The sequence below is a fragment of the Pseudomonas reactans genome (assembly GCF_013387025.1).
GTDB classification, from domain to species: Bacteria; Pseudomonadota; Gammaproteobacteria; order Pseudomonadales; family Pseudomonadaceae; genus Aquipseudomonas; species Aquipseudomonas reactans.
On record NZ_JACAQP010000033.1, the window covers coordinates 1 to 56064 of the forward strand.

The 56064-nt window shown below is 61.1% G+C and carries 55 protein-coding genes and 1 pseudogene (1 of these 56 only partly in view); 20 read left to right on the plus strand and 36 right to left on the minus strand.

Annotated elements, in window-relative coordinates; translation table 11 throughout:
* The coding region (locus tag HX793_RS24760) for an RHS repeat-associated core domain-containing protein (protein WP_178905549.1) at positions 1 to 1674 on the plus strand (1674 nt) is incomplete at its 5' end.
* Positions 1671 to 2081 (plus strand): DUF6896 domain-containing protein, encoded by a 411-nt coding sequence (locus HX793_RS24765; RefSeq protein ID WP_177096537.1) that lies wholly within the window; start codon positions 1671 to 1673, stop codon positions 2079 to 2081. The genes HX793_RS24760 and HX793_RS24765, both read left to right, overlap by 4 nt.
* Positions 2082 to 2115: 34 nt before the next feature.
* Here HX793_RS24765 and HX793_RS24770 read toward each other — a convergent pair whose 3' ends face one another.
* On the minus strand, positions 2116 to 2553 hold the full coding sequence (locus HX793_RS24770) for a DUF3995 domain-containing protein (RefSeq protein ID WP_177096535.1): 438 nt from the start codon (positions 2551 to 2553) through the stop codon (positions 2116 to 2118).
* A gap of 93 nt (positions 2554 to 2646) precedes the next feature.
* Between HX793_RS24770 and HX793_RS24775 the strand changes: the two genes are divergently transcribed.
* Positions 2647 to 3036 carry a DUF2946 domain-containing protein gene (locus HX793_RS24775; protein WP_123476737.1) on the plus strand — a complete coding sequence of 130 codons (390 nt, stop codon included), beginning with the start codon at positions 2647 to 2649 and terminating at the stop codon, positions 3034 to 3036.
* A 95-nt stretch (positions 3037 to 3131) separates the two neighbouring features.
* On the plus strand, positions 3132 to 5258 hold the full coding sequence (locus tag HX793_RS24780) for a TonB-dependent receptor (RefSeq protein ID WP_177096534.1): 2127 nt from the start codon (positions 3132 to 3134) through the stop codon (positions 5256 to 5258).
* Positions 5259 to 5397: 139 nt separating this feature from the next.
* On the opposite strand, the gene HX793_RS24785 is transcribed toward HX793_RS24780, so the two are convergent.
* Together HX793_RS24785 and HX793_RS24790 are read right to left on the minus strand one after the other, a co-directional pair.
* Complete coding sequence (locus tag HX793_RS24785; RefSeq protein ID WP_177004138.1) at positions 5398 to 6414, minus strand: ABC transporter substrate-binding protein; 1017 nt, start codon at positions 6412 to 6414, stop codon at positions 5398 to 5400.
* 133 nt (positions 6415 to 6547) lie between these two features.
* Positions 6548 to 6997 (minus strand): hypothetical protein, encoded by a 450-nt coding sequence (locus HX793_RS24790; RefSeq protein WP_050554011.1) that lies wholly within the window; start codon positions 6995 to 6997, stop codon positions 6548 to 6550.
* Between the two features lie 418 nt (positions 6998 to 7415).
* Here HX793_RS24790 and HX793_RS24795 point away from each other — a divergent pair, with 418 nt between their 5' ends.
* The 3 genes from HX793_RS24795 to HX793_RS24805 all read left to right on the plus strand — a co-directional run bounded on the left by HX793_RS24795 (position 7416) and on the right by HX793_RS24805 (position 8337).
* Positions 7416 to 7691 carry a hypothetical protein gene (locus HX793_RS24795; protein ID WP_016975555.1) on the plus strand — a complete coding sequence of 92 codons (276 nt, stop codon included), beginning with the start codon at positions 7416 to 7418 and terminating at the stop codon, positions 7689 to 7691.
* Between the two features lie 110 nt (positions 7692 to 7801).
* Positions 7802 to 8032 (plus strand): hypothetical protein, encoded by a 231-nt coding sequence (locus HX793_RS24800; protein WP_177096533.1) that lies wholly within the window; start codon positions 7802 to 7804, stop codon positions 8030 to 8032.
* Between the two features lie 68 nt (positions 8033 to 8100).
* Positions 8101 to 8337 (plus strand): DUF2789 domain-containing protein, encoded by a 237-nt coding sequence (locus tag HX793_RS24805; RefSeq protein WP_177096532.1) that lies wholly within the window; start codon positions 8101 to 8103, stop codon positions 8335 to 8337.
* Between the two features lie 7 nt (positions 8338 to 8344).
* Here HX793_RS24805 and HX793_RS24810 read toward each other — a convergent pair whose 3' ends face one another.
* The 14 genes from HX793_RS24810 to HX793_RS24875 form a co-directional block, all read right to left on the minus strand.
* A complete protein-coding gene (locus tag HX793_RS24810) occupies positions 8345 to 8548 on the minus strand; it encodes a hypothetical protein (RefSeq protein ID WP_034104418.1) in 204 nt (67 codons plus the stop codon).
* Positions 8549 to 8663: 115 nt separating this feature from the next.
* Complete coding sequence (locus HX793_RS24815; protein ID WP_438810859.1) at positions 8664 to 10346, minus strand: methyl-accepting chemotaxis protein; 1683 nt, start codon at positions 10344 to 10346, stop codon at positions 8664 to 8666.
* Between the two features lie 93 nt (positions 10347 to 10439).
* Positions 10440 to 10844: a TraR/DksA family transcriptional regulator gene (locus tag HX793_RS24820; RefSeq protein WP_010564800.1), complete on the minus strand. Its 405-nt coding sequence runs from the start codon at positions 10842 to 10844 to the stop codon at positions 10440 to 10442.
* A gap of 407 nt (positions 10845 to 11251) precedes the next feature.
* Positions 11252 to 12274 (minus strand): ABC transporter permease, encoded by a 1023-nt coding sequence (locus HX793_RS24825; RefSeq protein WP_016975559.1) that lies wholly within the window; start codon positions 12272 to 12274, stop codon positions 11252 to 11254.
* 26 nt (positions 12275 to 12300) lie between these two features.
* Positions 12301 to 13854: a sugar ABC transporter ATP-binding protein gene (locus HX793_RS24830; RefSeq protein ID WP_025999676.1), complete on the minus strand. Its 1554-nt coding sequence runs from the start codon at positions 13852 to 13854 to the stop codon at positions 12301 to 12303.
* A gap of 64 nt (positions 13855 to 13918) precedes the next feature.
* A complete protein-coding gene (locus HX793_RS24835; protein WP_016975561.1) occupies positions 13919 to 14848 on the minus strand; it encodes a sugar ABC transporter substrate-binding protein in 930 nt (309 codons plus the stop codon).
* 48 nt (positions 14849 to 14896) lie between these two features.
* On the minus strand, positions 14897 to 15073 hold the full coding sequence (locus tag HX793_RS24840; protein ID WP_177004141.1) for a hypothetical protein: 177 nt from the start codon (positions 15071 to 15073) through the stop codon (positions 14897 to 14899).
* 127 nt (positions 15074 to 15200) lie between these two features.
* A complete protein-coding gene (locus HX793_RS24845) occupies positions 15201 to 16229 on the minus strand; it encodes a Gfo/Idh/MocA family protein (RefSeq protein ID WP_177096530.1) in 1029 nt (342 codons plus the stop codon).
* 151 nt (positions 16230 to 16380) lie between these two features.
* On the minus strand, positions 16381 to 17391 hold the full coding sequence (gene iolG / locus HX793_RS24850; protein WP_016975563.1) for a bifunctional inositol 2-dehydrogenase/D-chiro-inositol 1-dehydrogenase: 1011 nt from the start codon (positions 17389 to 17391) through the stop codon (positions 16381 to 16383).
* 19 nt (positions 17392 to 17410) lie between these two features.
* Positions 17411 to 19342, minus strand: a complete 1932-nt coding sequence (gene iolD / locus HX793_RS24855) for a 3D-(3,5/4)-trihydroxycyclohexane-1,2-dione acylhydrolase (decyclizing) (RefSeq protein WP_177096529.1) — start codon at positions 19340 to 19342, stop codon at positions 17411 to 17413.
* Between the two features lie 10 nt (positions 19343 to 19352).
* Positions 19353 to 20168: a TIM barrel protein gene (locus HX793_RS24860; protein ID WP_177096528.1), complete on the minus strand. Its 816-nt coding sequence runs from the start codon at positions 20166 to 20168 to the stop codon at positions 19353 to 19355.
* A gap of 29 nt (positions 20169 to 20197) precedes the next feature.
* Positions 20198 to 20986, minus strand: a complete 789-nt coding sequence (gene iolB / locus HX793_RS24865; protein ID WP_177062360.1) for a 5-deoxy-glucuronate isomerase — start codon at positions 20984 to 20986, stop codon at positions 20198 to 20200.
* Between the two features lie 3 nt (positions 20987 to 20989).
* Complete coding sequence (gene iolE, locus HX793_RS24870) at positions 20990 to 21877, minus strand: myo-inosose-2 dehydratase (RefSeq protein ID WP_177096526.1); 888 nt, start codon at positions 21875 to 21877, stop codon at positions 20990 to 20992.
* Positions 21878 to 22029: 152 nt separating this feature from the next.
* Entirely contained in the window at positions 22030 to 23967 is a 1938-nt protein-coding gene (locus tag HX793_RS24875; RefSeq protein WP_177096524.1) for a bifunctional 5-dehydro-2-deoxygluconokinase/5-dehydro-2-deoxyphosphogluconate aldolase, read from the minus strand.
* A 284-nt stretch (positions 23968 to 24251) separates the two neighbouring features.
* On the opposite strand from HX793_RS24875, the gene HX793_RS24880 reads away from it, so the two are divergent.
* Complete coding sequence (locus tag HX793_RS24880) at positions 24252 to 25160, plus strand: MurR/RpiR family transcriptional regulator (RefSeq protein WP_010211026.1); 909 nt, start codon at positions 24252 to 24254, stop codon at positions 25158 to 25160.
* Here the strand turns inward: HX793_RS24880 and HX793_RS24885 are convergent.
* The 5 genes from HX793_RS24885 to pdxR all read right to left on the minus strand — a co-directional run bounded on the left by HX793_RS24885 (position 25090) and on the right by pdxR (position 32525).
* Positions 25090 to 28248 (minus strand): efflux RND transporter permease subunit, encoded by a 3159-nt coding sequence (locus tag HX793_RS24885; RefSeq protein WP_177096521.1) that lies wholly within the window; start codon positions 28246 to 28248, stop codon positions 25090 to 25092. The genes HX793_RS24880 and HX793_RS24885 overlap by 71 nt on opposite strands.
* The gene (locus tag HX793_RS24890) at positions 28245 to 29420 is read right to left on the minus strand and encodes an efflux RND transporter periplasmic adaptor subunit (protein WP_177096519.1); all 1176 of its coding nucleotides are present in this window, start codon (positions 29418 to 29420) and stop codon (positions 28245 to 28247) included. The genes HX793_RS24885 and HX793_RS24890 overlap by 4 nt, the downstream gene beginning before the upstream one ends.
* A complete protein-coding gene (locus HX793_RS24895; protein WP_177062370.1) occupies positions 29413 to 30642 on the minus strand; it encodes a TolC family protein in 1230 nt (409 codons plus the stop codon). Before HX793_RS24895 ends, HX793_RS24890 begins: the two co-directional genes overlap by 8 nt.
* Before the next feature lie 96 nt (positions 30643 to 30738).
* On the minus strand, positions 30739 to 31077 hold the full coding sequence (locus HX793_RS24900) for a hypothetical protein (protein WP_177096518.1): 339 nt from the start codon (positions 31075 to 31077) through the stop codon (positions 30739 to 30741).
* A 26-nt stretch (positions 31078 to 31103) separates the two neighbouring features.
* Positions 31104 to 32525 (minus strand): MocR-like pyridoxine biosynthesis transcription factor PdxR, encoded by a 1422-nt coding sequence (gene pdxR / locus HX793_RS24905; RefSeq protein ID WP_177096516.1) that lies wholly within the window; start codon positions 32523 to 32525, stop codon positions 31104 to 31106.
* Between the two features lie 92 nt (positions 32526 to 32617).
* On the opposite strand from pdxR, the gene HX793_RS24910 reads away from it, so the two are divergent.
* Positions 32618 to 33829: a multidrug effflux MFS transporter gene (locus tag HX793_RS24910; protein ID WP_177096514.1), complete on the plus strand. Its 1212-nt coding sequence runs from the start codon at positions 32618 to 32620 to the stop codon at positions 33827 to 33829.
* A gap of 98 nt (positions 33830 to 33927) precedes the next feature.
* On the opposite strand, the gene HX793_RS24915 is transcribed toward HX793_RS24910, so the two are convergent.
* Positions 33928 to 34833 carry a hypothetical protein gene (locus HX793_RS24915; protein ID WP_095015851.1) on the minus strand — a complete coding sequence of 302 codons (906 nt, stop codon included), beginning with the start codon at positions 34831 to 34833 and terminating at the stop codon, positions 33928 to 33930.
* Between the two features lie 315 nt (positions 34834 to 35148).
* Here HX793_RS24915 and HX793_RS24920 point away from each other — a divergent pair, with 315 nt between their 5' ends.
* Both HX793_RS24920 and HX793_RS24925 read left to right on the plus strand, forming a co-directional pair.
* Positions 35149 to 35832, plus strand: a complete 684-nt coding sequence (locus tag HX793_RS24920; RefSeq protein WP_010211030.1) for a response regulator transcription factor — start codon at positions 35149 to 35151, stop codon at positions 35830 to 35832.
* Positions 35810 to 37201 (plus strand): sensor histidine kinase, encoded by a 1392-nt coding sequence (locus tag HX793_RS24925; protein WP_016975576.1) that lies wholly within the window; start codon positions 35810 to 35812, stop codon positions 37199 to 37201. Before HX793_RS24920 ends, HX793_RS24925 begins: the two co-directional genes overlap by 23 nt.
* A 115-nt stretch (positions 37202 to 37316) precedes the next feature.
* On the opposite strand, the gene HX793_RS24930 is transcribed toward HX793_RS24925, so the two are convergent.
* Genes HX793_RS24930 through HX793_RS24940 form a run of 3 tightly spaced genes read right to left on the minus strand, consistent with a single transcriptional unit; the run spans position 37317 to position 39576 of the window.
* Positions 37317 to 37727 carry an SRPBCC family protein gene (locus HX793_RS24930; protein ID WP_016975577.1) on the minus strand — a complete coding sequence of 137 codons (411 nt, stop codon included), beginning with the start codon at positions 37725 to 37727 and terminating at the stop codon, positions 37317 to 37319.
* Between the two features lie 29 nt (positions 37728 to 37756).
* Complete coding sequence (locus HX793_RS24935) at positions 37757 to 38554, minus strand: SDR family NAD(P)-dependent oxidoreductase (RefSeq protein WP_177053785.1); 798 nt, start codon at positions 38552 to 38554, stop codon at positions 37757 to 37759.
* A gap of 17 nt (positions 38555 to 38571) precedes the next feature.
* Complete coding sequence (locus tag HX793_RS24940) at positions 38572 to 39576, minus strand: aldo/keto reductase (protein ID WP_177053786.1); 1005 nt, start codon at positions 39574 to 39576, stop codon at positions 38572 to 38574.
* A gap of 113 nt (positions 39577 to 39689) precedes the next feature.
* On the opposite strand from HX793_RS24940, the gene HX793_RS24945 reads away from it, so the two are divergent.
* Entirely contained in the window at positions 39690 to 40574 is an 885-nt protein-coding gene (locus HX793_RS24945; RefSeq protein WP_177096511.1) for a LysR substrate-binding domain-containing protein, read from the plus strand.
* A gap of 109 nt (positions 40575 to 40683) precedes the next feature.
* Here the strand turns inward: HX793_RS24945 and HX793_RS24950 are convergent, their stop codons facing one another.
* Genes HX793_RS24950 through HX793_RS24960 form a run of 3 tightly spaced genes read right to left on the minus strand, consistent with a single transcriptional unit; the run spans position 40684 to position 44444 of the window.
* Positions 40684 to 41976, minus strand: coding sequence for an NAD(P)/FAD-dependent oxidoreductase (locus HX793_RS24950; protein WP_177096509.1), 1293 nt, complete (start codon positions 41974 to 41976; stop codon positions 40684 to 40686).
* On the minus strand, positions 41973 to 43061 hold the full coding sequence (locus tag HX793_RS24955) for a polyamine ABC transporter substrate-binding protein (protein ID WP_177096507.1): 1089 nt from the start codon (positions 43059 to 43061) through the stop codon (positions 41973 to 41975). The genes HX793_RS24950 and HX793_RS24955 overlap by 4 nt, the downstream gene beginning before the upstream one ends.
* Positions 43062 to 43085: 24 nt before the next feature.
* Positions 43086 to 44444 (minus strand): glutamine synthetase family protein, encoded by a 1359-nt coding sequence (locus tag HX793_RS24960; protein ID WP_177096505.1) that lies wholly within the window; start codon positions 44442 to 44444, stop codon positions 43086 to 43088.
* Positions 44445 to 44584: 140 nt separating this feature from the next.
* Here HX793_RS24960 and HX793_RS24965 point away from each other — a divergent pair, with 140 nt between their 5' ends.
* Both HX793_RS24965 and HX793_RS24970 read left to right on the plus strand, forming a co-directional pair.
* Positions 44585 to 45481, plus strand: coding sequence for a helix-turn-helix domain-containing protein (locus tag HX793_RS24965; protein ID WP_177053790.1), 897 nt, complete (start codon positions 44585 to 44587; stop codon positions 45479 to 45481).
* 88 nt (positions 45482 to 45569) lie between these two features.
* The gene (locus HX793_RS24970; RefSeq protein ID WP_177096503.1) at positions 45570 to 47732 is read left to right on the plus strand and encodes a TonB-dependent siderophore receptor; all 2163 of its coding nucleotides are present in this window, start codon (positions 45570 to 45572) and stop codon (positions 47730 to 47732) included.
* On the opposite strand, the gene HX793_RS24975 is transcribed toward HX793_RS24970, so the two are convergent.
* Positions 47722 to 48852, minus strand: a complete 1131-nt coding sequence (locus HX793_RS24975; RefSeq protein WP_177096501.1) for an MFS transporter — start codon at positions 48850 to 48852, stop codon at positions 47722 to 47724. The two genes, HX793_RS24970 and HX793_RS24975, sit on opposite strands and share 11 nt — an antisense overlap.
* A 100-nt stretch (positions 48853 to 48952) precedes the next feature.
* Here HX793_RS24975 and HX793_RS24980 point away from each other — a divergent pair, with 100 nt between their 5' ends.
* Positions 48953 to 49723 carry an AraC family transcriptional regulator gene (locus tag HX793_RS24980; RefSeq protein WP_177053793.1) on the plus strand — a complete coding sequence of 257 codons (771 nt, stop codon included), beginning with the start codon at positions 48953 to 48955 and terminating at the stop codon, positions 49721 to 49723.
* Between the two features lie 3 nt (positions 49724 to 49726).
* Here the strand turns inward: HX793_RS24980 and HX793_RS24985 are convergent, their stop codons facing one another.
* On the minus strand, positions 49727 to 50164 hold the full coding sequence (locus HX793_RS24985) for a carboxymuconolactone decarboxylase family protein (protein ID WP_016976095.1): 438 nt from the start codon (positions 50162 to 50164) through the stop codon (positions 49727 to 49729).
* A 129-nt stretch (positions 50165 to 50293) separates the two neighbouring features.
* Between HX793_RS24985 and HX793_RS32065 the strand changes: the two are divergent.
* A pseudogene (locus HX793_RS32065) lies at positions 50294 to 50401 on the plus strand (aromatic alcohol reductase); the annotation flags it as partial.
* Between the two features lie 4 nt (positions 50402 to 50405).
* Here the strand turns inward: HX793_RS32065 and HX793_RS24990 are convergent.
* Positions 50406 to 50951 carry a putative natural product biosynthesis protein gene (locus tag HX793_RS24990; protein WP_177096500.1) on the minus strand — a complete coding sequence of 182 codons (546 nt, stop codon included), beginning with the start codon at positions 50949 to 50951 and terminating at the stop codon, positions 50406 to 50408.
* A 62-nt stretch (positions 50952 to 51013) separates the two neighbouring features.
* Positions 51014 to 51397, minus strand: a complete 384-nt coding sequence (locus HX793_RS24995) for a DUF2946 domain-containing protein (protein WP_016976098.1) — start codon at positions 51395 to 51397, stop codon at positions 51014 to 51016.
* A gap of 164 nt (positions 51398 to 51561) precedes the next feature.
* On the opposite strand from HX793_RS24995, the gene HX793_RS25000 reads away from it, so the two are divergent.
* Together HX793_RS25000 and HX793_RS25005 are read left to right on the plus strand one after the other, a co-directional pair.
* Positions 51562 to 52170: an SCO family protein gene (locus HX793_RS25000; RefSeq protein WP_016976099.1), complete on the plus strand. Its 609-nt coding sequence runs from the start codon at positions 51562 to 51564 to the stop codon at positions 52168 to 52170.
* Entirely contained in the window at positions 52170 to 52637 is a 468-nt protein-coding gene (locus HX793_RS25005) for a copper chaperone PCu(A)C (protein WP_016976100.1), read from the plus strand. The genes HX793_RS25000 and HX793_RS25005 overlap by 1 nt, the downstream gene beginning before the upstream one ends.
* 44 nt (positions 52638 to 52681) lie before the next feature.
* Here HX793_RS25005 and HX793_RS25010 read toward each other — a convergent pair whose 3' ends face one another.
* Positions 52682 to 53617, minus strand: coding sequence for a LysR family transcriptional regulator (locus HX793_RS25010; protein ID WP_177096497.1), 936 nt, complete (start codon positions 53615 to 53617; stop codon positions 52682 to 52684).
* A gap of 87 nt (positions 53618 to 53704) precedes the next feature.
* Between HX793_RS25010 and curA the strand changes: the two genes are divergently transcribed.
* Complete coding sequence (gene curA / locus HX793_RS25015) at positions 53705 to 54736, plus strand: NADPH-dependent curcumin/dihydrocurcumin reductase (RefSeq protein ID WP_177096495.1); 1032 nt, start codon at positions 53705 to 53707, stop codon at positions 54734 to 54736.
* Here the strand turns inward: curA and HX793_RS25020 are convergent.
* Positions 54723 to 55052 (minus strand): DHCW motif cupin fold protein, encoded by a 330-nt coding sequence (locus tag HX793_RS25020; protein WP_016976107.1) that lies wholly within the window; start codon positions 55050 to 55052, stop codon positions 54723 to 54725. The genes curA and HX793_RS25020 overlap by 14 nt on opposite strands.
* Positions 55053 to 55177: 125 nt before the next feature.
* Between HX793_RS25020 and HX793_RS25025 the strand changes: the two genes are divergently transcribed.
* Positions 55178 to 55666: an HIT family protein gene (locus HX793_RS25025; RefSeq protein ID WP_016976108.1), complete on the plus strand. Its 489-nt coding sequence runs from the start codon at positions 55178 to 55180 to the stop codon at positions 55664 to 55666.
* A gap of 121 nt (positions 55667 to 55787) precedes the next feature.
* Here HX793_RS25025 and HX793_RS25030 read toward each other — a convergent pair whose 3' ends face one another.
* Positions 55788 to 56064: the 3' portion of a GNAT family N-acetyltransferase gene (locus HX793_RS25030; protein WP_177096493.1), read on the minus strand. Its footprint extends 194 nt past the window's final position; the window shows 277 of its 471 coding nt (coding positions 195–471); its start codon lies off the right edge, out of view; it ends in the stop codon at positions 55788 to 55790.

A 56064-nucleotide genomic window follows, 5' to 3' on the forward strand; every position in this document is an offset into this window, starting at 1 on the left:
GATGGCAACCGGGTCGATTACGCCTACGACCGTCAGGGCAATCTCTTAAGCGTCGAAGATGGCCACTGGGCGTTGGCATACGAGTACGACAGCCAAAACCGCCTCACCGCTGAACACCAAGGCTGGGGCACCTTGCGCTATGGCTACAACGCCTGCGGCCACCTGCAAAACCTACGCCTGCCGGATAACAACCGGGTGGTGTTCAACCACGACAAAGGCGGCCACCTCGCCACCGTCGAACTGAACGGTGAAACCCTTACCTCCCACCTGTTCAAAGCCGGCCAGGAACACCAACGCCAACAAGGCCAACTGATCAGCCACTACCACTACGACGATCAACAACGCCTGCACGCCCACGCCGTTACCCAACAGCAACACACCCTTTACCAACGCCACTACGACTACGACAAAGCCGGCAACCTCACCCGCCTGCTCGACACCCGCAAAGGCGAACACCACTACCACTACGACCCACTAAACCGCCTCACCCGCGCCAACCACTCCCAAGGCGAGCAAGAACGCTTCGGCCACGACCCGGCTGGCAACCTGCTCATGCAAAACCGCCCCGGCCCCGACATCGTGGCCGGCAACCGCCTGATGATCCAAGGCGACCACCACTACGACTATGACGCCTTCGGCAACCTCATCCGCGAACGACGCGGCAAAGGTCATCAACTCGTCACCGAGTATCGCTACGACTGCCAGCACCGCCTGATCGGCATTAAAAAACCCAACGGCCAGACCGCCAGCTATCGCTACGACCCGTTTGGGCGGCGGATCAGCAAAACCGTGGATGGCATAACCACGGAGTTTTTTTGGCAAGGCGACAAACTCATCGCCGAACACCACGCGGACCGCCACCGCAGTTATCTCTACGAACCGGACACCTTCCGCCCGCTAGCTTTGCTGGAAGGTTTTGGTCCAAAGGAAACCAAGGCCTACCACTACCAACTCGACCACCTCGGTACGCCGCAGGAACTCACCGCTGCCGATGGCGAGATCGTCTGGTCCGCACACTATCGCGCCTACGGCGAAATCAGCCGTCTCGACATAGGAAAAGTCGACAACCCACTGCGCTTCCAGGGCCAATATTTCGACCCAGAAAGCGGGCTGCACTACAACCGCCATCGCTACTACAATCCGGATATTGGTCGCTACCTGACACCGGACCCGGTGAAGCTGGCGGGGGGTATCAACGCGTACCAGTACGTACCCAACCCTACGGGGTGGGTGGATCCGTCAGGATTGAGTGCCTGTCCCGGGGACGATGGCTGCAAACCACAAATAGGCTTTGAGCCCCCAATCCAAAAAGCCCACGTTGACGAAGGGCTTCCATCTGCTCCGATAGTTCACGGAGTTGATGCTGAAACCTTAAACCGAACACACAGCATCGAAGGGAAACTCTCAACTAAACTGGTTGAAAATATTTCCCGCAACATGCGGGACAGCGGGTACGACAAAAATGAACCCATTGACGTGGTTGAACACAACGAACGACGCTATATTATTGACGGACACCATAGGGCTTCGGCAGCGAGGCGAACACGAACTCCAGTCACCATAAAACTGTTCAAAGATATTGATAGTCAAAAAGGCGCCTTTAGTACCCTTCAAGACGTGATAGATGCTTCAAAGGCCGTAGGACTTGACAGATTGGATAGGCCAAGACGATGAAAGAACAGCCTTTAGAGAACTTGATAACTGAATATTTAGCGCAAGTAAAAAAAGCAACAGATCTACTCGAACGCTCATTCGGGACCAAGAATATTCTGAGGCTATGGCGCAGCAAAAAAATCCCGCAACGAGGCTCAGTCACCGATGATGTAACCTACGAACTACATGGAATTGGTTGCCGGGTTTATCTAGCTGAAATATGTATCGACTTTGACTACGGCCCTGACGACAGGATAGACGGCTTCGATCCGTGGCGGCTGTATATATACGCATGCGAATTACCGCGCAAATACAAGAGATTCACCAAAAGAGACTGTCTTGCATACGACTTCAACGAGTACCTGAAACTAGGAAAAGCCAAAAAAATCCCTGGCTCCATGTCCAACTTGTACTTCATTCAATCATGACGATGACTACCCGGCCTGATGAGCCATCAGGCCCTCACCCCCACGCCACCACCAACAACCCCACCCCCAACACCAGACACAACGGCGAATAAAAATACGTATCCAACCGCGCAAACCGCGAACCACCGACCTTCTTGAAAAACCCCACCAACTCCGAATCCCCAATCGCCCTGGCAAACATCACCAGCGCAATCGCGCTGATCCCCCACTGCAAGGCCCCGTGTGACACCGCCGAGAAATATAGCCCGGCCCGCAAACACACCATCAGCGCAATCGCCACCAACCCCAGGGCAACCAGAAAGGTAGCAAGCGCCGAGGGTTTGAACGCCGGTTTCGGCCCACGCGCGAATTCGCCGGGCAGTTGGGGGATAGCGGCCTGGAAGCCGAGTTTGCCGCCGGCAGCCCAGTACAAATGCACCATGCTGATGAAGGTGAAAATGCCGACAACCCATCGTGCGACAACAAAGCTCATGGCGGGCTCTCCCTGGAAAAGTCCGAAAGAGGATAGTCGCTTGGTGATTTTTTGCAGGCATTTCGTCGGCGGCTGATGGTAAAGTGCCGCCCCATGAAAATCGCCCGTGCCGACCGCTCGCTCATTGCCTGGATGCTTTATTGCTGCGTCCTGTTCAATGTGTTCGCCTGCAGTATCGGTCATGGGCAGATGGTCGGGATGCAGCTCAATGGCATCGGCGGTCAGTTTTGTACGGTGGACCCTCGCACCCAGGCGCCCAAGCCGTCCAACTCCACTGAAGAGAATCTGCCAACGCTGTCCAAGGCGTTTGGTTGCCCGCTGTGTTCCACCGGCGGCATGGGCCCGGCGCTGAGTTCCAGCCTGAATGTGGCAGTACTGCCACAGCCCCATGCGCCACCGCCGGCCATTGTCCTGGCTGCTGACATCCCTGCCCGCTTTACCTGGCCTGCGGCTAATCCGCGCGCACCGCCTGTTTTTGCCTGATCCCTTCGCTTTCCAATCTGCACTGACCACCGTTTCCACGAGGAAGTACGGGCGGTTGTGCGTTGTTTTCAAGCCAAGTTTTTCAGGATTCAACCATGAAACATCTACCCCTGTTGGCGGGCCTGTTCGGCTGCCTGCCTGTCTGCGCCTGGGCCCTTGAGTTGGCCCCGACCACCATTGATGGCGAACAAACCGCCGAGCCTGGCCTGGCTCTGGATCAATCCAGCGGCATGGCCTCGCGCTTGGGCTTGAGTGTGCGCGAAACCGCGGCGTCGGTGGCGATCGCCAATCGCAATGACATCGAGCGCCACGGCGCCAAGACCTTCCGCGACGCTGCCAACACCTTGCCTGGCGTCAATGCCAGCGCCCCGCCAGGATTTGGTGGGTTTGTCTCCTACCGTGGGTTTACCAGCAGCCAGATCACCCAGATGTTCAACGGGATTAATGTGGCGACCGGCCTGGCCCGGCCGGTAGATGCCTGGATCTATGACCGGGTGGAGCTGGTAGGTGGCCCCTCCTCCTTGATCAACGGCGCCGGCTCCGTGGGCGGTTCGCTCAACTACGTGACCAAGCTGGCCACCCGCGAGGAACAGGCCGCCGAAGGCCAGCTCACCTATGGCAGCTATGACACCGCCGGCATGGCGTTTGGCGTCAATCACGCCCTGACCGAACCCGGCGCCGATGTGCAGCACTACGCGCGCCTGGATGTAAGCCGCAACACCAATCACAGCTACATCGACCGCGACCAGCGCGAGGCCTGGAGCCTGGCGTTTTCCCTGCTCAGCGACCTCACGCCCAACCTGTCTCACACCCTGGCGCTGGAATACCAGGATGAGCATGAAGACAGCCCCTACTGGGGCACGCCGGTGCTCAACCCCAAGGTGGGCGAGCTGAAGATCGATAAGCACAACCGCTTCAACAACTACAACGTTGCCGACGGTCGCTACGAACAGCGCACGATCTGGGCGCGATCGATCATCGACTACCGCCTCAACGACAGCACCACCCTGAAAAACACCCTCTACCACCTGGACAGTCAGCGCGACTACCGCAACCTGGAAACCTACCAGTACAACGCCGACAACAGCGCGGTGAACCGCTCGACGGCCTATCAGGTGCGCCATCAGGGCGAGCAGAACGGCAACCAGTTCGAGCTGCGCCACGATGACAGTATGTTCGGCTTGTCGACCACGTGGTCCGGCGGTTTCGAATACAAGGTCAACAGCACCACCAATACCCCGCTGAATGTGCCGGGCAACAGCAGCGTGGACCCGAACAACTACAACCCTGGACACTTCTACGACATCCCGCGAACCCGTGAGAAGTTCGGCAAGGACAAGACCAACGAGGTCACCACCAAGGCGTTGTTCGTGGAGAACCGGCTGGGGCTCACCGACAAACTCTCGCTGCTGACCGGCCTGCGTTACGACGCCATCGACCTGGACGTCACCAACCACCGTGCGATCACCACCACCAATCCCCGCCACTTCAAGCGCAGCTGGGAACCGGTAACCGGCCGCGTCGGCCTTACCTACCAGTTCATCCCGTCGGCCAATGTGTATGTGCAATACAGCACCGCCGCCGAGCAGCCGAACACCACCACGCAAGTGTTTGATGTTTCGACGGGCAAACAGTGGGAAGTGGGCAGCAAGTTCGATTATCTGGACGGCCGTGGCTCGGCCACCGTGGCCGCGTACAAGATCGAGCGTAAGGATTTTGCCGTGACCGATCCGCAGGACCCGACCAACAGCATTCCGGTCGGCGCACAGTCATCCAAGGGTATCGAGTTGGCCAGTTCGTTACGCATCACGCCAAGGTTACTGGCGGAGGGTAACTTCGCCTGGGTCGACGCCGAGTACGACGACTTCAACGAGAAAATCGCCAGTGGCGCAGTGGTCTCGCGCAAAGGCAATACACCAACCAACGTGCCCAAGCGCGTGGGAAACCTGTGGCTGACCTATGATTTTGCCGAGGATTGGCAAGGGGGCGTGGATGCGCGTTATGTGGCCGAGGTGTACGCCGATAACGCCAACACCCAGACGGTGCCGGCCTACACGCTGTTCGGCACGTTCCTGCGCTATAAAGTGGACTCGCACACCTCGGTGACGGGCCGGGTACGCAACTTGACGAATGAGGTGTATGCCGAGTTTGCGCATGTGTCGCCGGCTTATTACCTGGGCTCGCCGAGAACATTCGAGCTGGCAGTACAAACCAGGTTCTAGCCCTGGAAAACAGGCCAATGTGGGAGCTGGCTTGCCTGCGATAGCGCTGTGTCAGTTGATACATCTGTAACTGATACACCGCTATCGCAGGCAAGCCAGCTCCCACAATTTGACCTTTACCTGGCGGTTAGATCCGGGATTATTTCAGGCTGGCTTCAACCTTCTGCGCCACATCCTCGGTCAACCAAGCCTTCCAAACTTCTGGGTGTTCCTTTAAAAACACCTGGGCCACTTCCCGTGGCGCCGTGTGATTTTCACTCATGGTCGCCAGGGCTTTGTTCAGCGGCTCAATCGGAAACTCGACCTTCTCGAAGAACTGCGCAATCTGCGGGTGCTCCTTCTGGAACGGCGTCGACACCCCGATGCTCAACTTGGACGCCAACGAGCGTGTTGGCTTCGGATCAGGGTTATCCGCATCCGTCAGTGTCTTCCACGCCTCGGCATCAAACGGTGGCTCTTCCAGCTGGATCAACTTGTAGCGCCCCATCAACGGCGTCGGCGACCAGTAGTAGAACAGCACCGGTTTGCCCCGGCGGATCGATGAGGCGATCTCGGCATCCAGTGCCGCGCCCGAGCCGCTGCGAAAGTTTACATAGCTGTCGTCCAGGCCGTAGGCCTTGAGCTTCTGTTTGTTGACCACTTCCGAGGTCCAGCCGATGGGGCTGTTGAGAAAGCGCCCCTTGCCCGGGGATTCCGGATCCTTGAACACGTCCTTGTAGCGCGCCAGGTCCTTCACGCTCTTGAGTTCCGGCGCAAGAGGCTTGATGCCTTTGGCAGGGTCGCCCTTGACCACGTATTCCGGCACCCACCAACCTTCGGTGGCGCCTTTGACCGTATCGCCCAGGCCGACCACTTTACCTTCGGCTTCAGCCTTGACCCACACCGGGCTGCGGCCGGCCCACTCTTCGCCGATCACTTGGATGTCGTTCTTCGCCAGGGCGGTTTCCAGGGTAATGGTGGTACCAGGCAAAGTATCGGTGGGCAGGTCGTAGCCCTTTTCGACGATCACCCGCAGCACTTCGGTGATGAAGCTGCCGCTTTCCCAGTTCAAATCGGCGAAATGTACCGGAGCCTCGGCGGCCGAAACCGGCAATGTCGTCACTGACAGCCCCAGCGTCGCCAGGGACGCAGCCAACAGCGTTCTCAATCCTTTCATGCCCTTGCACCTCGCAATATCGCAGCCAATAGCGGACGGCTTTGCTGCGTAAGCGCGAAGCCTCTGAATAGTTAAGTCAACTCAACTGTAGTAGAGGTTCCGGGAGATAACGGGTGTTCGCAGAATTTGATGGTTATTCGCTGGCCTTGAAAGTCACCAGTTCACCCTTGCGCCATTTAGCGGCCTTGCCGGTCACGGCTTTCAGGGTTTTGGTCAGGCCTTCCTGCAGTTGTTCGTTGGCGGCAAACACCAGCATCACGCTGTGGCCTTCCTTGAACACGATGCCCTGGCCTTCGGCCGAGGAGACAAAGGCGTAATCGCCCAGGCCATAGACGGTCAACTTGATGTCGCGGAACTTCAGCTCAAACTTGCCACCTTCACGGCTGGGCAATACCGCTGCGCGAAAGTGATCACCGACCTTGAGCTCCAGGCGCGGCTTGTCATCCACGACCATCGCCGCCTCGGTGTCAATCTCGGCGATGTAGATGCCTTCCGGCGTCTGCTCAGTGATGTAAACAAAACGGGATTGAAACTGTTTGACCAACTTTGCGCGCAAATCACCCAGCACGAACAACGCGTGCATATCCAGATTACTGACTGCCAAGGAAACGCCCCCACATCAAAAAGAGCGCTGTCCGCCACAGCGGGCAGCACAAAAAAACGGCCATTACGGCGCGATCACATCACTCATTCTTTGAAAAAAACTGAAGAAGAACCCACTGCCGCGCCATAAGACTAGTACAGACGTGCGCGATGGACCTTGTGCAAGGTCATCAGGCACCACAGGAGATCACAGGTTCAACGGCCAGAGAATACGAGCCGACCAACTTCAGAGAATAACCCAATTAAAAATGCAGTTTTCCGACGCACCCACACAAACAAACATACCTGGCATGGAACCAGGCGGGGCCTGAGGACGACAATACTAAAACAGCAGCACCGATCAAAACCAGCCAAAACGTTGCAATCAAGTCAACCGGATCGATCGAAAGGAGCAGGCCATGCAACGATCAACCTACAATGCAATGTCTTCGCACACCCGTTCATCATGCCAGGGCGAGGCTCAATACTACCGCTTGGGCGCCTTCGAGGGGTACTCGGATTCGGTTCTTTACCAAGTCGTACCTGCCGGCAGAAACTTCTTCCATATCCGTGAAGTAGTCAGCGGTCGAATAAAAGGCTTTCGTAGCGACCATGTCAAGGCTTGTGAACTGGCCAAAAAGCTTGAAGCCCAGTTGCAAGCATCTCACGGAGCAGTCGTTTTGTCCGCCCGATAACTTAACTGCGCCGCCGACCCGCAACAACTGCCATACTGGCCCGTCCACTGAAGTTTGTGCCCTGCGGGCCAGGTTTCTCCAGTGCAGTTATCTCCAAGGGAAGGCTCTACGTGACGGAATTTGATATCGGCGAATTTTTCATCCATGGCGACGCAAGGGAAGTAGACGGTGAGTTTCAAGCAGTGATCATCATGCGGGCCAAGCCTCCGCTGACCACTGTCACCATCCATCAGGTGGAAAAAGACCGTTGGTTCAAAACCGTCGACGCGGCCGCCACCGCTGCAAAAGAGTCCGCCAAGGCCTTGAAGGCAGCGGTGGATTCCGGGGCTCTCAATTCCTGACAATCCGATAGAACTCTGCTGCGCCCCAAACCTCCGATGCATAACAACCACCCTGCATGGAGAACGATATGGACGCGCCAATTCCTACCCTTGAAACCCTGTTCGAACAATTGGGCCTGGATTCAACCCCGGACGCCATCGACGCCTTTATCGTCGCGCATCCCTTGCCTGAAGACGTGAAGCTGATCGATGCGCCATTCTGGTCTGCTCAGCAAGCGGCTTTTCTGAAAGAAGAGCTGCGCGAGGACGCTGAATGGGCGATTCCCGTGGATGAGCTGAATCAACGCCTGCATCAATCGCAATAGCCTCGTATCAATGCAGGCTGTCCGACTGCTCCAGGCGCAACAGCGCCTGCCAGGCGGCCCTGCACTCCTCGGCCTCATCACGACTGGCGAAGGCTGTGCCGCGCTGCTCACCGTTGAGCAACACCACCCAGCAGGCCTTCTGGCCCAGCGCACGCAGGGTTGGGGGTACGCCACTGCCGATCATCACGGCAACATCGACTTTGTTTTGCATGGAGCTTCTCCGCAGCATTAGTTAGCTGGCTAACAATGTTGGCCATGCTACGGTTTTCTTCCAGTTGGAAAAAGCTATCCCCGGAATAGCTCCTTTGCATAAACAGCAATAATCCTTAGCGCCCAGCCTTCACTGCCTCGGGTTTATAGCCCAGGCGCAAGCCACCCCAGTGCCGGCCCTTGACCATGATCGGCACCGACAAGTCGTGCATCAGCTCGCCGGTGTCACGGGTATAGGTCTGCAGCAAAACCGCCTGCTGGTGGCTACCACAGCGAATCCCTGTACGGTCTTCAAACTTGCGCTTGGTGCGGTTCTGCACGGCATCCACCTGCACATCGCCGGTTAGCGCGTGGGAAAACGCCTTATTGTGCGTCGGCACATAGCCCTGCGGCGTGCAGGCAATGGCAAAGACCAAGCCTTCATGCCGTGGCAGCAGCGCTTCTTGGATTGCCGGCAACACCTGGTCGGTGTAGCCGTCAAAGCGCGTGTGGTACTTGCTCGGGCTGGTGTTAGCGATCGGCGTGTAGCTGCGGTCGAACAGGTCATCCAGGCTGATGCGGTTCTGCTGCACATCGGCTTCGAATTGCGCGGCAATCCGGCTCGCCCCCTCGCGCGCCAGGTCGTAGATACGCTGGTGGTAGTCGTCCAGCCCAACTTCCGCCAGGCGTTCGCTGATGGTTTCGGCCTGCCCTTCCATCTGCACGGCAGCGTCGGCCAACTGGCGGGTTTGCTGATCGCTGACAGCCAGGTCGCTGCGCATCTGTTCCACGGCATGGAACAAGCTGTCGAGTTGGGTGCGGTTGGTGTCGGTGCCCTGGGCGATCTCATTCACCTGGCCCTCCACATCGGCCGCCAGGCTGGCAATACTCTGCAGCTGCTCACCGGCGTGCTCCACCTGCTCGACGCCGGTATGCAGGTCCGCCGAGAGCTGGCGAATCTGCTCCACCACCTGGGCGGTGCGTTGCTGGATGTCCGCCACCATCACCCCGACTTCATCGGTGGCCGTGGCGGTACGCCCTGCCAAACCGCGCACTTCATCCGCGACCACGGCGAACCCACGCCCATGCTCACCGGCCCGCGCCGCTTCAATCGCGGCGTTAAGCGCCAAGAGGTTGGTCTGGCTGGCGATGGACTGGATCACCAGCGTCACCCGCTGGATTTCCTCACTGCGCAGGCTCAAGGCTTCAATCAGCTCACGGCTGGCGTTGGCGCGTTGGCTGAGCTGGTGCATGCGGGTGATCGACTGGGCCAGTACTTCGCGGCCTTCAGTGCTGCGCTGATGCGCCTGGCTGGCGGCGACAAGCGCTTCGCGGCTCAGTTGAGAGGTGACCTTTTCAGTGCCGATCATCACCTCGGCACTGCTGACAATCTGCTTGGCCGCACCCAGCTGCGACTGCACACGCGCCGCCAGTTGCTTGACCGAAAAGGCCACGCCGGCTGCGGACAACGCGTTATGACTGGTGGTGTAGGACAGGTCGCGAGTCAATTCGCCGATGGCATCGACGGCATCGGAAGATGCGATAACAGGTGCGCGAGTTTTCAATCGAGGCAGCCAGATCACCAGCAGGGCAAGTGCCAGGCAAAGGTAGAGCGGCAGGCTGGCGAGCGCCAAGCCCAGCAGGACCAACACCAGGGCGGTGCTCTGCAACAGGGGCGTCAGCCAGCCGGGCAACCCGCGCGCCACCGCTTGCGGTGGCACTGCTGCGCCCATCAGAGATCCGTCTCCAGCCATCTTCGTTACCCCACTGCTTGTCATTATTGTCGCTGCATTAAACGCCACTATCGGGCCATTATCCATGGGCCTTTAGTGGGGTGGCTTGCAGCAGATCAATAGACGGGGTGTAACGGGTCTTTCCCGGGGAACCGCAGGGCGATCCCCCGCCTCACCGCATCAGGCTTGGCGCTGATGCTTGTCGATCTGCTCGTGGCGCTCTTGCGCTTCGATGCAGTACTTGGTGGTCGGGCTGATCAGCAGGCGCTTGAGGCCGATAGGCTCGCCGCTGTCATCGCACCAGCCAAAGGAATCTTCCTTGATACGCTCCAGTGCGCGCTCAAGCTGCGGCAGCATGCGCTGGTCGCGGTCAATGGCGTTGACCAGCCAGGTGCGCTCTTCTTCAACAGAAGCGGCGTCGGCCGGGTCGGCCGGGGTGTCCAGGCTTTCAATGGCGATACGGTTCTGTTCAATGCGCTCGTGGTGTTCCACTTTCATGTCTTGCAGCAACTGCTCGAAAAAAGCGTGCTGTTCGGCATTCATGTAGTCATCCGCCGGCATGGCCAGCAACTTTTCCTTTGTCATTGATTTCTCTATAAAAAATACGTGCATTAAGGCGAATAAGGGAGCGTTCCGGCCGACCTCTGCAGGTCTCGGAAGGGCGCCATCCATTTCAAGCGCCACCCGGCACTCAATTTACGAGGGGCGGCAGTCTAAGGCCGACTTGAGGGCGCAGCAACTGAAAAGACAGGCAATTTTTCCGAGATAACCCCCAAAAGCACCAGGACGGGCTCGGCGAATGGTCATCGGAGTGCGTTTATAGCAAGAAATTCAGTGTTGTGGAGCTATATAGAAGACAAACGGTTGAAACCTCACCCCCAACTGTAGGAGCAAGCTTGCTCGCGAAGAACGCAAGGGCAACGCGTTTAACCAGACACCGCGCGTTACCGTTGGCGTTTTTCGCGAGCAAGCTCGCTCCTACAAGGACGCCTTCAGCGCTTGAGCTTGCGCTTGTTGCGGTATTGGTCGATCACCACCGCCACCACAATGATCAGGCCCTTGATGATGTCCTGGATATACGCGTCAACCCCAACAAAGGTAAACCCGCTGGCCATCACCCCAAGGATCAGCGCGCCGATCACGGTGCCGGTGATACGCCCTACCCCGCCCGCCAGGCTGGTGCCGCCGATCACAGCGGCGGCAATCGCATCCAGCTCATAGGACATGCCCATGCCGGCCTGGCCGGTGGCTGCACGTGCCGAGGCCACTACACCGGCCAGGCCCGCCAGCAGGCCGGCGATGCTGTAGACGATGATCAAATGGCGCTTGACGTTGATCCCCGAGGTACGCGCCGCCTGCATGTTGCCGCCAATCGCGTAGGTGTACTTGCCGTACTTGGTGTAGCGCAGGGCGATATGGAAGATCACCGCCACCACCAGGAAGATGATCACCGGCATCGCGCCATGGCCGATGGCCGTGTACGAGTCCGAGAGCATGCTCACCGGCTGGCCTTCGGTGTAGTAACGCGCCAGGCCACGGGCCGAGACCATCATGCCCAGGGTCGCAATGAACGGTGGGATGCCGGTGACGGCGATGATGCTGCCGTTGATCGCTCCCGCCAGCAGCCCGACGCCCAGCCCCATCGCCACCGGGATCCACACCGGCAAGTCGGTCAGGCTCGGGAACACCGCACGGGAAAAGTCGGAAGTCTGGGCCAAACTCGCGGCGATCATCGCCGACAGCGCCAGCACCGAACCGGAGGACAGATCGATCCCCGTGGTAATGATGACCTGGGTCACGCCAATTGCCAGCAGGCCGATGATCGACACTTGCAGGATCATCAGTACCAGGCGCTGGGAGTTCATCAGGAAACTCTGGTCCCGCACGATCCAGCCAAACAGCTCGAAAACCAGGCCAATGCCGATCAGCACCAAAAAGATGCTCAGCTCGGTGGGCATGCGTCGGCGACTTTTAGTGGGTACCGTCGCGGGTTTGTTATCCGTTATTGCGTTCATAGCCCATCACCTTCTTATTCTGTGCGTCAGTGGACTGCCGTCATCCCGGAGGCCAACTGCATGACTTTTTCCTGGGTCGCTTCGCTGCGGTCCAGGGTGCCCATCAACTCGCCTTCATGCATCACCATGACCCGATCACTCATGCCCAGCACTTCGGGCAATTCGGAGGAAATCATGATCACGGCCATGCCTTCGCTGGCGAGGAATGAAATCAATCGGTAGATCTCGGCCTTGGCGCCCACGTCGATGCCACGGGTAGGTTCATCGAGGATCAGCAGTCGCGGGTTGGTCATCAGCCAGCGCGCCAACAAGGCCTTCTGCTGGTTACCACCAGACAAGGTGTCGATGCACTGCTCAAGGGATGGGGTTTTCACCCGCAGCTTCTTGCACATGTCTTCGCACAGCGCACGCAGGGCTTTCTGTTGGATAAAGCCGTTGCCGGTATAGTGCGGCAACACCGCCATTTCCATGTTTTCCAGCACCGACAGGCACGGGAACAGGCCACTGAGCTTGCGATCCTCTGTCAACAGCGCAAAGCCCTTTTCGATGGCCATGTGCGGGTCGGTGATGCGCACCGCCTTGCCATCCAGGGTGATTTGGCCGCTGCTGCTGGGCGTGATGCCAAAAATGGTTTCTGCCACGTTGGTACGGCCCGAGCCCATCAGCCCAGCGATACCAAGGATTTCACCGGCGTGCAGGTCGAACGACACGTCCTTGAACACGCCGTCCAGTGTCAGGTCGCGCACCGTCAGCAACAGGTCGCCGATGGGCGTCTCGCGCACCGGGAACAGCTGGCTCAGCTCACGGCCGACCATCATCGAGATCAGGCTATCGCTGTTCATGCTGTCGGCACGTTGCAGGCCGATGTAGTGGCCGTCGCGGAACACCGCCACTTCATCGGCGATGGCGAACACTTCGTTCATTTTGTGGGTGATGTAGACGATACCTTTGCCCTGGGACTTGAGGTCGGCAATGATCGAAAACAGGTGGGCCACTTCCTTTTCGGTAATGGCCGACGTCGGTTCATCCATGATCAGGATGTCGGAGTCGTAGGACACGGCCTTGGCAATCTCGACCATCTGCCGCTCGGCGATGCTCAGGTTGCCCACGTGCTCCTCGGGGTCCAGGTTGATGCGCAGGCGCGCCAGCAACTCGGCGGTGCAGCGGTGCATTTCGCGGTGATTGACCATGTGCAGGCTGTTGAGCTGCTCACGACCGATCCAGATGTTCTCGGCGATGCTCATGTGCGGCATCAGGTTGAGTTCCTGGTGGATCATCGCGATCCCGGCCTTCTGGGCCGCCAGGGGTGTTTCAAACACGATCGGCTTGCCACGCAGGCGGATTTCCCCGGCGTCGGGCTGGTAGATGCCGGCGATGATTTTCATCAACGTCGACTTGCCCGCACCGTTCTCGCCCATCAGCGCCAGCACGGTGCCGGGGCGCACCCGCAGTTGCACGTCGGCCAGGGCCACGACGCCGGGAAAGCCTTTGCTGATGTTGACGATTTCCAGCAGGTAGGGTTCTTCCAGCGGCTGGGGCTGAAGACCGGGAGGCTGCGAGACAGTCGCTTGAGCGAGCATAGGGAGGTACTCCATCTGCAGGGCGGTCAAGACCGCCCTGCCGGCTTATTGTTGTTATGCAGGGCTATTTGAAGTCTTTGACGTTGTCTGGGGTGATCAGCTGGAACGGGATCACCACGTTCTGCTCGATAGGCTCGTTCTTGGCCATCTTGCGTGCCGTTTCCACCGACTTGTCGGCCTGGCCCTTGGCATCCTGGAAGGCCGACACCGTCATGTCACCCTTGGTGATCGCGTTCAGGCCGTCCGGCGTACCGTCGACACCGGCGATCAACACGCCCTTCTTGCCCGCCGATTTGAGGGCCATGGCGGCGCCGATCGCCATCTCATCGTTGTTCGACAGCACGGCCTGGAAGTCGCGGCCTTGGGTCAGCCAGTCGTTGACCAGGGTCATGCCCTTGTCACGCAGCCAGATACCGGTCTGTTCCTGCTCGATCTTGATGCCTGGGTACTTAGTCAGGACTTCCTTCACACCCTTGGTACGGTTGGTGGTGGAGTTGTTTGCCAGGTCACCCAGCAGGATCACGATGTTGCCTTTGCCGCCAAGCTTTTCGGCGATGTACTGCATCTGCAGCTTGCCGGCCTCGACGTCGTCGGACGTCACCGCCGCGACGCCTGGGGCCAATGTCGCGCTGTCAGGACGACGGTTGACGAACACCAGCGGGATTTTCGCTGCGGTGGCGGCCTTGATGATGTTGGCCGTCGACGCGGTGTCCACCGGGTTGACGATGATCGCGTCGACTTTCTGACTGATAAAGTTCTCGACCTGGCTCAGTTGCTTGACCACGTCGGCACGCGCGTCTTCGAACTGCAATTGCACGCCATCGCCCTTGGGATAGGACTTGGCTTGCTTGTCCATGTCTTCGCGCAGGTAGGTCAGGAAGGTGTCATCGAAGGCGGACATGCTCACGCCTATCTTGAGGTCAGCAGCCGAGGCAACACCGCTGGCGAGCAGCATGGACAGGGCCAGCGCGGTAAAACGGATCGGGGTCTTCATGAACGGTCTGTCTCCACTTTCTTGTTGGTTTTTTGGACGTTGCGTTTATCAGAGCTCGGCAGGCAGCCGGACGACCGGTGCGCCGGGAATGCAGCACACAAGCGCGCCTTTGTTTTCGACGCACAGCACATTAAGGAAGGAGAAGTAGAACGGCCGGGCGCGGGGCAGACCGCGTGGCGCTTTAGCAGGGCGTAAAACTCGCAGTACAGCGTTGAAGATTTTCATCTGACGGTACCTGGTTGTTTTTGATCTTGTTTTTGTTGAGTCGCGCGGGTCGAGCCCGAACGTACTTTATGCAACCTGGAAAAGACTTTATTGGAAAATAATTTCCATATCAACCTGTTTTAGAATTTTATTCTATTTTTGTTGAAACCACCTGCTGACGCTCGGCGCTGAGGCGTGCGGCGTCCAATATACGGGTGGTTTCCAGGGCGTCATAGCCGTCCACCGGCAAGGGTCCCTGCCCTTGCACCGCCAATTGCAACTGCCGATAGAATTGATTCCAGCAGCCCTTTTCCGAGGGGACTCGCTCACGCTCCGCACCTTGCTCGAACCAGCCCCAGCGTCGATGCTCTTCGGCGCCCCAGTGTTCACCTTCGGTTTTAGGCGATTTGCCAGCCATCAAGGCTTCTTCCTGGCCGTCCAGGCCTTCGACGGTGTAACAGCCTGCGCTGCCACTGACGCGAAAACGCGGTGCCTGGCTGTTTTGCAAGGCGTTGCCCCACAGATGGGAGATCACGCCGTTGGCATGGGTCAGGGAGACAAAGAAGCCGTGATCCACCGTGGGGTGTTCGGCGGTGTAATGCAGTTGGGCGAACACTCGATCTACCGGGCCGAACAGTTGCAACGCCTGGTCGACCAAATGGCTGCCCAGGTCGCGCAACCAGCCACCACCGCTGGCGTTGCCCACGGCGTGCGGGCTGTAGCGTTCCACGCGGGATTCAAAGCGGGTGATCTTGCCCAGGGCGCCAGCGTCGATGAGCTTGCGCAGGGTCAGGTAGTCCGAATCCCAACGCCGGTTCTGGTACACGCTGAGCAGCGTGCCCTGGCGCTCGGCGGCGGTGATCAGCGCTTGGGCCTGCTCGGCATTGGCGGCAAAGGGTTTGTCGCTGACCACGGTGACACCGTGTTCGATGGCCTCCAGCACCAGGGCCGGGCGGCCTTTGAGGGTGGTGGAGATGACCAGGGCGTCGACACCGACCTCGACGATCTGGCCGATGGAATCGAAAGCCTTGAGACCGGGATGGTCAGTCGCCAACTGCTGGCGGCGTTCAGGTGAGCGAGTAACGACGCCAACAAACGTGGCGCCGGGCAGTGTTGCAATCAGCGGCGCATGAAAGAAGCGCCCTCCGTGGCCGTAGCCGACCAATCCAATTCTCATGAGTAGATACCTTCTTGAACTGGAAACCGGATCAACTGTGGGAGCTGGCTTGCCTGCGATAGCAGTGCGTCAGGCAATGAATCTGGCACTGATAAACCGCTATCGCAGGCAAGCCAGCTCCTACAGTTTTTGACCGAGTTTCTTCAGTGGGTTAGCCGTAGAAGCGCGGACGATCCGGCAGGCTCACCTTCACAATCTGCTCACTGTTCTGCGCCTCGATGCACGCATCCGCCGCCACTGCCGCCGCAAAGCCATCCCACGCCGAAGGCCCGCCGACCTGGCCGGCGCGCACGCTGTCGATGAACGCCTGCAACTCCACGTCATAGGCGCCGATAAACCGATCCTTCCAGTCCATCAGAATCGCGTTGGACAGCTTCGCGCCACTGCGCAGTTGCACTTGGGACGGCTCCGGCAGCTTGGCGATGCCGGTCTCCCCCACCACTTCGCACTGGATGTCATAGCCGTACTGGCAGTTCACAAACACTTCCACATCGATGCGCGTGCCCTTGGCGGTTTCCAGTAGCACGATCTGCGGGTCGCGCAGGTGGGCCAGGGCCTTGCTGGATTTGCGCGGGAACACCACTTGCACCGACACGTAGTCGTCGTTGAGCAGCCAGCGCAACACATCCAGCTCGTGGATCAGGGTGTCGGTGATCGCCATGTCGGTCTTGTAGTTCTCGCCCACCGTCGGGTTGCGGTGCGCGCAGTGCAGCATCAGCGGCTCGCCGATCTGTCCGCTGTCGATCACGGCTTTGAGGGCGCGATAGCCTTCATCGTAAGGGCGCATGAAACCGACCTGCACCAGGCGTTTGCCGAACGCCACTTCGGCATCGACGATCTTGCGGCAGCCTTCGGCGGTGACCGCCAAGGGTTTTTCGCAAAACACCGGCTTGCCGGCAGCGATGGCGGCCAGCACGAACTCTTCGTGGCTCGGGCCCCAGGAGGTGACAAGTACCGCTTCAACTTCCGGGGAATTGATCAGCGCATGGCCGTCGGCGTACACCTCGGCACTGATATTCAAGTCAGCCACCACCTTGGCGGCCTGCTCCAGGTTGATGTCGGTTACCGCCACCACCTGGCTGTTGAGCAAGGTCTGGCTGCAACGACGGATATGGTCCCGGCCGATAGCGCCTGTACCGATGACACCGAGCTTCAAAGACATACAAACACTCCTCTTGTGATTAGTACTGCCGGGCCTTCGCCAGGTGTTCATTGAGTTTTTCCGCGGCGGCATTCGTGCGTTCGCTGGTGGAGACCTGCGCCACGCCCACCCGCCACCACGACAGGTAGCCGTGGATCATGGTTTTGGGCAGCACCTTGATATCGATCAGCGTGGACACCGTCTGCGTACGCGCATCGGCCAGCGCAGCTTCAAGCTGTTCCACTGTGCTGACCTTGTAGGTCTTGCAGCCATAGGCCGCCGCGCTCATGGCGAAATCCACCGGTACCAGGCCGCCATCGAGCTTGCCGCTCTCGGGGTTGCGATAGCGGAATTCAGTGCCGAAGCTGTCCATGCCGTTGCCGATCTGCAGGTTGTTGATGCAGCCAAAGGCCATGTTGTCGAGCAGCACCACGTTGATCTTGCGCCGCTCCTGAATCGAGGTGGCCAGCTCCGAGTGCAGCATCATGTAGGAGCCGTCACCGACCAGGGCGTAGACCTCTTTGCTCGGCTCGGCGAGTTTCACGCCGAGGGCGGCGTTGATCTCATAGCCCATGCACGAATAGCCGTACTCGACGTGGTAGGTGTTCACGCCCTTGCTGCGCCAGGCGCGCTGCAGGTCGCCGGGCAGGCTGCCGGCGGCGGCGACGATGATGGCGTCGTCGGCCAGGGTTTCATTCAATACACCCAGCACGCGGCTTTGGGTCAGGCACGAGCCGGTCAGCTCGATAAATTCACGCAGCACCGCGCGGTCCAGGTGGTCGTCGACCTCAGGCACAAAACCGTCGCCGGCATATTCGACCTGATGCACTCGGTTCACTTCGGCCTCCAACTGCGCCTTGGCCTCGCTGATCTGCTCGCCCCAGCCGGAACGGTAATCGCCGAGGGCATCCGCCAATGCTTCCAGGGCGACTTGGGCGTCGGCCAGCACCTGCACGCCGTCCAGCTTCAGGGCGTCGCACGGGCTGATATTGAGGTTGAGAAACTTCACGTCGGCGTGCTTGAACAGCGATTTGGACGAGGTGGTGAAGTCGGTGTAGCGCGTGCCGATACCAATGATCAGGTCCGCTTCGGGCGCCAGCAGATTCGCTGCCAGGCAGCCGGTTTCACCAATCCCGCCGACATTCAGCGGATGGCTGGACACCACGGCGCTCTTGCCCGCCTGGGTTTCCGCGAAGGGAATCTCAAACCGCTCGGCAAAGGCTTGCAGCGCGGCATTGGCGCCGGAGTACTTCACCCCACCACCGCAGATGATCAGCGGCTTGCGCTTGCCGCGGAACGCCGCCAGTGCATCACTGATCATCGCAGCCGTGGCCGGGCGACGGTCGACGCGGTGCACGCGTTTCTGCAGGAAATAATCCGGATAATCCCAGGCTTCGGCCTGCACGTCCTGGGGCAATGCCAGGGTCACCGCGCCGGTCTCGGCCGGGTCGGTCAGCACGCGCATGGCGTGGATGGCGGCGGTCATCAACTGCTCGGGTCGGTTGATGCGGTCCCAGTACTTGCTGACTGAGCGGAAGGCATCGTTGGTGCTGATGCTCAAGTCGTGGAACTGCTCGATCTGTTGCAGCACCGGGTCAGGCTGGCGGCTGGCGTACACATCGCCGGGCAACAGCAATAACGGGATACGGTTGGCGGTGGCGGTCGCGGCGGCGGTGAGCATATTGGCAGCGCCCGGGCCGACGGAGGCCGTACACGCGTAGATCTTGCGGCGCAGGTGCTGCTTGGCGAAACCGATGGCGGCGTGGGCCATGCCCTGCTCGTTGCGGCCCTGGTGCACCACCAGATCGCCGGCGTCCTGTTCCAGGGCCTGGCCCAGGCCCAGCACGTTGCCGTGGCCGAAAATCGTGAACACCCCGGCGACGAACTTGCTCTGCACGCCGTCGACTTCGATGTATTGGTTATCCAGGAACTTCACCAGGGCCTGGGCCATGGTCAATCGTGTGGTGGTCATCTCGCGCCCCTTATCGTTTCTGCAGGTGGGCGATGCTTGCCCCTAACGCCTGCTGGATATCCGCCAATGCATGCACGCTCTCGGCAAACGGTTCGAATGACAGGTAGCCGCTGTAGCCGGTGCTGAGCAAGGTGTCGATCTGTGCGGCGTTGCCCAGGATGTCGCCCTCGCCCACCAGCACGCGGTGGCCGTCGCGAATCGAATGGAGCGGCGCCTCGCTATCTTCCACGCCGGAGATATGCACCAGCCCGGTCAGTTCCGGGAAGAACTCGTGTTCGCTGGCCAGGTGATGATGGAAGGTGTCGTGCACCAGGCGGAACACATCCAGGCCGCCGATGGATTTGATCGCCTCCACCGCCACGCGCTTGCGCCGCAGGGCACATTCCTCAAAACCCAGGGGCTCGATAAAGCCGAGAATCCCGTAGTCGCGCAGGATCGGCGCCAGCTCGCTCAAGGCCGTGCGCAAACCGGCGGCACGCTGGGCTTCGTTGCGCGTGTCGCCCGGCTCATTGAGCGGGCACATCACCAGGCCCTGGGCGCCGCATTCACGGGCGTAGGTCGCCAGTTTGATCGCCTGGGCCCGGCGTTCGTCGTTCCACACATCAAAGGGGTACAGCGCGTTGATCGACAGCACGGTGATGCCCTGCACCGCGCACAGTTCACGCACGCGGCTGGCCGGGGTGCCGAATTCGATCTGCTTGTCGGCCAGGTCATTGCGGATCTCGATGGCATCGCACTTGAGCGTTGCGGCCAACTGGATGAAATCCGGCAGGGACAGATGAGGAGCAACCATGCGGTTAAGGGCGAAACGTAGAGGCGACTTCATTTATTGTTGTTCTCCGTCCAAACCGCTGATTAGAGGTCCAGCAGCCAGCTGTGCTGCGGGTCGTTGTGGAAATGCCAGGCACGCTTGGGGCCGGCCATCACGTTCAGGTAATAGGACTCGTAGCCGTAAGGCACGCTGACCGGGTGATACCCCTTGGGCACCACCACCAGGTCGCTGTTTTCCACGGCCATGGCCTGATCGATGCTGCGGTCGTCGGTGTAGACGCGCTGGAACACGAAGCCCTGGGGCGGGTTGATCTGGTGATAGTAGGTTTCTTCCAGGAAGCTCTGGTGCGGCAGGTCGTCGGTGTCATGCTTGTGCGGCGGGTAGCTCGACGAATGCCCGGACGGCGTACGCACTTCCACCACCAGCAGCGAGTGGGCCGGCTCGCTGTCGGGCAGGATGTCGCACACGTAGCGGGTGTTGGCGCCCTTGCCGCGAACGCTGCGCTTGCAGTTTTCGGGGCGGATCAGGCGAGGTTCGTAGCCCTCTGCGCCCGGCGCGGCGCACACGGCAATCTGTACGTCGCTCAACGCGGTGACCTGGGCATCGGTGCCCGGCGGCAGGTAGGCGGCGAACGGGGATTTGTCTTCAAACACCGATTGGCGATCGCCCAGGTTCTGCCAGTTGAAGCCTTCGCCTTCGATGTTCACCCGGCCGCTGAGCAGCACCAGGCACAGTTCTTTATCACCGGCGCTGACCGGCAGGGTTTCCCCCAGGCTCAGGCGGTAGGCAGAAAAACCCACGTACTCCAGGCGCCCGGCTTCCAGGGCGACCATGGTCTGGCCGCGTTTGCTGCTTTTGACCAACAAGCTCATCACTCAAGTCCTCTCGTTGAGAAGCGCGCGCAAAGTGTCATAGCCTTTCTTCGCGTAGATATAGCTGGGGGCTACTGCCGGATCCTGCTCGGCTTCCACCACCAGCCAGCCCTCGTAATGGGCGGCCAGCAGCACGTCGAGCAATTGCGCGAAGTCGATATCGCCATCGCCGGGCACGGTGAAAGTGCCGTTGACGATGCAGTCGGGAAAACTCCACATCTGGTTACGCGCCAGTTGCACCACCGGTTTGCGCACGTCCTTGAAATGCACATGGCAAATGCGGTCGATGTGTTTGCGCAGCACGTCGAGAGGTTCGCCGCCGCCCATGTAGCAATGACCCGAATCGAACAGCAGGCCGACTTCAGGGCCGGTGCGGCGCATCAGTTGGTCGATGTCTTCCGGGGATTCGACATAAGCGCCCATGTGGTGGTGATACGCCAGGCGCACGCCCTGGGACAGGGTGAAGCGCGCCAGTTCAGTGAGCTTGTCGGCGTAGTCCTGCCAGGCCTGTTCGCTGTGGAAACGCGGACGTTCGATCAGGCGGATGCGCGAGCCCTGGATCGAATCGGCCACTTCGCCGTAGACCAAGACCTTGGCGCCGTTCTGCTTGAGCAACTCGACATGCCCGGCGATGGCCTCGATCTCCTCAGCCACCGAGCGCTGGGCCAGGCGGCTGGAGTACCAGCCGGAAACCAGCGCCAGGTCATAGGGGCGCAACACATCGCCGACGCCCTTGGCGTCCTTGGGGAACTTGCCGTTGAGTTCAAAACCTTCGTAGCCGATTTCCTTGCCTTCGCTCAGGGCGGTGCTCAGGGGCGTTTCGCCGCCCAGGGCCGGCAGGTCGTCGTTGCTCCAGGAGATCGGGTTGATGCCAATTCGGATTGCGGGCATGGCTGCACCTTTATTATTTTCAGGTATTACTGAGATCTGCTTTATGTGGGAGCTGGCTTGCCTGCGATTGCAGTGTGTCAGTCAATGAATCTGTGACTGGAAGACCGCTATCGCAGGCAAGCCAGCTCCCACATTGGATTGCATTTCAACGGTTAAGCGCGGGCTCTGCGCCAGGCGTTGATGAGTTGTTCGAAGGTGGCTTGCACCTGCTGGACCAAGGTCTCGTCATCGATCTCCCCCGCCATCCACGCGCGGCTCGGTTCCTGAAAGATTGTGCGGCCCACGGCAAACCCACGGCAGGTGGTGCTCTGGCTGGCCTGCTGGAAGCCGTCGGCGAGAAATTCCGCCGAGGCATTCAGGCCCAACAACACCACGCCACGGCAGTACGGATCGCGCTCCTCGATCAGTTCGTCGAGCTTCTTCCAGTCTTCGGCCGATTGCGCCTCGATCTTCCACCACGCCGGGTAGATACCCAGGTTGTACAGGCGCTTGAGGCTGCGGTAGAGCACGTCCGGGCAGGTGGACGGGTGATCCTTGGGCGGGATGACTTCCAGCAGCAGCTCATGGCCACTGACAATCGACGCTTCGTACACCGCCTTGAGTTGTGCCTCTTGCTCCAGGCGCAGCATCGGCTCGTCATCCGGGTGGAATTGCACCAGGCACTTGATGATCTGTTCCTGGGGCCAGGCGATCAGGTTGCTGCCCACTGAACGACCATGTTCGAACGCCAGGGGGCGCGAGTTCTGCACTTCCACCGGGCGCGCGATCCACCAGCCACGACCACTGGCGGCGTTGAGCGCGTCCTGGCCGAAGCGTTGGTCGGCAAGCAGGCCGACGTCGGCTTCCACCCCTTGCTCGGCGAGTTTTTTCTCGACGCGTTCGATGGCCTGGATAAACAGTTGCTTGGCATCGCTGATGCGCGCCGGGTCCTGGCCGCCCTTTTGCGCCAAGTCCACCAGTTGCCAGCGGTGATCGAAGGCAAACACGAACAATTGCTTCCAGGCCTTGCGCGGCACCGTCACGCGGTGCAGGCGTTGCAGGGTCACATCCTGGTCCGGGCGGGTAATCGGCACCGGGCTGTTGAACAGGTATTCCAGCTCCGCCGGCGTCGGCATGGCCGGCGCGCAGGCGTGGCGGGAGACGACCAGGCCGCCACAGGCGTTGGCCAACTGGCTGCAACGCTCGTCACTCGCGTCGTTGATCCAGCCGCTGAGGAAACCCGACATGAACGCATCGCCGGCGCCCAATACGTTGAGCACTTCAACGCGCACACCGGGGTAGATAGCACCGTCTTCCAGGCACGCTGGAATAGCGCCGTGGATCACCGTGCAACCCTGCGGGCCGAGCTTGACCACCAAGGTCGCCGGGGTCAGTTCACGCACTCTGCGCAACGCGGTGAGTAAATCTTCACTGCCGCCCGCGATAAGAAATTCTTCTTCAGTACCGACGATCAAATCGAAGCGCGGCAGGATGGTCTGCACGTGCTGGCTGACATTCTGGTCAGCGACAAAGCGGGTTTCACCATCGGCCTTGCCCGCCAGGCCCCACAGCACCGGGCGGTAGTCGATATCCAGCACACGCTTGACGTTGTGCTTGGCCGCGTAGTCCAGGGCCTGGATGCTGGCCTTGTACACGCCGTCGGTGGAGAAATGCGTGCCGGTGATCAGCAGCGCCTTGCTGGAGGCAATAAAGGCTTCGTTGATGTCTTCGGCGCGCAGGGCCATGTCGGCGCAGTTTTCGCGGTAGAACACCAGGGGGAAGGTTTCGCGGTCCTTGAGGCCGAGCAACACCAAGGCGGTGAGGCGTTCCGGGTCGACCTTGATGCCGCTGACGTCACAGCCTTCGCGGGCCAGGGACTCCACCAGGAAGCGCCCCATATGGTCGTCGCCGACCCGGCTCAACATCGCCGACTTGAGCCCGAGCCTGGCGGTGCCGAAGGCGATGTTGGCGGAGGACCCGCCGAGGTACTTGGCGAAGCTGGACACGTCCTCAAGCCGCGCACCCACTTGCTGCGCATAAAGGTCGACGCCCAGGCGCCCGAGGCAAATCAGATCCAATTGACGCCCACTGGCAAAACGAGTCTGGCCCATGCTGGCTCCTGTTATTTTTATCAGCCTGCGTTGTGCCGACGTGGCGACGGCAAACGCTCTTGGTGGGAGCAGACTAGAACGTCCGGCGACGCCAATCAATATTTATTCCAGATATTTTTTCATTGGAATATTTTTTCCATTAAGCTTGTACAGGGGCCATCCCACTACAGTGCATCGTTTCAGCAGGCTACGCCGGCCGTGATGCCGAGGTATTTTTTTGCGCCTACCCTGTAGACTTGCGCCACCCATCAGCGCAACAGACAAAAACGCCAGAAGGATTGCCCATGTCCCGCACCGATCCCGAGACCACCCTGGAAGACACTATCGCCAGCCCTCCGATCAATGCCGAGCGCCTGTTGCAGCTGATCACCGACGAATACGAGAGCCTGCCGCGCCAGCTCAAGCGCATCGCCAGCTACATGAGCCAGCAGAGCGACCGGATCATGGTCGACCGCATCAGCGACATCGCCCGCGAGTGCGAGGTGCACCCGTCGGCCATCGTGCGCTTCTCGCAACGTTTCGGGTTCAGTGGCTTCAGTGAGATGCAGGCGTTGTTCCGCGAGGCCTACACCCACAAGACCACGCCGGTGCAGAACTACCAACAACGCATCCGCAGCATGATCGCCAACAAGTCGCAGAAGGCCAGCGGTGGCGACCTGGCGCGCGAATGCGTCAACGCGACCTTGTCCGGCATCGAGCGCCTGGGGCTGGAGTTGGATGATGTCGCGTTCGACAAAGCCGTGGACCTGGTGGTGAATGCCGACAATATCTACGTGGTCGGCGTGCGCCGCTCTTTTGCGGTGGCCGATTACCTGGTCTACAACCTGCAACACACCAACAAGCGCATCCACCTGATTTCAGGCCTGGGCGGCAGCTACCGCGAGCAGATGCGCAGCGTGCGCGCCAATGACCTGGTGATCGCCATCAGCTTTACGCCCTACGGCAAAGAAACCCAGCACTGTTTGCGGATCGCCCAGCATCATCAGGCCAAGACCCTGATCATCACCGACAGCAACCTGTCGCCCCTGGCCAAGCGGGCGAACGCGGTGCTGTTGGTGAATGAAGGCTCGTCGTTTGCCTTCCGCTCGTTGAGCGCCACCCTGTGCCTGTGCCAGGCGTTGTTTATTGCGGTGGCGTACCGATTGGAGTTGAAGGTGGATGAGATTCATGAGCAGGTCGGCTTCGACGACTGAGCATCAACCGATAGGCCGCCGGAATCACAAACAGCGACAACAACGGCGCCGTGAGCATCCCGCCGATCATCGGCGCGGCGATGCGGCTCATCACTTCGCTGCCAGTGCCGCTGTCCAGCAGGATCGGCAACAAGCCCGCGATGATCACCGCCACCGTCATCGCCTTGGGCCGTACCCGCAGCACCGCGCCTTCGGTGATGGCGGCCAGCAGATCCCCATCCTTGCGTTCGGCCCAGGCGTTTTTCAGATAGAGCAGCATGATCACGCCGAACTCCGCCGACACACCGGCCAGCGCGATAAACCCTACGCCCGTGGCCACTGACAGGTTGAAACCCAGCCCGTAAAGCAACCACACCCCGCCCGTCAGTGCGAACGGCAAAGTCGCCAGGATCAGCAATGCTTCGTCCGCCCGGCGAAAGGTCAGGTACAGCAGCACGAAGATGATCAGCAAGGTCGCCGGCACCACCAGTTTCAGGCGTTGATTGGCCCGCTCCAGGAATTCGAACTGCCCCGAATAGCTGAGGCTCATGCCCGGTTGCAGCTGCACCTGCTGGTTGATCGCTGTGCGCAAGTCCTTCACCACCGACGCCAGGTCGCGATCACGCACGTCGATGTAGACCCAGCCGGAAGGCCGTGCGTTTTCGCTCTTGAGCATCGGCGGGCCGTCGCTCACCTTGACCTTGGCCACCGTGCCCAGGGTGATTTGACTGCCTGACGGCGTGTAGATCGGTAAACCTGCCAAGGCCGTCACCGAGTCGCGCCATTCCTTTGGATAGCGCAGGCTGATCGGGAAGCGCGCCAGGCCTTCCACGGTTTCGCCAATGGTTTCCCCGCCGATGGCACCCGACACAATCGACTGCACATCGGCGATGTTCAGTCCGTACTGCGCGGCAGCTGCCCGGTCGATATCCACGTCGATGTAACGCCCGCCGGTCAAGCGTTCGGCCAAGGCTGAACTGACGCCCGGCACGCCCTTGGCGACTTTTTCCACCGCCTGGGTCACTGCGTCGATCTGCATCAGGCTGGTACCGGCGACCTTCACGCCGACCGGGCTTTTCACGCCGGTGGCAAGCATGTCGATGCGGTTGCGGATCGGCGGGATCCAGATGTTGGTCAGCCCCGGCACCTGCACCACGCGGTCGAGCTCCTTCACCAGTTTGTCCGGGGTCATACCGGGGCGCCATTGGTCACGAGGCTTGAACTCGATAGTGGTCTCGAACATTTCCAACGGGGCCGGGTCAGTGGCGGTTTCGGCGCGACCGGCCTTGCCGAACACGTGTGCGACTTCGGGTACGGTCTTGATCAGCCGGTCGGTGCGTTGCAGCAACTCACCCGCCGTTTGCGTCGACAGACCCGGCAGTGCCGAGGGCATGTACAGCAAATCCCCTTCGTCCAGCGGCGGCAGGAATTCCCCGCCCAGTTTGGAGATTGGCCACAGCGCACTGGCGACCACCAGCAACGCCACCACCAGGGTCAGGCGCGGCCGACGCAGCACCGCCTCCAGCGCAGGCTGGTAGAGCTTGATCAGGCCACGATTGAGCGGGTTACGCTGCTCATCCGGGATACGCCCGCGAATCCAGTAGCCCATCAGCACCGGGATCAAGGTCACCGACAAACCGGCGGCCGCCGCCATGGCGTAGGTCTTGGTGTAGGCCAGCGGACCGAACAAGCGACCTTCCTGGGCCTGCAAGGTAAACACCGGAATGAACGACAAGGTGATGATCAACAGGCAGAAAAACAGCGCCGGGCCGACCTCTACCGCCGCGTCGGTCATGACCTTCCAGTGGTCTTCACCCTTGAGTTCACGACCCGGATTGGCGTGGTGCCAGGCTTCGATTTTCTTGTGGGCGTTTTCGATCATCACCACCGCCGCGTCGACCATCGCGCCGATGGCAATCGCAATGCCGCCCAAGGACATGATGTTGGCGTTGATGCCCTGGAAACGCATGACGATAAACGCGATCAACACCCCCACCGGCAGCGAAATGATCGCCACCAGGGATGAACGCAGGTGCCACAGGAAAATCCCGCAGACCAGCGCCACCACCACGAACTCTTCCAGCAACTTGTGGCTGAGGTTGTCCACGGCGCGGTCGATGAGTTTGCTGCGGTCGTAGGTGGTGACGATCTCCACGCCGGGCGGCAGGCTGCTTTTCAGTTGCTCAAGCTTGGTTTTTACCGCTGCGATGGCCTCCCGCGCGTTCTTGCCACTGCGCAGGATCACTACACCGCCCACCGCTTCGCCTTCGCCGTCCAGCTCGCTGACGCCCCGACGCAGGTCCGGCCCCAGTTGAACGGTTGCCACATCACCCAGGGTCACAGGTACGCTGTTGGCGTCCAGCCGCAAGGGAATCCCGCGAAAATCCTGCAGCGACTTGAGGTAGCCGGACGCCCGCACCATGTACTCGGACTCGCCCATGTTCAGCACCGAGCCGCCGGTTTCCTGGTTGGCTTTGCCGATGGCCTCCACCACCTGTGCCTGGGTGATGCCGCGATTGGCCAGGGCCAGCGGATCGAGCTGCACTTGGTACTGCTTGACCTGGCCACCGATGGTCGCGACTTCGGCCACATTGGGCAGGGTCTTGAGTTCGAACTTGAGGAACCAGTCCTGCAAGGCGCGCAACTGCGCCAGGTCATGCTGGCCGCTGCGGTCCACCAGTGCGTACTGGTAGATCCAGCCGACTCCAGTGGCGTCCGGCCCCAACGCCGGTTTGGCCGATGCGGGCAAACGCGCCTGCAACTGGCTAAGGTATTCCAGCACCCGCGAGCGCGCCCAATACAGGTCGGTGCCTTCGTCGAACAGCACATACACGTAGCTGTCGCCGAAAAAGGAAAACCCGCGCACGGTCTTGGCGCCCGGCACCGAAAGCATGGTGGTGGTCATCGGGTAGGTGACCTGGTTTTCCACGATCTGCGGCGCCTGGCCGGGATACGGCGTGCGGATGATCACCTGCACATCGGAGAGGTCCGGCAGTGCGTCGACCGGCGTGTTTTGAACCGCCCAGACGCCCCAAGCGGTGACAAACAACGTCGCGAGCAATACCAGAAAACGGTTGGCGACTGACCAACGAATCAATAAGGCGATCATGGTTGGATAATCCCGCGCAAACTGGCTTCAGAGTCCAGCAGGAATTGACCGGACGCGACCACCTGCTGGCCTTCCTGCAAACCGCTGCGGATCACCGTCATCTCCTGGCTTTGCGCGCCGACCTCGACATCCACCGGGCGGTAATGCCCGCCCTCCTCGGCCAGCATCACCAGCGTACGTTTACCGGTACGGATCAACGCTTCGCTGGGCACTTGCAGCACGGATTGCGCGGAGGATTGTGCCACGCGCACCTGGGCCGTCATGCCGGGGCGCAACGTGCCGGCTGTATTGGGCAGTTCAACGCGAACCTGCACGGTGCGGCTGTCGCCGGCAATCGCCGGCAAAATGGCACTGACGGTGCCCTTGACGGTTTGCCCCGGCAGCCCGACAAAGCGGCTTTCCACCGCTTGCCCCACAGCCAGCGCCGCACCTTGAGCTTGCGGCACAGAAACCTGCAACCACAGGCGATCCAGGCCATTGATGCGCGCAAGGCTCTGCCCCGCCGCCATTGTCATGCCTTCACGCACGTCCAGGGTTTGCACCACGCCGCCGATGGGGCTGGTGACGGTCAACACCGATTGCACACGGCCGCTTCGCTCCATCTGCGCGATCAACCCGGCGGGCATACCGCTAAGACGCAAACGCTGACGCGCTGCCGCCAACAAGCTCGCATCCGCGCTGCGGTGCAAGGCCAGGAACTCTTCCTGGGCCGCCGCCCATTCGGGTATCAACAGGTCAGCCAGAGGCGCGCCGGCCTTGAGCACGTCGCCCGGCGCGCGGTCATACACGCGCTCGACAAAGCCGGCCGCCCGCGCCTGTACCACGGCGACGTCGCGCTCGTTGAAGGCGAGGATGCCGGACACGTCCAGCGTGGACGCCAACACGCCACGGGTGACCATTGCCAGGCGCACACCGAGGTTCTGCGCCACACGGGGGTCGATCTGCACAGCGGTGCTGTCTGCAGCGCCTTCGGCATAACGCGGCACCAATTGCATGTCCATGAAAGGCGACTTGCCAGGTTTGTCGAATTTCTGCTGCGGGTACATCGGGTCATACCAGTACAGCGCCGGTTTGTCGGCCATGGCGGCGACCGGAGCCGGTACCTGCGCCAGCCAGTAACCGGCGCCCAGGCCACCGCCCAACAGCGCCACCGCGAGGAATCGATTAATCATGGGAGGCTTCTCCGTAGGCGAAATACAGCTGCGCGCCGATCAGGGCACGTTGCTCGAGGGCATCGATCTGTTTGAAACGGGCTTCGACCAGCTCACGGCGGGCGCTGACCAGGTTGAGCAAGTCGCCCTTGCCAGCGCGATAACCGGCCAGGCTCAGCGCGACCTTTTCTTCGGCCAGGGGCACCAGGCTGTCCTGGCTGCGCTGCACGGCGCGGTCCAAGCGCTGGTATTGCGCGAGGTCATCATCCAGTTGCTGGGTGTGTTCGCGGGTGACCGCTTCGCGCTCGGCATCCAGCTGATCCAGCTCGGCTTGCTTGGCGGCGATCCCGGGGTTTTGCCGGCGACCGGGGAAGATCGGCAGGTCGAAACTCAATTGCAGGCTGACCATATCGCCGTATTCACGGCCACGGTGCTGGTAGTCCACTTCCCAACTCCAGTCCGACGTCTTTTGCGCCTTGGCTTCGCGCAACCGCGCTTGCGCCTCGCGGGTGCGCGGCGCAAAAGCTTGCAGTTCAGGGTGTTGATGCAGGTTGTAGCGCCCGTCGATGGGCCAGTTGGGCAACTGGCCGCTGGGTGCTTCATTGGCGGCCGGGCCGATCCAGCGCTTGAGCGCCGCGCGGGCCTGGGCGCGTTGCTGGGTCAGCTTGTCTTCGCGCCCGGCCAGTTCGGCGGCTTCCTGTTTGGGCATTACCGCATCCGAGGGCTGGCCGCGACCACCGGCCAATTGCGCACGCACGCTGTCTTGCAGCAGGCGGTTCTGCTGGTAGAAGTCCTTGAACAAGACCTCCTTGCGTTCCACCGCATAGGCACGGATCCAGGCTTGGGCCGTGGCCTGGCGCACGTTCAGGCGCTCGATCCGACCTTCGGCCGCGGTGCGCTCCACCGTGGCATCGGCCAGCTCGATACGCGCCTTGCGCTTGTCGCGGCTGGGCACCTGCTGCTGGATACCGATCATTTGCTCGGTCATGTCATCGCCATACAGCGTGCCGCGATTGGGCCCACCAATGGGGAAGTTCTGCAGGCCGACCACCAGTTTCGGATCGGGCAATTCACCCGCCGGGATCGCCGCCTGGGTCGCAGCTTGCAACTTGGCCGACTCAGCAGCGAGCGACGGTGCGTTGTTCTGCGCCAGGCGCAGGGCGTCGTCCAGGGTCAGCGCACTCGCCCACGCCGGCCACGCCAGCACGCCCACCACCAGGGCGCGCATGTAGAAGGGATTCATGTTGAAAATTCCTGTTCCGTTGCGCTGCGCGCCGCGTTACGCGGCCCGCAGCAAAGCCATCCCGTTCAGGGGATGCGTCTTGAGGTGCAACAGGAATCAGGAACGGGGTGGGCGCCAGACGCCGGACGGCGTGCGGTCGGGGATGAAATCCGAAAAAGCGCTGACGAGCAGCGGATGGGCCAGGGTCAACGGCGCCTTGAGCACCGGCAGGGAGAGTTGCAGCAGGCCGCCGGTTTTGCATTCCTGGCCGGGTTTGCAGGCCTTGCCGTGATCAACACCGTCTTGGCAGCAGTCCGGGTTCATGTCGGTCATCACCTGCATGTCCGACATCTTCATCGGGCAGGGTTCGGTGCTCGATGGCACACCCGCCATCCCGGTCAGGGGAAGCGTGAGGCTCAACAGCAGGACCAGAACTAAACGCAAAAGGCGGCTCATGGGGCGCGAGTCTAGCCAAGCGCGGGTTAAGCCGCTATTAACAATTGCGTGAGAACTCGGCCGTGATAGCGGATCTGGGCCAGGGTCAACGCGGTGTAGCCGATGATCACCGCCGGCGGCAAGCTCACGCCGTGACAGAACTTGCCCAGTGGCTGCAGCGTCAACCCGGCTTCGGCGGCACGCTTGCAGAAATCGCCCTCTTCGACACCGGCCGGCAACCACAACACAAAATGCAACCCAGCCTGCTGGCCACTGACCGCGCAGCGCCCGCCCAGGCATTCGAGCAACGCATCGCGACGGGCCTGGTACGCCTGGCGCGAGGCACGCAAGTGACGCACGAAGGCGCCAGTGCGCAAGAACTCGACCAACCCCAATTGATCAGTGGCCCCCACCGAATGTCCGGTGAGTTGCAAGGTGCGCAACAGCCCGCGACGCAACGCCTTGGGCACCACCATGAAGCCGACGCGCAAGCCGGGGAACAGGTTCTTGTTGAAGCTGCCGCAGTAGATCACGCGGTCGGCCGAATCCAGGGACTTGAGCGCGGCCAGTGGCGCGGTGTTGTAGTTGTACTCGCTGTCGTAATCGTCTTCGACCACCCAGGCGTCGGCGCGGGCAGCCCAGTCCAGCAGCGCCAGGCGACGGGACACCGACAGCGTCATGCCCAGGGGCGCCTGGTGCGCCGGGGTGACGTAGGCCAAGCGGGCTGTCTCGGGAAGTTGCGCAGTATCGAGGCCCTCGGCGGTGACGGGGATGCCCTGCACATCGGCGCCTGCCAGCGTGAATAGGCGCCGTGCCGGCAGGTAGCCGGGATCCTCGACACAGGCCCTATCGCCAGCCTTGAGCACGCTGCGCGCGATCAGGGCCAGGGCGTGGCGGATGCCGGTGGTGACAATCACCTCATCGGCTTCGCAATGCAGGCCGCGATAGCTGCGCAGGTAGTCGGCGATCTGTGCGCGCAACTCGGGCAGGCCGGCCGGGTGTGACGCTTCCAACACGCCCGGCCCGACTGACAACAGCCCACGGGTAATGCAGCGGGCCCAGCCCTTCAGATCGAACAGGCTGGCATCCGGGCGCCGTGCGACAAAGGGCACATGACTCTGCACACCACTGTCCGGCAGATCAGACTCCACAGGCCGACGGGGTATGTCCTTGGCCAACGGCGCTGCGATGAACTGCTCGGGGATCACCGCGCACACCCGCGTGCCGGACCCGGCGACCCGTTGCACGTAGCCTTCGCTGTGCAGGCGGTCGAACACGGCTTCCAGCGTGCCACGGGAGACCCGCCAGCGTTCGGCCAGGCTCCGCGTGGAGGGCAAACGGCTGCCCGCCGGCAGTTGGCGGTTCAGGATCGCACCGCGCAAGGCTTCGTAGGCGCCCTGCTGCTTGCCCGCCTCCAGCGTGTCGGGGCGCGGCAAATCGAGGGCGGATGCGGTTTTTCCTCGGCTCATAGTGGTCCTTTCAAACAAGGCACAAGTGGTCCTAATGATTAAACCACAATGCGACTAGAGTCCGGGCTCTACTCTTTGCATCGAGACGTCCCATGACTCAACGCGCCCTCTCCACCGGGTTCTGGCTGGTGCTGCTGACCGTGCTCATCGCCTTGCCACGCATCACCTTGGACATGCACCTGCCGGCCCTGCCCGCCATGGCTGATGACTTCCAGACCAGCGACAGCCAGTTGCAACTGACCCTGACGCTGTACGCACTCGGCTCGGCGATTTCACTGCTGGTCAGCGGCCCGCTCACCGACCGCTTTGGTCGCCGTCCGGTGTTGCTGGCCGGGTTGTTCCTGTATGTCCTCGCCACGGCAGCTTGTGCCCTGGCGGACAACATCGCCGTGCTGATCATCGCCCGACTGTTCCAAGCCTTGGGTGGCTGTTGCACCACCGTGATCGGCCGTGTGATCGTGCGCGATTACTTCGACCGCAACGAGCAAGCACGCCTGCTTGGGCTGATCTCCATGGCCATGGCCATTTCGCCCATGGCCGCGCCGGTACTGGGTAGCCTGATGCTGCCGTTCATCCACTGGCGCGGGCTGTTCGTGCTGCTGGGCGTAATCGGAGCTGGGCTGTGCCTGGTGGTGTATCGCCGTCTGCCTGAAACCCGCCCGGCGGAAGTCGCCGCCGCCCCGCCGCGTGGGCTGCTGCGCATTTACGGCCAACTGCTGCGTGACCGTTACTTCCTGCGTTATTCCCTGGCGATCGGTTGCGTGTACAGCACCTATTTTCCGTTTATCAGCGAGTCATCGGCATTGCTGCAAAGGGGGTTTCATCTGTCTGCGACTGCTTACGCACTGGTCTTCGCAGCAACTATCAGCGGCTACATGCTGGGCGCGAACCTGTTTCGTCGGCTGGTGCGGCGCTTCGAGGCAGACCGTTTGATCGTCGCCGGCATAGCCGTGAACGTGCTGGGCAGTGGGATTCTCGCGCTGGCGACCGTCGCGCTGCCGGGAGAATGGCTGGCGATCGTGCTGCCGATGGTGCTGATCATGGTGTCGGTGGGAATGGTGATTCCGGCCTGTCAGCTGTCGGTGCTGCAGCCCTATGGTGCAATCGCGGGAACGGCATCCGGGTTGTTCTTTTTCACTCAGATGTTCCTGACGGCTGTGAGCAGTTGGGCGACCGGGCTGTTGTCCGATGGCACGTCGGCACCGTTGGTGATGATGACGGCACTGGCCAGTGTGTTGCTGGTGACAAGCTGGCTGGCCTTGCAGCAAAAAGCCGCGCCTGTTGCTCAGGCGCGGCTCGGGTAACACAACAATCAGTGCATGAAGATCGCGATCAGGATGATCACCGGGATAGGCACACCGAGGAACCAAAGCAGTAATGAGCGCATGATGTTCTCCTTGAATTAACGTACGAAGTGTTCGGTTTCGACATACACCACGGCATCGCGACGACGACCGCCAAAGGTGGCTGCGAAGCTGGCGAAGAACGCGCCGATCAACAGGGCAACAAAGGTCCACAGTGAGGTGTAGGCAGCGACCTTGGCGGCGGTATCAGCAGCTTGTTTGGCTTTGAGCTTGGCGTCTTCCACCGCTTTGCGGGCATCGCCGTAGACTTTGTCGATACGCGCTTCGGCATCCGCCTGGCTAAGGTTGGTGCGCTGGCTGATCAACTGGGCCAGGTAGGCACGGTCTTCGGGAGCCAGTTGGCCATCGTTGGCCAACGTGCGGGTGAAGATGCGAGCAACCACGCCGTGGGCGGCGTCATCGCTGACGGCGACCGGACGGTCGTCGCGGAACAGGCTGTCGACGTAGTAATCGAAGTCGCCGCCGTTAACACCTTTGGCAGCACTGCCAGCAGCTTGGGTGATGCCGCTGGCCGCGCCGGCTGCAACGCTGGCACCGGCTTTCACGCCGCCGCTGACGACACTGCTCACCGAACCGACCACCAGTACCGCAGTAATCAGCGTGGCCACAGCCCAGGCCAGGAAACCATGGGCGGTGTCGCGAAAGTACACCTCATCGCCGTGCATATTCGCCCATTTCACCCGCAACCGACCGGCGATGTAACCGCCCAGCCCGGACGCGACGATCTGGGTAAACGCCAGCCAGACAATCGTGGAAATGCCAAGCCCTTTGGCACTGATACCACTGTCAGCCCACGGCGACACCGCCGAAAAACCCAGGCCGAAGCCCAGCAGCACCAGGATCAGGGACAATGCGGCCGCAGCGGCCGCCCCAGCAAAAATCGCCCCCCAGGAAACCCCGGAGAGCGCGCTCGACTCTTGCAGCGTGGATGAGGATGTGATCATTGTTGTTGTGCTCCAAGGCAGAAAAATAGTGTTACAAATCTCAAAAGGGACAGTGCAGGCACCATGCCAGTCGTCACAAAAATAAATATCTATATATTTCAACAGGTTAAATAACTTGAACTTCCCAGGACCATGCAAGTTGCAAGAAACGCCAATGGCAGGCGGGCGTTATGCATTCCTGAAGGAAAATTTGGCGGTTTTGCCAACATGAAGTTTTATTTAGGAAGCGTTCAGCCATTTCTTGGCAAAATGCCCGTACTTCTGTAGGAGCCGGCTTGCCGGCGATTGCGGTCTTCCAGTGTGAAAGGTAATCCCATGACCCGAATTTTGACCATCGAGGATGACGCCGTAACGGCCCGCGAGATCGTCGCCGAGCTGAGTAGCCATGGACTGGATGTAGATTGGGTAGACAACGGCCGTGAAGGCCTGGTCCGCGCCGTGAGTGGCGATTACGACCTGATCACCCTCGACCGCATGCTGCCGGAGCTCGATGGATTGGCCATCGTCACCACGCTGCGCACGATTGGAGTGTCGACGCCGATCCTGATGATCAGCGCCCTCTCCGACGTGGATGAGCGTGTACGCGGCCTGCGTGCCGGCGGGGATGACTACCTCACCAAGCCGTTCGCCTCCGACGAAATGGCCGCCCGCGTCGAAGTGCTGCTGCGGCGCAAAAGCACGGTCCAGGAGTTCGAAACCGCCCTGCGCGTGGCCGACCTGGAGCTGAACCTGATCAGCCGCGAAGCCAGTCGCGCCGATCAGCCCCTGAGCCTGCTGCCCACCGAATACAAGTTGCTGGAATTCCTGATGCGCAACACCGGGCAGATCCTGTCGCGGATGATGATCTTCGAAGAAGTCTGGGGCTATCACTTCGACCCCGGCACTAACCTGATCGACGTGCACATCGGCCGTCTGCGCAAGAAGATCGACCCACCGGGCCTCACGCCGCTGATCCGCACGGTACGAGGTTCCGGTTATGTCATTGCTGAACCCCTCTAAAGGTTGGCGCTCTTCCAGCAGCCGCTTGCTGGCGCTGTACAGTTCGTTGTTCGTGGCCTGGAGCTGCATCCTCATGGGGGTGCTGTATTACGAGGTGTCGGGTTACCTGGGTGACCTGTCGCGCCATTCGCTGATGCAGCGCCAGCACCTGTTCCAACGCTTTGACGGCGAAGAACTGGTGGAAGCCCTGACCACCAGCATGACCTTCGACATGAAGGGCGTGGACGCCTACGGTCTGTTCGATGAGCAGTTCCGCCCGCTCAGTGGGCCGATCCGCGCGGTGCCGCCGGACCTGCCGCTGGACGGCAAGATCCACGCCCTGGTCAATTGCGTCGACTCCGACGACCCCAAGTTGCCCAAGGACAGCTGCGACGCTGTCGCCACCCACACCGAAGACGGCCGCTGGCTGGTGCTGGTGCGCGCCAACGGTTCGCTGTTCGGCGTGACCCGGATCATCTGGCATGCCCTGCTGTGGGCGCTTTCGTTGACGATTATCCCCGGCGCTGCCGGCTGGCACTTATTGCGTCGACGCCCGTTGCGGCGAATTCGCGGGATCCAGGCCAGCGCCGAAGCCATCGTTGCCGGCGACCTGACCCACCGCCTGCCGCTGTCGAATCGCCGCGACGAACTGGACATGCTCGCGGCCATCGTCAACGCCATGCTGGATCGCATCGAGAAGCTGATGAACGAGGTCAAGGGCGTGTGCGACAACATCGCCCACGACCTGCGCACCCCGCTGACACGCTTGCGCGCGCAGTTGTACCGGATCAAGCAGGAGGCCGAGGCGGAGTCGGACTACGCGGTAAAGCTGGATGACGCGATTGCCGAAACCGACACCCTGATGGCACGCTTTCGTGGGCTGTTGCGAATCTCCGAGCTGGAAGACCACCAGCGTCGCTCCGGCTTTTTGGTCATGGACCCGCTGCCGCTGTTGCGCGAGTTGCACGACTTCTACCTGCCGCTGGCCGAAGAAGGCGAACTGCAACTGCGGCTCGAAACCCCGGAATCCCTGCCGTGGATCACCGGCGACCGCGCGCTGCTGTTCGAAGCCCTGGCCAACCTGTTGAGCAACTCGATCAAGTTCTCCCCACCGGGCGGCGAAGTGATCTTGCGCGGGGTCAATGATGCGGGCAGCACGCGCATTGAAGTGCACGACTCCGGCCCCGGCATACCCGCGGCGGAACGTGACGCAGTGTTCCAGCGCTTCTATCGCGTGGATGAAAGCGACCAGCAAGGCGGGTTCGGGTTGGGCTTGTCGATCGTGGCGGCGATCATCAACTTGCATGGGTTCAAGTTGGAAGTGGGTACCAGTGAACAAGGCGGTGCCAGATTAGTCCTGGAATGCCGCCAGCAGCTCATGCCTGAATAACACAAGCACCACAAAACCTTGTAGGAGCTGGCTTGCCTGCGATGGCAGTGGATCAGTCAACATTTCCAGTGACTGATACACCGCTATCGCAGGCAAGCCAGCTCCCACACTGGAGTTAGAAGTTAGCCCGCAACGCCTCAAGCCCACCGCTGTAGACACCGGCAAACAATTCCTCCACCGCCGCATCCGTAGTCCCCGCCGCCGGCGTGAACACACCCGACCAGGTCACTTTCGCCGACGTTTCGGTCAGGGCTTCAACCTGCAATGTCGCCAGGTACGCACTCACCGGGAACGGTGACTGCTCGATGGTGTAGCTGTAGGTGCGCCCGACGTTATCAAAGCTCTGCAACCGCTCCACCACCACACCACCGTCGGCGGTTTGCAGATGACGCACGCGACCGCCATCGCTTGGCTCGCTTTTTACAATGAACGGCAGCCAGTCCGGCAGGCTGTTGAAGCCGCCGACCAATTGCCAGACCTGATCGGCCGAAACCGGGATTTCAATCACAGAAGACGCTGTTGCCACGTTAATTACTCCAGAAAATGAAAAACAATTCAGATGGCCATGCTGTCGACCACACCACCGTCGACCCGCAACGCGGCACCGGTGGTGGCAGATGACAGGGGTGAAGCAATGTACGCCACCAGGTTGGCGACTTCATCCACATTGGCCGCGCGCTGGATGATCGAGGTCGGCCGTGCGTTACGCACAAACACATCCGCCTCGTCCCGCGCACTGCGCCCGGATTGTGCGGTGGCGTCCTTGAGCATCTGCTCCAGGCCGTCGGTAAAGGTCGGCCCAGGCAACACCGCGTTTACCGTCACGCCGGTGCCCGCCAGGCGCTTGGCCAAACCATGGGACACCGCCAGGTTGGCGCTCTTGGTCACGCCGTAGTTGATCATGTCCGCCGGGGTCGCCACGCCGGACTCCGACGACAGGAAAATCACCCGCCCCCAGCCCTGCTCGACCATGCCCGGCGTGTAATGCCGCGCCAGGCGCACGCCGGAGATCACATTGACCTCATAGAAGCGCGTCCACTCGCTGTCCGGGGCCTCAAAGAAATCCACATCGTTGAAGATGCCCAGGTTGTTGACCAGGATGTCGGCACGCGGTTCGGCAGCGAAGAGTTTTTCTGCGCCTTCGGCCGTACCGAGATCCGCCACCAAACCACGCAGGTCAGCACCGGGAACGGCCTGGCGGATGCTCGCCAAGGCGTCATCCACCTTGCCCGCTTCACGCCCGATCACCACCACCGTGGCGCCGGACTGCGCCAGCGCCTGGCTGATGCCCAGGCCAATACCGGCGGTGCTGCCGCTGACAATCGCTACTTTGCCGCTTACATCAATTTTCATGATTGAAACTCCTGAAGTTAAAGCGGCAGTGGTGCACGATCCGAAATCAATCGGGCATCGCGCAGGGCCTGCCAGAAGGCTGCTGGAATCTTTTCTGACAACGCTGCAACGTCTTCGGCAATCCGCCCCGGACGACTGGCACCGGGAATCACCGCTGCCACGGCCGGATGGGCCAGGGAGAATTGCAGCGCGGCGGCTTTCACGCTGACGCCGAACGCCTGGGCAATCGCCTTGATCTGCTCGACCTTGCTGATGATCGCCGGGCTGGCTTTCTGGTATTCGAAGTGTTCGCCACCGGCAAGGATGCCGGAGCTGTAGGGGCCACCGACGACGATTTCGACGTTCTGCGCCAGGGCCGCGTCCATCAGGCGTTGCAGGGCGCGATCGTGGTCCAGCAGAGTGTAGCGGCCGGCCAGCAAAAAGCCGTCGGGTTGCGCTTCCGTCAGGTCCAGGGTCAATTCGCACGGCTCGACGCGGTTCACGCCCAGGCCCCAGGCCTTGATCACGCCCTCTTCGCGCAAGCGAGTCAGCACTTTGAACGCACCGGTACGGGCCTGGTTGAAGTACTCCAGCCACTGGTCGCCGTAGAAGTCCTGGGCGATGTCGTGAATCCACACGATGTCCAGGCGATCGGTGTTCAGGCGGGTCAGGCTGTCTTCGATGGAGCGCAAGGTGGCGTCGGCGCTGTAGTCGTTGAGCATCTTGTTGGGGCGGCCGTGTTCGAACACGCCGCTTTTTTCGCCGAGGTCGCGGGCGCTGTCTTCGACTTCGTCGAGGATCACCCGGCCAACCTTGGTGCTGAGCACGAAATCATCGCGGTTGTACTGCGACAGCGCTTGGCCCAGGCGGATTTCCGAGAGGCCCGAGCCGTAGAACGGCGCAGTGTCGAAATAGCGCACGCCGGCGTTCCAGGCCGCCTCCACAGTGGCCTGGGCCTCGTCTTCAGGAATGGCGCGGAACATGTTGCCCAGCGGTGCGGTGCCAAAGCCGAGCTGGCCGGGGAGTTTGTCTTTCAAGCTCATGATGGATCCTCAATGGGTTCAGGGGTCGCTGTGACCGTTGAGCAGATCCTAGATTGCAGAGATCGGACCGTCCAAGACATACTGCGACAAACTTGAGTCCTCGAAGGTCTAACATGATCGATCTCCGCCAACTGCGCTACTTCGAAGTGGTCGCCGAAGAAGAACACGTCGGCCGTGCAGCAGAACGCCTGCACATCTCGCAGTCTCCGCTGAGCCGGCAGATAGCCCAGCTGGAAGAGCGGCTGGGCCTGACCTTGTTCGAACGCAGCCAGCAACGCATCCGCCTGACCCGTGACGGCCAGACCTTCCTGGCTGAAACCAAAGCGCTGCTGACCCACGCCAATCGCCTGGAATCCCTGGGCAAGCGCCTGGGCCGGGGTGAAGAAGGTGGGCTGTGCATCGGCTACATCGAAAACGCCATGCATGCCGGTGTGTTGCCCAATGCCCTGCGCGTGCTGCGCGACGACCGCCCCACCGTGCATATCAAGCTGTATAACCTGCCCTCTCTGGAACAGCTGGAAGGTCTGCGCCAACGCAGCCTGGATATCGCACTGGTGAACGAACCACCGGCCGCCGATGACCCGGACCTGATCGCGCGGCAAGTGCTGGATGACCCGATGCTGCTGGCTCTCCCTGAACACCACCCCTTGGCGCGCCAAAGCGAATTGCTGCCCGAGCACCTGGCCGATCAGGAATGGATCGGCGTGCAGCGCAAACCCGGCGCGCACCCCGCCGATGACTTCGTCGCTGCCTGCATCCGCGCCGGCTTCACTCCGCAGATCCCCATGGAAGCTGGTGAGCCGTTTACCGCGTTGGGCCTGGTTGCGTCGGGGCTGGGTGTGGCGATGGTGCAAAAAGGTTTGAGCCGCAATGCCCCGCCCGGCGTGGTGTTGCGGGAGTTGCCGTGGCTGAGCTACACCACGCCGCTGTGGGCGGCATGGCATCGGATTAATCTGCGGCCGTTGGTGGAAACCTTCCGCAAAGTGCTCACAGATTGAACCCCCGCCTGTAGGAGCTGGCTTGCCAGCGATGGCGGCAGGTCATCCACCGGATGCGTCGACTGAACCACCGCTATCGCTGGCAAGCCAGCTCCTACAGGGGATCGTGCTAGACCCACTCCTTCATTCGGTACCACAACATCCCCAACGCCAGCAGCGGCGAGCGCAGCGCTTTCCCGCCGGGGAAGGTCATGTGTGGCACTTGGCTGAAAATATCCAGGCCTGTGCTGTGTCCGGCGTGGATGCCTTCGGCCAGCAACTTTGCGCACCAGTGGGTGACGTTCAACCCATGCCCGGAATACCCCTGGGCATAGAACACATTCGGGTACTGTTTCAGGCGCCCCACCTGCGGGAAGCGGTTGGCGGTAATGCCGATCTTGCCGCCCCACTGAAACTGAATGGCGGTATGGGCCAGTTGCGGGAACACCTTAAGCATTTTCGGCTGCATATAGGCGGCAATGTCCGCCGGATCACGGCCGGAGTAATGGCAGGCACCACCAAACAAAAGGCGTCGATCTGCGGACAGCCGGTAGTAATCCAGGCCGACTTTCTGGTCGCACAGTGCAAGGTTCTGCGGGATCAACTGGTGGGCCATCGCCTCAGATAAAGGCTCGGTGGCGATGATGTAGCTGCCCGCCGGGAGCACCTTGCCGCTCAATCGCGGCTCCAGTTCCTCCAGATGGGCATTGCAGGCCAGCACCAGGTGGTCGGCGCGTACCGTGCCGCCTGCGCAGCGCACTTGCACCGTGTCGCCGTGGATCAGTTCAAGCACCTCAGTGTGCTCGAAGATCCGCACCCCGAGAGACTCGGCCAACTGCGCTTCACCCAGCACCAGATTCAACGGGTGAAGGTGCCCGGAGCCCATGTCCACCAGGCCGCCGGCATACACCGACGAGCCCACCACTTGCTGAATATCCTGCGGACCCACAAGGCGCGTTTCGTGGGCATATCCCATCGCCGCCAAGTGCTCCTGCTCACCTTTGAACGCAGCGAACTGCGTCGGGGTATTGGCCAACTCGCAAAAGCCCCAGCGCAAGTCGCAGTCGATGTTGTGCTCACGAATACGCTCGCCCACCAACGCCACCGAGTCGATGCCAGCGCGCTCCAGATAACGCACGCCCTCCTCGCCCACGTACTTGGCAAATCCCGACACGTCATGGCCGATACCGCGAATCAACTGCCCGCCATTGCGCCCGCTGGCGCCCCAGCCGATGCGCCGGGCTTCCAGCAGGATCACCGAAAGCCCGCGCTGGGCCAGTTCGATGGCGGTATTCACACCGGTGAAGCCGCCTCCGATCACGCACACATCGGCGGTCAGGTCGGCGCCCAATGCGGGGCGCTCCGTCAGGGCGTTGGCCGTGGCCCGGTAGTAGGACCGGGCGTGGTCAGTCGACTGCATCATTTGTTGGTCTTCACTTTGCTCCAGGCCCGGGTCATCAGGCGCATGGTCGCCGGGGTCGGCGTGGTGGAAATGTAGAGTTTGTCGAGCACTTCCTGCGGCGGGTACACCTCGGGGTTGTTCACCAGTTCCGGGTCCATGAAGGCCTTGGCAGCCGGGTTGGCATTGGCATAACCGACCGAGGCGCTGACTTTGGCGATCACTTCAGGGTCGAGCAGGTAGTTGATGAACGCGTGGGCTTCTTTCGGGTTGCTCGCGTCGGCGGGAATTGCCAGCAGGTCGAACCACAGGTTGGAGCCTTCCTTGGGAATCGAGTAGGCGATGTTCACCCCATTCTTGGCTTCCTTGGCGCGGTTGGCGGCCTGGAACACGTCGCCGGAATAACCGAAGGCCACGCAGATATCACCGTTGGCCAAATCCGAGATGTACTTGGAGGAATGGAAGTAGGTGATGTACGGCCGCAGCGTCAGCAGCTTGGCCTCGGCCTGCTTGTAGTCCTCGGGGTTCTCGCTGCGCGGGTCCTTGCCCATGTAGTTGAGGATCGCCGGGAATAGCTCGTCCGCCGAATCGAGGAAAGCCACGCCGCATTGGCTGAGTTTCTTGATGTTCTCGGGCTCGAACAGCACCGCCCACGAATCGATATGGTCGATGCCCAGCACCTGCTTGACCTTGTCGACGTTATAGCCGATGCCATTGGTGCCCCACAGGTACGGCACCGAGTGCGCATTGCCCGGGTCATTCTTTTCCAACAGCTTGAGCAACTTGGGGTCGAGGTTCTTGAAGTTGGGCAGTTGCGCGCGGTCGAGTTTGAGGAACGCACCGGCCTTCACCTGGCGCGCCAGGAAGTGGTTGGACGGCACCACCACGTCGTAGCCGGTGCGCCCGGCGAGCAACTTGCCCTCCAGGGTTTCATTGGAGTCGAACACGTCGTAGATCGGCTTGATCCCGGTCTTGGCCTGGAAATCGGCCAAGGTCGTCTCGCCGATGTAGTCGGTCCAGTTGTAGACGCTGACCGTCTGCGCCGCCTGGCTCGCGCTGCTGAACGCGGCCACCAGGGCCAGCGGGAGAAGCTGTTTCACAAGACGCATATCGACACCCCTTTTTTGGTTTTTTTAGACGCTCAACAGCAGGAACTCACGCTCCCAGGAACTGATCACCCGCTTGAAATTCTCGTGCTCGGCGCGCTTCACCGCGACGTAGCCACGCACGAACTTGTCGCCCAGGTACTGCTTGACCGTGTCGCAATCCTCCATGCGCGCGAGCGCATCTTCGAGGGTGAACGGCAGGCGCAGGTTGCGGCGTTCATAGGCGCGACCTTCCACCGGCGCACTGGGTTCGATCTGCTCGATCATCCCGAGGTAGCCACACAGCAGACTAGCCGCAATCGCCAGGTAGGGATTGGCATCGGCGCCGGGCAAGCGGTTTTCCACACGCATGGCGTCGGGGCTGGAGGTGGGTACGCGCAGGCCGACGGTGCGGTTTTCTTCACCCCACTCGACGTTGACGGGCGCCGAGGTGTCCGGCAGGAAGCGGCGGAACGAGTTCACGTTGGGCGCGAACATCGGCAGCAGCTTGGGAATGTACTTCTGCAAACCGCCGATATGGTGCAGGAACAGCAGACTCTTGTTGCCGTCAGCGTCGACGAACACCGGTTTGCCGGTGGCGATGTCGACCACGCTCTGATGCAGGTGCATGGCGCTGCCCGGCTCGTCAGCCACCGGCTTTGCCATAAAGGTCGCGGCGACGTTGTGCTTGAGCGCGGCCTCGCGCAGGGTGCGCTTGAACACAGTGATCTGGTCAGCGAGGTCGAGGGCATCGCCGTGGCGGAAGTTGATTTCCATCTGCGCCGGGCCGTCTTCGTGGATCAACGTGTCGAGGTCCAGGCCCTGGGCTTCGCACCAGTCGTAGACATCTTCGAACAGCGGGTCGAATTCGTTGGCGGCATCGATGGAAAACGACTGACGCCCGGTTTCTGCGCGGCCGGAGCGGCCTATCGGGGTTTTCAGCGGCAGGTCCGGGTCTTCGCAGCGCTGGGTCAGGTAGAACTCCATTTCCGGCGCAACAATCGGCTGCCAGCCCTGGTCGGTGTACAACTGCAGGACCTTCTTCAGCACGTTGCGCGGCGACAGTTCGATGGGGTTGCCCTGCTTGTCGAAGGTGTCGTGGATCACAATCGCCGTCGGCTCGATGGCCCACGGCACCACATAGGTGGCGTTGGACACTGGGCGGCAGACCATGTCGATATCGGCCGGGTCGAGCAGGTCGTAGTAGATGTCGTCGTCGACAAAGTCCCCGGTTACCGTTTGCAGCAGCACACTTTCCGGCAGGCGCATGCCTCGCTCATGCAGGAACTTGTTGGTAGGCGCAATCTTGCCGCGTGCGATGCCAGTCAAATCACTGATCACGCATTCGACTTCGGTAATCTTGTGTTCTTTCAGCCAGGCGGATAGCTGATCGAAGGGGGCGTTCATAAGGACCTCGTCATGGGTTGGGTGCATGCGCCGGCTTGTACTCCTGGCGCATTGAGGTCTATCTTGATGCCGCCGCCCCTGCGGCATCTATCCACTTTGCACGAACCACAACGCACCAATAGAGTGCGCCCAGGTTACCCATGACACAGGCAACAGCTTTGCGCGTACAGGCCTTCACCACCGGTGATGTGGCCGCTCAATGCAATGCGACACCCGGCTGGGTGCAGCAGTACCAGCAGATGTCCCCAGGGCATTTTGCCGGGCGGATCCGCTACCTGGATTTGCAGGGTGTGCAGGTGTACGAAGAGTGCATGAACACCCGCGTGGAGCAGCATTTCAATGCACCGCCAGGCTCATTGGCGTTCTGTTTCGACGGCAGCGACAACGCGCTGTATATGCTCAACGGCGAAAGCCACAACACCTGGATCACCCCGGAAAACTACCGTGAAGTGGCGGTGGTGTTCGGGCCACAGTTCGTGCAGCGCCATGGGCTGGATGTGGCGAAACTCGAAGGCCTGTTTATGGCGCCGCTGAGCTGCCAGCAGAATGGGCTGTTCAGCCGCTGGCTGAGTGGCACTCTCACCCGCTTGTCCGCCGAGATCGAGCCCGCCAGCCGTGACGCCCTCACCCAGCAGTTGCTGGACGATTGCCTGTTCATCCTCGACAACGCCTGCGTTTGCCTGGACCGCCATTCGTTGCAGCGACGCAGCGAAGAACGCCGGTTGATGGCGCGCATCGGCGAATGGGCAGCGGATGCACCGGATGAGACCGTCAACCTGCTGGAGCTGGCGCGGATAGCCGGCGTGCCGTTGCGTCAGTTGCAACAGGGCTTCAAGACCTACACCGGGATGAGCCCGGCGCAGTGGTTGCGGTTGCGCCGGTTGAATGGGGCGCGGCGGGAGTTGTTGGGCTCACCGAACGCCACCGTGGCCGAGGTGGCGATGAATTGGTCGTTCTGGCATCTGGGGCGGTTTTCCAACAGTTATCGGGCATTGTTCAAGGAACTGCCGAGTGAAACGCTAAAGCATCGCTACTAACGGAGAAACCTTCTCAATACCTTGTAAAACCTGGCCGATATGCCTAGCTTATGCGCCCTCCCGCCCTGCGCTTTAAGGCCCTGCCCCCATGGTTTTGCGTTTTCGTCCCGTCGTCACCTCTCGTTTCGCCCTCGGCCTGCTGCTCAGCGGCGGCATCGGCAGCAGCCTGGCGGCTGAAATCGAACTGCCGACGGTGAACGTCCAGGGCCAGGAAGAGTCCGGCTATCGCAGTGAAACCGCCTCGGTGGCCGGCTTCGATGATGCGCCGCTGCTGGACACTCCGGCGTCGATCACGGTGATCAACGCTGCGCTGATCAAGGACCAGCAGGCGCGCCTGCTCAGCGAAGTACTGCGCAACGACGCCTCGGTGGGCGACAGCTATGCGCCCATCGGCTACTACGAAAACTTTGTGGTGCGCGGCTTCTCGCTGAACGCGGCAAGCAGCTACAAGATCAACGGGCGCACCATCACGGGCGAGCAGAACGTCGCCCTGGAAAACAAGCAGCAGGTCGAAGTGCTCAAGGGCCTGGCGGGCCTGCAAAGCGGGATTTCCGAGCCGAGCGGCGTGATCAACTACGTGACCAAGCGCCCGGAAGACGTGCGCTCGGTGACCGTCTCCACCGACGATCGCGGCAGCGGCTACATCGCCACCGACGTGGGCGGCTGGTTTGGCAGCGAGCAGCAATTCGGCCTGCGCGCCAACGTGGCCCATGAAGACCTCAATTCTTATGTAGAGCACGCCAACGGCCAGCGTGATTTTGTGTCCCTGGCGTTCGACTGGAACATCAGCCCCGACGCGGTGTTGCAACTGGATGCGGAATACCAGAACAAGCAACAACGTTCAGTGCCGGGCTACCAATTGCTCGGCGGCACCGAAGTACCCCACGATGCTTCGCCGAAAAAACTGCTGGGCCACCAGAGCGGGTCGAAGCAAGTGGGCATTGATTCACTGAACCTCAACGGCAAGTTTGAGTACCGCTTCAGTGATCAGTGGAAAGGCAGTGTCAGCGCGGCGCGCAGCAAGGTGGTGATCGATGATTACAGCTCGTTTGCCTGGGGCTGTTATGGATCGACCAGTTGCACCTCCAGCGTACCGAACTACTTCAGCCCCGAAGGCAATTACGACGTCTACGACTACCGTAGCCCCGACGACACTCGCCGTGATGATGAAATCCAGGCAGCTATGACCGGATTGTTCGACACCGCAGGCCTGGGCCATGAACTGACCTTCGGCACCAGTGCATTCCGCCGGGTGATCGACAAGCGCAAATCGGTCAACGAGTTCATCGGCACCACCAACATCGACGTAGACGCTCCGACATTCACGCCCACCGACAAGCCCCTGAACGACAGCCACCGCAACCTCGATAGCCGTCAATACGGCGTGTTCGTCACCGACCGAATCCGTTTCAACGAGCAATGGCAAACCATCCTCGGCGGCCGTGAAGTGCGTCTGGATGAAAAGGCCTTTGACAGCGTCACTGGGAGCCAGACCCGCCACACCCAGCAATACGTATTCCTGCCTCAAGCCTCATTGATCTACAAACCGGTGGAGGACGTTTCGCTTTACACCAGCTACAGCAAGGGCCTATCACTAGGTGGTACAGCGCCGTGGTTCGCGAACAACGCAGATGAAACACTCGCCCCCACCACCTCACGTCAAATCGAAGCCGGAGTGAAATACGACTGGCGCCGCATGAGCTTCACCGCCGCCGTATTCCAGACCCGCCAGGCCTACCAGTATGCCAAGCCGGACGGCGCGGGGAAATTCGACTACGTGCAACAAGGCGAGCAAAAGAACACCGGCCTGGAACTGTCGGCCAATGGCTGGGCCACCGAGCGCCTGCAGATCGCAACCAGCGTGGCGGCGATTCGTGCGCGGGTGAGCGGCAGCGGGACTGCGGACTACGAGGGCCACCAAGCGATCAACGTGCCCAAGCTGCGCGCCAGTGTGTATGCCGACTATGCATTGCCTTGGGTGAACGGCCTGGCGGTACTCGGCGGCGTGCAATACAGCGCCAAGAAGTACGCCAACCGTAGCGGCAATGTGGAGGTGGGGGATTACGCAGTGGTGAACGTCGGCAGCCGCTACACCACCAAAGTGAGCGGCTATGAGACGGTGTTCCGCCTGAGCGTCGACAACCTGTTCGACAAGCGTTACTGGCGCGACGCGGGCGAATACATGGGCGATGACTATCTATTCCAGGGCGCGCCGTTGACTGCACGCCTGAGTGCTTCGGTCAATTTCTGAACACACGCGGCGCTGCCAGCCACAGCGCCGCCAAGCCGCACGTCAACAGGCTCCAGCCAAGGTCCTGAGCCCAGGTAATCAAGGTCAACCCGGCGCCAATCGCCAGGTAATAGAGCAAGCCAAAAACGGCCGCAGCGGTGCCAAGGCGGTCTTGATAATCCACCAATGCCGCCCCCAGCACGTTGGGAATCGCCATGCCGAACGCCAGCACCACTAGCAGCATCGGCCCCACGAATAGCCAACTGTCCTGCAACATCAGGACAGACAGACCGCCTGACAGCGCCACCCCTGCAGCGACCAGCACCAACTGCTCGCCATTCAGGCCACGCTTGAGCAAGGCTTTGTTCAGCCAGGCCCCAAGCCCCGATCCAAGCGCGAGCAACACACCGCTGTAGCCGAACTCGGCAGCAGACAAACCCAGCCGCGCGAAGATAAACGGCCCCACGCTGTAGTAACCAAACAGCGCAATATTGAACGCCGCCACCAAGCCAACGGAACGCCATACCCCGAGGTCCCGGAGCATCAGGCCCACGGTTTGACCCAAGGGCGAGGTCGGTAGGGACGCCGGACGCGTCTCGGGCAAGGCCCACAGGCAGACGAACCACAATCCCGCCGCGGTCAGCAGCAAGCCCGTGAGCATGCCGCGATAGCCGAAATACTGCACCAAGGTCGCGCCGCTGAACAGGCCGACTGCCGGACTGGCGGCCAGGGTAATCCCCATCACGGAAAACACCTGGGCCAACTGCGCGCCGTGAAAACGGTCGCGCAACAGCGTCTGCGTGGCCACTGAGCCAACCGCTGCGCCGAAGGCCGCGATGGTCTGGGCCAACAGCAGACCGTTGAACGTGCTCACACTCAAGGCCAGCAGCGTGGCGGCAACATACAGTCCCAGCCCGGCCAACATCACTGGGCGCCGGCCCCAGCGATCACACAACCGGCCCCACACCACCACGCCAAACGCAAACGCCAGGAAGTACACCGACAAGGTCTGCCCCGCCCGCTCAGGCCCGACGGCGAAGGCCTGGCCGATGTCACCCAGGGCCGGGCTGTAGAGGGTTTGGGCCAGCTGCGGGAACATCAGCAGCGCCACGGCCAGCACCAACAGTTTTTGAGATGTCATGGACAGGACCTTCACGGGAAACCAAGCGGAAGGATTCTAAGCGGCGGGGACTGGGGTATTATCCAGACTTCGACAATATATCCATGAAATCGGACAAACCATGGCTTGGCTCGCCGCCGACGCATCCTTCGACCCGGACAGCTACCGGGCTCCCGTCATCGGCATCGCCGCCCTCCTCGGCGACCACGACTCCGGCCTGCATCACCACCGGCGTGGTCAACTGCTATTTACCCAACACGGCTGCACCCGCATTACCCTGGACAATCAACTGTGCCTGCTGCCACCGACCCGCGCGGCGTGGATACCTTGCGGTGTGCATCACCGTGCGGTGATGAGCAAGACTGTGGATTACCGCTCGGTGTACCTGAGCCCAGCCGTTGCGGCCCTGTTGCCGACAGCGGTGCGGGTGATCGAAGTGAGCGCCTTGTTACGCGCGGTGCTGGAGCCGATGGCCATGGCCCCGTTCGAGACCGATTGGCTCACCGGACGATATGCCCATTTGCTGGCGTTGTGCCTGGAGGAAATCCAGGGTGCGGCCGAGCAACGCATGCTCCTGCCCTTGCCGCAGGACAAGCGCCTGGCACCATTGCTGGCCAATCTCGAACGCTTGCCACCCACGTTGCAAGACCTGGAAAAGCAAATCGGCGCCAGCACCAAGACCATTGGCCGGATCTTCCTGCGGGAAACCGGCCTGGGGTATCAGCAATGGCGCCAGCAGTGGCGCTTGATGCGCGTCATCGAGTTGCTCGCCACCGGGCGCAGTATCGGCTACTGCGCCTTTGAGCTGGGCTTTGCCAGCGACAGCGCATTGATCGCCTTTTTCAAGGGCATGACCGGCACCACGCCACGTGGCTATTTCAAATCAGGTTGAGCCTTACTTTGGCATCTTGCGAAAGCCAACGGCCAGACGGTTCCAGCTGTTGATGGTGGCGATGGCCACGCTCAGGTCGATCTGCTCCTGGGCACTGAACTCGGCGGCCAGTGCGTTGAAGTCTTCGTCCGGGGCGTGGGTGTGGCTGATCAGGGTCAGGCTCTCGGCCCAAGCCAGGGCGGCGCGTTCACGTGGGGTGAAAAATGGCGTTTCGCGCCAGGCCGAGACGGTGTACAGGCGGCGCTCGGTTTCGCCGCCTTTGCGGGCGTCAGCGGTGTGCATGTCGAGGCAGAAGGCGCAGCCGTTGATTTGCGAGACGCGCAGGCGGACCAGTTCCAACAGGGGCAGTTCGATGGACAGTTTGCCAACGGCGGCTTCCAGGGCGAGCATGGCTTTCATGGCGTCTGGGGAGGCGGTGTAGAAATCAGTACGGGTTTGCATGATGTTGCTCCAGGGCAGTGGGGATTGATGGCTAGGTTAGTCATCGGGCCTTGGGGGAGGAATATCCAATTTGGGGGAAGAATGGGTGACCAATTGGTTTGGAGTGTCGACGACAACCTGAAGCAGTAGCGCGTGGTATTCGCCCAAGGCAACGGCGTGGCCTGGGACCCCGCCGCCGCAACCTTCAATGCCGAACACCACATCGCGGTGACAGGCGTCAAACCATGGATCCGATAGCACCTCAAGGCACCGACAACCACCCACTGAAACCGCCCGGCGCTTTTAACGGGCACCAGGCGAAATCCCAGGGTGACGGCGGCAACGCCTGCGGTTCGGTACTGACAGCGCGGGCGTCTTTCCAGTCGACAACCCGTGACGACTGCCAGGCCAGGGCCACACCCTGGGCCTGACTTTCATCCGTATTGACCCACCGCGCCGCAGCCGCAGCCATGAACGCCTCGATCGGCTCGTCGTCGATCTGCGACCGATATGGCGAGCCCAGCAGCCAACGGCAGACATTCAGGTGATAGGTCCAATCCAGCGGCGGCCGGTTGCGATAGGCCCAAGTCATGAAGCTGCGAAACAGGTTCAACCCTTCAGGCGGATCCAGCTTGAGCAGCGCCGGGCAGATATCGAACAAGGTGTGCCAATACGGCAACAATCGCGCATCCAGGTGCACAAAGCTGCGGGAGTTACTCGGGTATTCCGGCGGCGTTGGTTCCGCGTGCAGGCGGCGGGACGCCTTGCTGACCAGGCGGCTGGCGCCTGCGGGCAACAGGTGGTTCATGAAACGCACTCTCAGTCATGACGAGGGAATGCCGCCCGATCACGGGAGGCCCAAGGCATACGTCAGAATGCGGGAGAGGCTCGGGGGTTGGCCGAGGGCCAGGAATAGCGCGGCGGCGCCTTGTTGCGCCGTTCGTGAGCCGGGCGCGGGGTTTGCCCCAGGCCCAGCAACCAGGCCAGGCCGACCAGAAACACCAGGGCAACCGTCAAGGCGTTGCAGACCGGGCAAGCAAAGTAGTTCGAGATGTTGCTGGAAGACGGGCTGCCCAACCCTTTGTCGGAAAGTGGCGCCTGCTTGCCGTCCACCGAACAGAACGCCCCGCCGATGCCATTCAGTTCCTGACCCATCATCTGCCCATGCCCCAAACCGCAGACGAACAGGTTCATCAGCACGCAGAAGTACAGGGCCCAGGCAATCAGGGAACGGTCGGGGTGGCTCAATTTCATGGCGGCGACTCTACCACCAGAGCCGCCAAATGATGAAATGTCGCAGGCCCCTGTGGCAGAACGTCGCAGATTACGTGCACTTCCCAGGGTTGGTAGACTGGGCGCCCTCAAAGCCTGACGTATTGATCCAGAGCAATGCAGGCGTTTCACAGGATGCACAGTTGATGAGTACCTTATTCACCCGCCGCAAAGTGCTGACCGGAATGGGCCTGCTGGGCCTGGGCAGCCTGCTGGGCGGCTGTGACTACAGCCCCAAGCTGAACTTCAAGTACGGCAAGGACCTGAGCGACAAGATCATGGGCCGTACCTTCAAGCTCAAGAACACCGACGGCGAAACCGTCACCTTGAGTTCGTTCCGTGGCCTGATGCCGGTGGTGTTCTTCGGTTTCACCCAATGCCCGGCCGTGTGCCCGACCACCCTGGCGCGCGCCGCGCAGGCCAAGAAGCTGATGGGCCGCGACGGCGAAATCATGCAGGTGGTGTTCATCACCCTGGACCCGGAACGCGACACGCCGGAGATTCTCGACAAGTACGTCAAGGCCTTCGATCCGAGCTTCGAAGCGCTGTACGGCACTCCGGAAGAAATCGCCGTGGCCGCCAAGGAATTCGGGATCTTTTATGAAAAAATCCCCGCCGGCGACACCTACACACTGTCCCACACCGCCACCAGCTTCGTGTTCGACACCCGTGGCAACCTGCGCCTGGGCCTGCAGGCATCCCTTACCGCTAAAGAGTGCGCAGAAGACCTGCTCACCGTCATGGAGGTCTGCTAATGACTGCCGTTCAACACCTCAAACGCACCCTCATCGGCATGACCCTGCTGGGCCTCGCCGCCCACGCCAGCGCCCAGGTGCAAGTGACCGACGCCTGGGTACGCGCCACTGTGCCGGGCCAGCCGTCCAGCGGCGCGTTCATGACCGTCACCGCCGACAGCGACAGCCAGTTGCTGAGCGTGGCCTCGCCGGTGGCCAAGGACGTGCAGATCCATGAAATGAGCATGAAGGACGACGTGATGCGCATGGGCCCGGTGGACTCGGTGGCCCTGCCCGCCGGCAAGGCCGTGAGCCTCGACCCCAACGGTTACCACGTGATGCTGATGGGCCTGACCGGCCAGATCAAGGAAGGCGACCAGGTGCCGCTGACCCTGACTGTGCAGAACGCCAAGGGCGAGAAGCAGGCGATTGAAGTGAAAGCCCCGGCCCGTGGCGTGGATGGGATGGATCACAGCAAGATGCATTGAGTCACAGCAAGCGGCTGGCGCCAATCACGTTGGTGTGCAGAATTTCATCGGGTTGGCGCGAGAATTGGATGGGGTGTATCGCAAGGAATCAGGACACCGGTCCTCGGCTGCGTCATCAGGTGAAAACTCTCACTGAGTAACTCGACCGTCGCACGAATGCTGTCGGTCTGACGCTGTACCGCGAACAATCCGTAATTGACGCTCAAGGCCTGACTGCCGCTAGGGCCCAGCGAGATCACACGCATGGTGTCCGGGCGAATATTTTCTGCCGGCAGTAATGCGACGCCCAGGCCGCTTTCCACGGCAGCCATGATCACGCCGATATTCGGGCTGGTGACGGTCACGCGAAAATCGCGGCCGGCGGCCAACAACGCGTCGAACATCCGGCGCCGCCACGCGCAGGGTTCGGCATACACGATCACATCCAACGCCGACGCCGGGTCGATCTCATCATCGATCCCACACACCCAATACAGCGGCATGTTCCAGGTATGCACGGGGTCGGCGGCAAATACCGAGCTCACGCCGACGGCCACGTCGAGCAAACCATCGTGCCAGCGTTCAGCGAGGGCATCGCCGTGGTCCACGGTGATGTCCAGGTGCACGTGGGGGCTGGCACGGCGTAAACGGCCCAGGGCAGCCGGCAACGCTGAGACGGCGATGTCTTCCGACAGGCCGACGCGCACCGTCCCCATCACCGTACGTTCCTTCAAGCGTGTCGCCACCGTTTCGCCGAGTGCCAGAATGCGTGTGGCATAGCTGAGCAACAATTCGCCCTCAGTGGTCGGCACTACACCACGCCCGGTGCGACGCAGCAGGCGTTGACCGAGCAACTCCTCCAGCCGGCGAATCTGCGCGCTTAGCGCCGATTGTGCCCTGCCCGCCTGTTGCGCAGCGCCACTGAGGCTGCCGTGATGACACACCGCAACAAAAGTACGCAGCAAATAGGGTTCAAACGCGTCGGATATCATGTTTGGCATAACTCTGAATCAACTGCTATCAGCCTACCTTGATACCCACCGTATGACTACGCTGCTCAGCCTGTTCAATCAGTGAGTAGACACATCATGGATAACACCCAGAACCCACGCATCGTATTGGCCGCTCGTCCCGATGGCCGACCGAAGACCAGCGATTTCCGCCTCGAATACGCACCCATCCCAGAGCCGGTCGATGGACAGGTGCTGCTGGAAAACCTTTACCTGTCTCTCGACCCCTACATGCGTTGGCGCATGAGTGCCGCCAAATCGTATGCCGAGCCGGTGGGCATCGGTGAAGTGATGGTCGGCGGCACCGTGGCGCGTATCAAACACTCACGTCACGCCGCTTGGCACGAAGGCGATTTCGTCTTGGCCTACGCCGGCTGGCAGCGCTTCGCGTTGTCTGATGGGCAAGACCTGCGCCGTCTGGACCCAGGCATCGCACCGCTGACCACCGCCCTCGGCGTGCTGGGCATGCCGGGGTTCACGGCCTATGCCGGCCTGCTTAATATCGGCAAGCCCAAACCCGGCGACACGGTCGTCGTCGCAGCGGCGAGCGGTGCAGTCGGCTCAGTGGTCGGCCAGATCGCTCGCCTGCACGGTGCACGCGCCGTGGGCATTGCCGGTGGAGTGGACAAGTGCACATTCGTGAAGGACGAACTGGGCTTTGATGCAGTCATTGACCACCGCGCCCCGGACTTTGCCGAACAGCTGGCCAAGGCGTGCCCCAAGGGTATCGACGTGTACTTTGAAAACGTCGCCGGCCCGGTCTGGGACGCCGTGCGACCGCTACTCAATGATTTTGCACGGATACCCGTGTGCGGTCTGATCGCCCATTACAACGAGGGCGCCCTTCAAGAAGCAACGATCGACCGATTGCCCGCAACAATGCATGACATCCTCGCCAAGAGCCTGACCGTGCGCGGATTTATCCAGACCGAATTTGTCGATCAGCAACAGGACATATTCTTGAAAGAAGCTGCGCAGTGGATCGCTGAAGGCAAACTCAAATGGCGCGAGGATGTTGTCGACGGACTGGCCCAGGCACCCGAGGCGTTTATCGGGCTGCTGGAAGGGCGCAATTTCGGCAAGTTGATCGTGCGCCTCAATCCACAATAAACAGCTTCGCGCCAATACTCGTCGATGAGCGATGGCCTTCCATGTCATTGCCCACCTGATAACTCATTCCGGCCGTCAGGGTGAACTGACGGCCGTCTTCCAATTCAGTGTGCAACTCGCCTTCAAGACACAACAGAATGTGCCCTCTCCAGCACCAGTGATCTGCCAGGTAGCCGGGGGTATATTCGACCATGCGCACGCGGGTGGTGCCGAAGTGGCAGGTGCGCCATAACGCCTTGCCGATAACGCCCGGATGAATCACGGGTTCGACAGTGGACCAGTCGGTAGTGCCAAAGGGGACGGCAGTGAGTTCCATGATGAGCTCGAAGGTTGGTTAGCGAGGCTTGAGGCTATTCATCTGAAGCAACGGGCGATAGGCACAGATCAAACGCTTTTTTGGGATACAGGTATCCTGCTCGCAACGCTCCCCTGGATTCGCTTATGCACATCGACCCCGCGTACATCCTTCACGAAACCGAACACTGGCAGCTCAACCACCACCTGGCCTCAGCATTGCCCGGCTACCTGATGTTGGGCGCCAAGGCGCCGATCCACTCCCTGGCCGACATGCCGGAGGCGGCGCTCGCCGAATTAGGTGGGTTGCTGGCGAAGACTCAGCGGGTGATGGAAGCGCAGCTGAAACCGAAATGGCTGTACATCAGCCGTTACGGGCACATGCCGGGGTTCCCGCTGCATTTTCATTTCATCCCGGTGTACGACTGGGTGGAGGAAGCGTTTTGGCGGGACGAGCGCTATCGGCTGCTGCAGGGTTTTGGCACGCAGCCTCCCGCGAAGCCGCTGACCGACGGGGCCGAACTGACCCTGTTTGTGTGGCGTGAGTTTGGTGAGAGCATGACGCCGCCGCAGATCCAGGGGGAAACAGTCCACTCAGTCATTGAGCGGTTGCGCATGGCTTTCCGGTCGGAGTGATGAACCCTGGCGCTGTCGAGCTCCGGCGAGGCTGCGATGGCGGCGGCACTGTCAGCACTTTTAGCGACTGACACACCGCCATCGCAGGCAAGCCAGCTCCCAAATTTGGAACAGTGTTCAGTCAGACATTCAGTTGTTTTGTCATCGGGATACACGCCAACGTCAACCCCGACGGTGAGTGATAAAACGCCTGTTCATCCCCCACATACCCACACGCCCGATAAAAGCTTGCCGCATTCAACGTCGCATCCAGCACCACGATTTCAATCGCCAGCTCCCGCGCCACTGTCTCAAGGTGGTCGAGCATCGCCTTGCCATATCCGCGACCGGTGCACTCGGGCAATACGAACAGGGCGCCCACCTCGTTATTGGCCAGATCAAGCATTCCGGTGACGACG

Coding starts and splice junctions, on each gene's coding strand:
- HX793_RS24840 (WP_177004141.1), bottom strand. CDS start 15,073: ATGAAAATCTTCAACGCTGTACTGCGAGTTTTACGCCCTGCTAAAGCG.
- HX793_RS24975 (WP_177096501.1), bottom strand. CDS start 48,852: ATGACATCTCAAAAACTGTTGGTGCTGGCCGTGGCGCTGCTGATGTTC.
- HX793_RS24835 (WP_016975561.1), bottom strand. CDS start 14,848: ATGAAGACCCCGATCCGTTTTACCGCGCTGGCCCTGTCCATGCTGCTC.
- HX793_RS24945 (WP_177096511.1), top strand. CDS start 39,690: ATGATCGATCTCCGCCAACTGCGCTACTTCGAAGTGGTCGCCGAAGAA.
- iolB (WP_177062360.1), bottom strand. CDS start 20,986: ATGAGCTTGTTGGTCAAAAGCAGCAAACGCGGCCAGACCATGGTCGCC.
- HX793_RS24860 (WP_177096528.1), bottom strand. CDS start 20,168: ATGAAGTCGCCTCTACGTTTCGCCCTTAACCGCATGGTTGCTCCTCAT.
- HX793_RS24790 (WP_050554011.1), bottom strand. CDS start 6,997: ATGCACGCGTTGTTCGTGCTGGGTGATTTGCGCGCAAAGTTGGTCAAA.
- HX793_RS24845 (WP_177096530.1), bottom strand. CDS start 16,229: ATGAGAATTGGATTGGTCGGCTACGGCCACGGAGGGCGCTTCTTTCAT.
- HX793_RS24910 (WP_177096514.1), top strand. CDS start 32,618: ATGACTCAACGCGCCCTCTCCACCGGGTTCTGGCTGGTGCTGCTGACC.
- HX793_RS24885 (WP_177096521.1), bottom strand. CDS start 28,248: ATGATCGCCTTATTGATTCGTTGGTCAGTCGCCAACCGTTTTCTGGTA.
- HX793_RS25010 (WP_177096497.1), bottom strand. CDS start 53,617: ATGCCAAACATGATATCCGACGCGTTTGAACCCTATTTGCTGCGTACT.
- HX793_RS24765 (WP_177096537.1), top strand. CDS start 1,671: ATGAAAGAACAGCCTTTAGAGAACTTGATAACTGAATATTTAGCGCAA.
- HX793_RS24770 (WP_177096535.1), bottom strand. CDS start 2,553: ATGAGCTTTGTTGTCGCACGATGGGTTGTCGGCATTTTCACCTTCATC.
- HX793_RS24890 (WP_177096519.1), bottom strand. CDS start 29,420: ATGATTAATCGATTCCTCGCGGTGGCGCTGTTGGGCGGTGGCCTGGGC.
- HX793_RS24935 (WP_177053785.1), bottom strand. CDS start 38,554: ATGAAAATTGATGTAAGCGGCAAAGTAGCGATTGTCAGCGGCAGCACC.
- HX793_RS24980 (WP_177053793.1), top strand. CDS start 48,953: ATGGCTTGGCTCGCCGCCGACGCATCCTTCGACCCGGACAGCTACCGG.
- HX793_RS24875 (WP_177096524.1), bottom strand. CDS start 23,967: ATGGGCCAGACTCGTTTTGCCAGTGGGCGTCAATTGGATCTGATTTGC.
- HX793_RS24775 (WP_123476737.1), top strand. CDS start 2,647: ATGAAAATCGCCCGTGCCGACCGCTCGCTCATTGCCTGGATGCTTTAT.
- HX793_RS24925 (WP_016975576.1), top strand. CDS start 35,810: ATGTCATTGCTGAACCCCTCTAAAGGTTGGCGCTCTTCCAGCAGCCGC.
- HX793_RS24990 (WP_177096500.1), bottom strand. CDS start 50,951: ATGAACCACCTGTTGCCCGCAGGCGCCAGCCGCCTGGTCAGCAAGGCG.
- HX793_RS24895 (WP_177062370.1), bottom strand. CDS start 30,642: ATGAATCCCTTCTACATGCGCGCCCTGGTGGTGGGCGTGCTGGCGTGG.
- iolD (WP_177096529.1), bottom strand. CDS start 19,342: ATGACCACCACACGATTGACCATGGCCCAGGCCCTGGTGAAGTTCCTG.
- HX793_RS24915 (WP_095015851.1), bottom strand. CDS start 34,833: ATGATCACATCCTCATCCACGCTGCAAGAGTCGAGCGCGCTCTCCGGG.
- HX793_RS24810 (WP_034104418.1), bottom strand. CDS start 8,548: ATGCAAAACAAAGTCGATGTTGCCGTGATGATCGGCAGTGGCGTACCC.
- HX793_RS24970 (WP_177096503.1), top strand. CDS start 45,570: ATGGTTTTGCGTTTTCGTCCCGTCGTCACCTCTCGTTTCGCCCTCGGC.
- curA (WP_177096495.1), top strand. CDS start 53,705: ATGGATAACACCCAGAACCCACGCATCGTATTGGCCGCTCGTCCCGAT.
- HX793_RS24815 (WP_438810859.1), bottom strand. CDS start 10,346: ATGGATAATGGCCCGATAGTGGCGTTTAATGCAGCGACAATAATGACA.
- HX793_RS24780 (WP_177096534.1), top strand. CDS start 3,132: ATGAAACATCTACCCCTGTTGGCGGGCCTGTTCGGCTGCCTGCCTGTC.
- HX793_RS24785 (WP_177004138.1), bottom strand. CDS start 6,414: ATGAAAGGATTGAGAACGCTGTTGGCTGCGTCCCTGGCGACGCTGGGG.
- HX793_RS24830 (WP_025999676.1), bottom strand. CDS start 13,854: ATGCTCGCTCAAGCGACTGTCTCGCAGCCTCCCGGTCTTCAGCCCCAG.
- HX793_RS24960 (WP_177096505.1), bottom strand. CDS start 44,444: ATGAACGCCCCCTTCGATCAGCTATCCGCCTGGCTGAAAGAACACAAG.
- HX793_RS24995 (WP_016976098.1), bottom strand. CDS start 51,397: ATGAAATTGAGCCACCCCGACCGTTCCCTGATTGCCTGGGCCCTGTAC.
- pdxR (WP_177096516.1), bottom strand. CDS start 32,525: ATGAGCCGAGGAAAAACCGCATCCGCCCTCGATTTGCCGCGCCCCGAC.
- HX793_RS24805 (WP_177096532.1), top strand. CDS start 8,101: ATGGACGCGCCAATTCCTACCCTTGAAACCCTGTTCGAACAATTGGGC.
- HX793_RS24950 (WP_177096509.1), bottom strand. CDS start 41,976: ATGATGCAGTCGACTGACCACGCCCGGTCCTACTACCGGGCCACGGCC.
- HX793_RS24820 (WP_010564800.1), bottom strand. CDS start 10,844: ATGACAAAGGAAAAGTTGCTGGCCATGCCGGCGGATGACTACATGAAT.
- HX793_RS24985 (WP_016976095.1), bottom strand. CDS start 50,164: ATGCAAACCCGTACTGATTTCTACACCGCCTCCCCAGACGCCATGAAA.
- HX793_RS25020 (WP_016976107.1), bottom strand. CDS start 55,052: ATGGAACTCACTGCCGTCCCCTTTGGCACTACCGACTGGTCCACTGTC.
- HX793_RS25025 (WP_016976108.1), top strand. CDS start 55,178: ATGCACATCGACCCCGCGTACATCCTTCACGAAACCGAACACTGGCAG.
- iolE (WP_177096526.1), bottom strand. CDS start 21,877: ATGCCCGCAATCCGAATTGGCATCAACCCGATCTCCTGGAGCAACGAC.
- HX793_RS24900 (WP_177096518.1), bottom strand. CDS start 31,077: ATGAGCCGCCTTTTGCGTTTAGTTCTGGTCCTGCTGTTGAGCCTCACG.
- HX793_RS25000 (WP_016976099.1), top strand. CDS start 51,562: ATGAGTACCTTATTCACCCGCCGCAAAGTGCTGACCGGAATGGGCCTG.
- HX793_RS24940 (WP_177053786.1), bottom strand. CDS start 39,576: ATGAGCTTGAAAGACAAACTCCCCGGCCAGCTCGGCTTTGGCACCGCA.
- HX793_RS24965 (WP_177053790.1), top strand. CDS start 44,585: ATGACACAGGCAACAGCTTTGCGCGTACAGGCCTTCACCACCGGTGAT.
- HX793_RS24795 (WP_016975555.1), top strand. CDS start 7,416: ATGCAACGATCAACCTACAATGCAATGTCTTCGCACACCCGTTCATCA.
- iolG (WP_016975563.1), bottom strand. CDS start 17,391: ATGTCTTTGAAGCTCGGTGTCATCGGTACAGGCGCTATCGGCCGGGAC.
- HX793_RS24880 (WP_010211026.1), top strand. CDS start 24,252: ATGTCCCGCACCGATCCCGAGACCACCCTGGAAGACACTATCGCCAGC.
- HX793_RS25005 (WP_016976100.1), top strand. CDS start 52,170: ATGACTGCCGTTCAACACCTCAAACGCACCCTCATCGGCATGACCCTG.
- HX793_RS24825 (WP_016975559.1), bottom strand. CDS start 12,274: ATGAACGCAATAACGGATAACAAACCCGCGACGGTACCCACTAAAAGT.
- HX793_RS24955 (WP_177096507.1), bottom strand. CDS start 43,061: ATGCGTCTTGTGAAACAGCTTCTCCCGCTGGCCCTGGTGGCCGCGTTC.
- HX793_RS24920 (WP_010211030.1), top strand. CDS start 35,149: ATGACCCGAATTTTGACCATCGAGGATGACGCCGTAACGGCCCGCGAG.